Origin of the sequence: Mesorhizobium sp. CA16, from assembly GCF_020165175.1 — a bacterium.
Classification (GTDB): domain Bacteria; phylum Pseudomonadota; class Alphaproteobacteria; order Rhizobiales; family Rhizobiaceae; genus Mesorhizobium.
Window position 1 is genome coordinate 228,088 of record NZ_JAIUHP010000004.1, and the last position, 54,976, is coordinate 283,063.

A 54,976-nucleotide genomic window follows, 5' to 3' on the forward strand; every position below is an offset into this window, starting at 1 on the left:
CATGTCCTGGTCGTAATATTTCGAATGCAAGCCGGGCATCGGATAGGCCGAACCCATCAGCGTGCGGGTCGTCGTCACGTCGAGCGGCAGGTCGCGCCCCTTGTCCAGCTTGCGCGCGGAAAAACACTGGAAGTCGGTGCATTGCCGGCCATCGACATCGATGATCTGCAAATAGTCGCCCGCCTTGACGAAATAGGCCTCGGCGGTCGCCGACTTCACCCGAAGATCAAGCAGGGGATCGGCAAGCGGATCGGGAAGCTGCGACCTGTTCTTCAGCCGGATCGTGGCGCGCCGCACCAGGACGGTGAGCGGCGTCGCGGTGTTGTGTCCGTCGACCAGCATCGGCCCGCCAGGCGCGGCGATCAGCAGCGCGCCGTCGCGCTGGATGCCAAAGCCCTGCTCGGTGCCGGCCGGCGTGGCGCCGCCGAACACGCGCACACCTTTCGGCTGGTCGAGTTGCACATTGCGGCGCTGGAGGCTGAGGCGCAGCGCTGAGAGGCTGTCGTCGCCGTCGGCGAGCAGCGCCTTGATGCCGGCGGCGTTGCTGTTCGACCGTTCGCCGAAAATGCCGGGATCCGTCGCGCCTGATTTGTCCCAGGCCAGCAGCTCGCAAGGCTGGCCGCCTTCGACATTGCTCACGCTGACGCTGTCGCCCGCCTCGACGTCGATCAGCACCGCGCCATTGCCCTGGACGGTATAGCGCTCCATCCCCGGCGGCAGGCTGATCTGGCCGGGCCTAAGGATCAGGCTCGGCTTGGGCGGCCCGGACAGGACGGCGGGGTAGGGCGACTGGCTCATCTCAAACCCTCCTCCGAGCGAGAAACAAGTTTGCCTGTGTGTAAAATTATTTTCGCCGAGAGAATAGCAGGGGGAATGCGTTTGGCAAGGCGGGACTTCCCTTCTCCCCTTGTGGGAGAAGGTGGATCGGCGCGATAGCGCCGAGACGGATGAGGGGTGTTCCAGCGGAGTGAGACGCTGGCTTTCCCTGGAGCACCCCTCATCCGTCGCCTTCGGCGACACCTTCTCCCACAAGGGGAGAAGGGGTGGTGCTGCGCTACGCCAGTTCCTCGGAATGGCCGATCGTCACGCCATATTCCGCAGCCGAGTCCAAGATCGTGTGCCACAGGCTCTCGGCGAAGGTCGCGAACACCAGCAGGTTGAACACCGCCTGTCCATCCGCCAGATCCTTGCCGCGCCACAGCGTGACACTGGTGTGATCCATCGACGTCGCGGCCGCCGCGCCCACGCCGAAAACATCGGGGTGCAGGTCGATCGAAGACAGCTTGGCGAGCATCGTGCGCGCCTTGTCGCCGGAGACGTTGATCAGCACCCGCGCATGCGATTGGTCGGAAAGCGAGGCCGAACCGACGAAGGCCGGCGCAAGCGCCTCGATCGTATGCTTGCCGCCTCTGGACAGCATCAGGAATTGGTCCGGTCCCGACCAGATCAGCGTCGCGTCGGCAGTATCGACCGCCTTTGGCGTTTCCGGCGCCGCCATGCCGAAGCGCGCCTGCGCGGCCTTCACCATCTCGCCGGCCTTGTCGCGCCGCGCCATCACCTGGACGAGATCGAAATTGCGGATCTCTGTCAGCGCCACGCCGGCGTTGCCTTGCGCGCCATAGGGGCCGGCAATCAGCGCGCGGTCGAGCGGGCTGCGGACGTCCCAGGAAAACTCAGCCACGCTGGCGCCCTCCATCCGGATCGTAGAAGACGGAATTGCAGAGCTCGACATCGTAGTCCTCGCCGCGCAGCGGATCATGCGCCCGCACGATCTCGCCGATGCGTTCGCGGCCGTGCTCGACCAGGCCGAGACCGATCCACTGGTCGAGCACCGGCGAGAAACAGACCGAGGTGACATAGCCCTGGTCGTTGCCGGGGCCGGGGGTCTCGCCCTTTGGAATGATGTGCGCGCCGGAACGCAGGCGGCGCGCCTTGTCGGTCGGCTTGATGCCGACGACCACCTGCCGGTTCGGCGCGACGAGCGCCTCGCGGCCGGCCATGACGCGGCCGATGAAATCCTTCTTGGTCGACATCATCTTGCCGAGGCCGAGATCGCCCGCCGTGGTGGTGCCATTGAGCTCCGGCCCGGCGACATGGCCTTTTTCGATGCGCATCACGCCGAGCGCCTCGGTGCCGTAAGGCGTGACGCCGAACGGCTCGCCGGCAACCATCAGATTGCGCACCAGCGCTTCGCCGTAGCGCGCCGGCACCGAAATCTCGAACGCCATCTCGCCGGAGAAGGAGATGCGGAACAGCCTTGCCTTCAGGCCGCCGCGCAGCCTGACCTCGCGCGCGCCCATGAACGGGAAACCTTCATTCGACAGGTCCTCGGCCGGATCGACGATCTCTTTCAGCAGATCGCGGGTCTTAGGTCCGGCGATCGAGAACTGCGCCCATTGGTCGGAGACCGAGGTCAGCTGCACGTCGAGCTCGGGGAACAGAACCTGGCGGCAGAATTCCAGGTGCTGCATCACCAGTCCAGCTTTGGCCGTCGTGGTGGTGAGGAAGTAATGATCCTCGGCCAGCCGCGAGGTCGTGCCGTCGTCATAGACGATGCCGTCCTCGCGCAGCATCAGCCCGTAGCGCGCCTTGCCGACGGCGAGGCTGGAGAAGGCGTTGATGTAGACGCGGTCGAGGAAGGCGCCCGCGTCGGGCCCGTGCACGTCGATCTTGCCGAGCGTCGAGACGTCGCAGAAGCCGACGCCGCTGCGCACCGCCTTGACCTCGCGGGTGACCGATTCCAGCCAGTCCTTCTCGCCGGCGCGCGGATACCACTGCGCGCGCTTCCATAGGCCGGTGTCGACAAAGACCGCGCCCTGTTCGGCCGCCCAGTGATGCGAGGGCGTCAGCCGCGTCGCATGGAAATTCTCGTCGCGGTGATGGCCGGCGAAGGCGCCGATGGCGACAGGCACGTAAGGCGGCCGGTAGATCGTCGTGCCGGTCTCGGGGATCGACTTGCCGCTGACCGCCGCCATGATGGCGAGGCCGGCGACATTCGAGGTCTTGCCCTGGTCGGTTGCCATGCCGAGCGTCGTGTAGCGCTTCAGATGCTCGACTGATTGAAAACCCTCGCGCTGCGCCAGCTCGACATCGGAAGCGGTGACGTCGTGCTGCTGGTCGACGAAGGCCTTGCCCTTGCCGGCGACATGCCAGAGCGGAGTGATCGAAAAGGCCTCGTCGTCGGCGACCGGCATCGATCCGATATTGCCGCTGCGGCCGGCGTCGCGTGCTGCGGCAGCACCGGCTTCAAACCCTTCGCGCAGACAGGCGCCAAGTCCGAACGCGCCGTTGGCTGCGCCTGCCGCGAGCATGCCGGGCGGTGCGCGATCCGGCACGAAGGCTGCGATGTCGTCGCGCCATTTCGGCCTGCCGCGATGGTAGGAGGTGAGGCCGACCGCGGGGTTCCAGCCGCCAGAGACGGCGAGCCCGTCCGCCTCGACCTCGGCGCGCGCGCCGCCGGCCAGCGAGACGGAAATCTTGCGCACGCCACCCTTGCCGCCGTCGACGCCGGCGACAGCGCCGTGCAGTACCGGAAAGCCGCCTTTGCTGGCCAGCGAGCGGTGGGCCGGCGAAATGTCCGGCCGCGCGTCGATCACGGCGGCCACTTGAAGACCCGACGCGATTGCCGTTTCCGCTGTGCGCCAGCCATCCTCATTGTTGGTGAACAGCGCGATGCGTCTCGCCGGCGTGGCCGCGTAGCGGTTGATGTAGCTGCGCATGGCCGACGCCATCATCACGCCCGGCGTGTCGTTGTCGGCAAAGACGATCGGGCGTTCGATTGCGCCGGCCGCGACGACGCAGCGCTTGGCCACGATCCGCCATAGCCGCTGGCGCACCTGATGCTCGGGCGGCACCGGCAGGTGGTCGTTGACACGCTCGATCGCGCCATAGGTGCCGCCGTCATAGACACCGAACAAAGTCGCGCGCGTCATGATGCGCACATCCGGCATCGCCGTCAGCTCGGCAACCGCGCGCGCAACCCATTCGGCGGCCGGCAATCCGTCGATCATGCCGCCGTCGGCGAGCAGGCGCCCGCCGAGGACGAAATCCTCCTCGCACAGGATGACGCGCGCGCCGCAGCGCGCGGCGGCAAGAGCCACCGCCAGACCCGCCGGGCCGGAACCCGCAATCACCACATCGCAATGCGCCCAGGCCTTGTCATAATGGTCGGGATCGGAAACCTGGGCAGCGCGGCCAAGGCCCGCGGCGCGCCGAATTGCCGGCTCGTAGATCGCTTCCCAGAACTTCGCCGGCCACATGAAGGTCTTGTAGTAGAAGCCGGCGACGAAGATCGGCGCGAACAGCTGGTTGACCGACATCACGTCGAAATTGAGCGACGGCCAGCGGTTTTGGCTGGCGGCTTCGAGCCCTTCATAGAGCTCGGCGGTCGTCGCCTTGGTGTTCGGCTCGCGCCTTGCGCCGCTGCGCAATTCGACCAGCGCGTTCGGCTCTTCCGAGCCAGCCGTCAGGATGCCGCGCGGGCGATGATATTTGAACGAGCGGCCGACGAGCTTGACGCCATTGGCGACCAGCGCGGAAGCCAGCGTATCGCCCTTGAAGCCGAAGAGGGTCTTGCCGTCGAAGCGGAAGTTGAGCGCGGTCGAGCGGTCGATGAGACCGCCATTGTTCAGCCGGTTTGCCTGATCGCCGCGCATCACACACCAACCTTGGCGGCGCCTGCGCCCGCCGCCGGCTCGACGGCCGAAATCTCATGCGTCAGCGTGTTGCGGGTGACCTTCAGCCAGGCCCGGCAGCCGCCGCCATGGTACCAGTGCTCGCTCATCGGGCCGGCAATGTTGTCGCGCAGATAGACGTAATCGTAGACCGCGTCCTCGCCGGCATCGGCCGCCGGCCGTTGTGGCTTGGCGTCGCCGAGATAGGTGAACTCGCCGAGTTCGCGTTCGCCGCAGAAGGGACAGACTATGCGCATGGCTGGGTCTTCAATGCATGATGCCAAAAAGTGTGAAGCGGTTTTTGGATAACATCATGCTCTATCCCTAATGCAGGTTCGGTTGGGCGCCCTGGCCCTTCTCGTCGATCATGGCGCCGCGCTGGAAACGGTCGAGGCGGAAAAGCGCGGCTTCCTTGTGCGATTGATCGCGGGCGATGAGATGGGCGAAGACGAAACCGGAGCCGGGCGTCGCCTTGAAGCCGCCATAGCACCAGCCGGCATTGATGTAGAGGCCGTCGACCGGGCTCTTGTCGATGATCGGCGAGCCGTCCATCGACATGTCCATGATGCCCCCCCACTGGCGCAAAAGCCGCACGCGGCCGATCATCGGGATCAGCGCCATACCGCCCTCGCAGACATCCTCCACGACCGGCAGATTGCCGCGCTGGGCATAGGAATTGTAGCCGTCGATATCGCCGCCGAAGACCAGCCCGCCCTTGTCCGACTGGCTGACATAGAAGTGTCCGGCGCCGAAGGTCATGACCCCGGGGATCAGCGGCTTGATCGCTTCGGAGACGAAGGCCTGCAGCACATGGCTTTCGATCGGCAGGCGAAGACCTGCCATAGCCGCGACCCGTGACGAGGAGCCGGCCACTGCCATGCCGACCTTGCCGGCGCCGATCTTGCCGCGCGATGTCTCGACGCCGGTCACCTTGCCGTTGGCGTCGCGCGTGAAGCCGGTAACCTCGCAATTCTGGATGATGTCGACGCCGAGTTCGCTCGCCGCATGCGCGTAGCCCCAGACCACGGCGTCGTGTCGTGCGGTTCCACCGCGGCGTTGCAGCAGTCCGCCTTGCACGGGGAAACGCGCATTGTCGAAATTCAGGAACGGCAGCATTTTGCGCAGCGCCGCCTGGTCGAGCAGTTCCGCATCGATGCCGTTGATGCGCATGGTGTTGCCGCGCCGGGCGAAAGCATCGCGCTGCGCGTCGGAGTGATAGAGGTTGAGCACGCCGCGCTGGCTGACCATCGCGTTATAGTTGAGGTCCTGCTCCATCCGCTCCCACAGCTTCATCGACAATTCGTAGAAGCCGGTGTTGCCGGGAAGGCCGTAATTGGAGCGGATGATGGTGGTGTTGCGGCCGGCATTGCCGGAGCCGATCCACCCTTTTTCCAGCACCGCGACATTGCGGATACCGAACTCGCTGGCGAGAAACCAGGCGGTGGCGAGCCCGTGGCCGCCGCCGCCGATGATGATCACGTCATAGCGGTCCTTGGGCGCAGCATCGCGCCAGGTCGGCTGCCAGTTCTTGTGGCCGGAGAGGGCGGCGCGGGCGAGCGAGAAGATCGAATATTTCATCAGTTCATTCCGAGGTCGCTCGCACCGCTAGAGCATGATGCCGAAAAGTGTGAAGCGGTTTTCGGACGACATCATGCTCCACTACGGGACGGTCAGATATCCAGCGTGTGGTCGCGCTCCCACTGCGTGAAGTGGGAAGCATAGGAATTCCATTCCTGCTGCTTCAGCTTTAGATATGCCGACGAGAATTCCTCACCCAGCGCCGCCTTGAGCGATTTGTCCCTATCGAACTCGCGCAGCGCGTCGAGCAGGTTGAGCGGCAGTTTCGGCGCATCCGTCACCGTGTGGCCGAGCTGGTACATGTCGATGTCGTAGCGCTTGCCGGGATCGGCCTTCGAGCGGATGCCGTCGAGGCCGGCGGCGATGATGACCGCTTGCAGCAGATAGGGATTGGCGGCGCCGTCCGGCAGGCGCAATTCGAAGCGGCCGGGTCCCGGTACGCGCACCATATGCGTGCGGTTGTTGCCGGTCCAGGTCACCGCGTTCGGTGCCCAGGTCGCGCCCGAAATGGTGCGCGGCGCGTTGATGCGCTTGTAGGAATTGACGGTCGGATTGGTGATCGCGGCAAGCGCCGAGGCATGCTTCATGATGCCGCCGAGGAAGTTCCTGCCCTTGGCGGACAGGCCGAGCTCTTGCGAATTGTCGGCAAAGACATTGGTCTTGCCGGTCTCGTCCCACACCGAGATGTGCGCATGGCAGCCATTGCCGGTCAGGCCCTGGAAGGGCTTGGGCATGAACGTCGCGCGCAGGCCATGCTTTTCGGCGATCGACTTGACCATGAACTTGAAGAAGGAGTGCTTGTCGGCGGTCGCCAGCGCGTGATCGAAGGTCCAGTTCATCTCGAACTGGCCGTTGGCGTCCTCATGGTCGTTCTGGTACGGGCCCCAGCCCAACGCCAGCATGTGGTCGCAGATCTCGGCGATGACGTCGTAGCGCCGCATCACGGCCTGCTGGTCGTAGCAGGGCTTCGAGGCTGTATCGTATTCGTCGGAGATCGCCTTGCCATCAGGCGAGATCAGGAAGAACTCGGCCTCGACGCCGGTCTTGACATGCATCCCGTCGCGGGCGGCTTCGTCGATCAGCCGCTTCAGCGTGTTGCGCGGCGCCTGGTTCACCTCCTTGTCGTCCATGATGCAGTTGGCGGCTACCCAGGCGACGTCCTTCTTCCACGGCAGCTGGATGACCGAAGCCGGATCCGGCACGGCCAGCATGTCGGGATGCGCCGGCGTCAGGTCGAGCCATGTGGCGAAGCCGGCAAATCCTGCACCGTCCTTCTGCATGTCGGCGATCGCCTGCGCCGGCACCAGCTTGGCACGCTGCCCGCTGAACAGGTCGGTGTAGGAGATCATGAAATATTTGACGCCGTTCTCCTTGGCGAATGCGGCGAGATCGTTCCCCATTATGTAGTTCCTCGCTTATGTGTCTTGGAAGTTTGTCCTAGAAGCCGTTCTTCCCAGGTATCCAGCTGGTGCCGGCCAAAGGCACGCCGGCCATGGCGGCAGCTTCGATCGAGAGCGCTACGAGATCCTCGGGCTCGAGATTGTGCAGGCTGTTCTTGCCGCAGGCGCGTGCGATGGTCTGCGCTTCGAGCGTCATCACCTTGAGGTAGTTCGCCAGCCGTCGCCCGGCCGCGATCGGGTCGACCCGCTTCATCAATTCGGGATCCTGCGTGGTGATGCCCGCCGGGTCGCGCCCTTCGTGCCAGTCGTCATAGGCGCCGGCCGTGGTGCCGAGCGCGTTGTAGTCCGCCTCCCAGCGTGGATCGTTGTCGCCTAGCGCGACCAGCGCCGCCGTGCCGATCGAGACGGCGTCGACGCCCAGCGCCAGCGCCTTGGCGACATCGGCGCCGTTGCGGATGCCGCCCGAGACGATGAGCTGCACCTTGCGATGCATGCCGAGGTCCTGCAGCGCCTGCACCGCCGGCCGGATGCAGGCAAGCGTCGGCTGGCCGACATTCTCGATGAACACTTCCTGGGTGGCAGCGGTGCCGCCCTGCATGCCGTCGACCACGACGACATCGGCGCCGGCCTTCACCGCGAGCGCGGTGTCGTAATAGGGCCGCGCCCCGCCGACCTTGACGTAGATCGGCTTTTCCCAGTCGGTGATCTCGCGCAGCTCGAGGATCTTGATCTCGAGATCGTCCGGTCCGGTCCAGTCGGGGTGGCGCGAAGCCGAGCGCTGGTCGATGCCCTTGGGCAGCGTGCGCATCTCGGCGACGCGGTCGGAGATCTTCTGTCCGAGCAGCATGCCGCCGCCGCCCGGCTTGGCGCCCTGGCCGACGACCACTTCGATGGCGTCGGCGCGGCGCAGGTCGCGCGGGTTCATGCCGTAGCGCGAGGGCAGGTACTGATAGACCAGCGTCTTGGAATGCCCGCGTTCTTCCTCGGTCATGCCGCCGTCACCGGTGGTGGTCGAGGTGCCGGAAAGCGTGGCGCCGCGCCCCAAGGCTTCCTTAGCCGGCCCGGACAGCGAGCCAAAGCTCATGCCGGCAATGGTGATCGGGATCTTAAGCTCGATCGGCTTCCTGGCGTGGCGCGAGCCGAGCACTACCGAGGTGTCGCAGCGCTCGCGATAGCCTTCGAGCGGATAGCGCGAGATCGAGGCGCCGAGGAACAGCAGGTCGTCGAAATGCGGCAGCTTGCGCTTGGCGCCGGCGCCGCGGATGTCATAGATGCCGGTCGCGGCCGCGCGGCGGATTTCGGAAAGCGTGTAATCGTCGAAGGTCGCGGATTTGCGCGGCGTCGTCGGCGGGTTGCGGTAGGTCATCTTGCCTCAATACGCGTCGGCGTTATCGATGTTGAAATTGTAGAGTTTGCGGGCCGAGCCGTAGCGCTTGAACTCCGAGGCCTTGACGCCGGTCACGCCGGCCTTGTCGAGCAGGGCCTGCAGCAATTCGATATGCTCGGGCCGCATCTCCTTGGCGATGCAGTCGGCGCCGAGGCTCTCCACCTTGCCGCGCACGAAGAGCCGCGCCTCGTAGATGGAATCGCCCAGCGCGTCGCCGGCGTCGCCCAGCACCACGAGGTTGCCGGACTGCGCCATGAAGGCCGACATGTGGCCGATATTGCCGTGCACGACGATGTCGATGCCTTTCATCGAAATGCCGCAGCGCGACGAGGCATTGCCTTCGATGACCAGCAGGCCGCCGCGGCCGGTGGCGCCGGCATACTGGCTGGCATCGCCCTTGATGACGATCGAGCCGGACATCATGTTCTCGCCGACACCGGGGCCGGCCGAGCCATGCACGGTGATCGCCGCGCCATCATTCATGCCGGCGCAGTAATAGCCGACGCTGCCGCGCACATCGATGCTGACGGGCTGATCGACGCCGACCGCCACCGAATGGCTGCCCTTCGGGTTGAGCACTTCCCAGGCGGTCTCGTTCGAGCCGGGCGTGAGCTGGTGCAGCGCCTGGTTCAACTCGCGCAGCGAATGCACGGACAGGTCAAAGACGCGTGATGCCTGACTGTGGGCATGGCCTGGCTCGCGCTCGGCCTTCGACATTGGGGTTGCCGGCATCAGCTCAATGCTCCCAGAAATAAACGGTTGCGGGCTCGGGCTCCCAGACCCGCGCATTGTCGATGCCGGGAAGCTTGGTCAGCGCACGATATTCGGAGCCGAAGGCGACATACTGGTCGGTCTCGGCCATCACGGCCGGCTTGCAGGCGATCGGATCGCGCACCACACCGAAGCCATTCTTGGTGCCGACGACGAAGGTGAAGAAGCCGTCGAGGTCAGAGAGCGTGCCTTCCAGCGCCTCGCCGAGATTCTTGCCATGCGCCATCCGGTTGGACAGATAGGCAGCCGCCACCTCGGTGTCGTTCTCGGTCTCGAAGGTCATGCCGTCGCGAATCAGCTCGCGGCGTACATTGTTGTGGTTGGAGAGCGAGCCATTGTGCACCAGGCACTGGTCGGCGCCGGTCGAGAAAGGATGCGCGCCCATCGTCGTCACCGCCGATTCCGTTGCCATGCGGGTGTGGCCGATACCGTGCGTGCCGGTCATCGCGCGCACGTCGAAACGGTCGACGACCGCTTCGGGCAGGCCGACTTCCTTGTAGATCTCGACTGCTTCGCCGGCGCCCATGATGCGGATGTCGGGCCGGAGCGTCTGCAGCGCCTCGCGCGCGGCGTCGACCTTGTCCGGCGTGGTCCGGATCACCGCATGCGTCGATTTCACAGCGACGCTGACCGGCGCGCCGATTGCCTTGGCGAGCTCGGCGTCGAGGCCGCGGAAATCGCGATCGGGCTTCGGCGACTGCACGGTGATCTTGGCTTCATTGCCGGTGGCCGCGCCATAGATGGCGATGCCGGCACTGTCCGGGCCGCGGTCGCTGAGCGACACCAGCATCTCCGACAGCATGGCGCCGAGCTTCGGCTCCAGCGCCTTATCCTTCAAGAAAAGTCCGACGATTCCGCACATGCCAGCCTCCAACGTTTTTTGGCTCTCAGATGATGTACCCAATGAGTAAGCCGAATTCAATTGGTATGAAAAAAATTTTCCTGTGATTACATATTGGACGGGGCATTGCCCTCGGCACTATCGCCGTCCGGTCGCGCCTTGTGAACCCAGATCGCATGGCGGATGCGCGCAATCCGGTAGGCGTCGAGGATAGAGAAGGCATAGATCAGGAAGCCGCCGGCATGGCGGCCGATGAAGCCGGCGTCGGCCGGCGCCAGCTTCATCGTTATCCAGCCAAGGATCACCATGAAGAACAGGAATTGCAGGCCGCGCGCCGGCACGCCGAGCATGACATGGCCGCTTGCCGGTAAGACGATCGCGGCGCCGAGCACGAGATAGGGATTCGCGGGAGCAGGGGTGGCGGTTTCGTCGCTCATGCGGCCCGCCTTTCGCGCCGGTTGATGGCTTGGCGAAGCGTCGAGGCTGCCTCGAGCAGCCGTTCGATCAAGGCCGGATCGATCCCGGCATCGCCGAACGCCGCCTGCCGGAACACACCGTAGCGAGCGCGCTCGGCCTCGGCCAGCAGCCAGACGATGCGCACGCCCTTCGGCGTGATCAGCAATTCCTTGGCGCGGCTTTCGGCAAAGATGTCTGTATGCGCGGCGATCAGATCCTGCGGGAAGGCGACGCCTCTGCGGTCCGTCCTGAGCACCGCGTCGGCGGGAAGGCCGAGCACCTTCGGCAGCGTGTGCGGCAGATGGTCGAAATTGGAGAATGTCGTCGCCGAATTCGGCCGCATCATCATGTCGAACGTGCCCGGCACAGCGACCGGCTCGGTGATCGAAACGCTGAGCCAGCGCGTCGGCAGCTTTCGCGTCGCCAGCGTGTCGACGATCGTCCGCACCTGGATGCGCTGACCATTCCAGGAACCGGCCCAGGTCACGACGCCGGCCGTGCCGTCGGAAATGTCGGCGGCGTCCGCAACGACGCTGCGGATGCTCGCCATATCGGCGGCCAAGGCCGCCTTCGCCCTGTTGCGGCCCGCGCGCGCCAGCCAGACAATATGAGCGGCGACGCCCAGTGCGATCGCCCCGGTAAGCAATACTGACGTCAGCTCAGACATTTCGATACGCCACGGCCCGCCGTCGAACGGCGGGCCCTTACTCCACTCAATAACCCTGCGGCTTCGGCCACGGCATAGAGAACTGGTCGCCGCGCCGCACGAACTTGTAGCGGTAGAAGTGGAACCATAGCGAGATCAGGAAATAGAACACGGTCATCGCGATCAGCTGCGAGCCGAAGCCGAGGAAGATGGCGAAGAAAGTCACCATGCACAGGCAGAACAGGACGACCGCCGGCAGTGGGTGGAAGGGGTGCGTGTAGCCGCGGCGGATCGAACCCAGCGGCCACTTCTTGCGGAACATCATGATGTTGATGCTCATGAAGGTGTATTGCAGCACGCCCGACAGGATCGAGAAGGTGATCGCCTGGTTGAGATCGGCGATGAAGGCGAAGGCCAACGCGATCGGCAGCAGGAACAGGATCGAGCGATAGGGCGTGCGGTATTTCGGATGCACCGCCGAGAACCAGCTCGGCAGATAGCGGTCGCGTCCGAGCGAGAACCAGGCGCGCGCCGCGTCGTTGATGCAGCCATTGGCCGACGCGAGCGCGGCCAGCAGCGTCGCGATGAAGAGCAGGTTTTCCAGCAGCGGGCTGCCCGTCAGTTTGCCGGCGTCCCATAGCGGATAATAGGTGATGCCGAGATACTCCCAGGGCATCAGCGAGGCGCAGACATACCAGGTCATCGCGGCGGCGATCAGAAGCGTGATCATGCCGGCCATGGTGCCGTAGGGCAGGGAGCGCGCCGGCGAGCGCACTTCCTCGGCGGCCTGGGTCGTGCCCTCGATGCCGAGATAATACCAGATGCCGAACTGGAAGGCGGCGATGACGCCGATCCAGCCATAGGGCAGCGCATTGGCGGGGGTGACCAGTTCGTTGAGCTTCAGCACCGTGCCTTGCGTCCACGGGCTGACCGAGAAGAACAGGATGACGATCGAGACATAGGCGATCGCGGTGATGACGAAGTTGACGTTGAGTGTCATCAGCACGCCGCGATAGTTGAGCCAGGCGAGCACGACGATGGTGGCGGCGATGAAGGAATTGTGCGTCAGCCCCTCGACGCCGGCCTTGGCGACGATCGTGTCGCCGAGCAGGATCGCGTCCGACACTTCGAGCATGGTGTAGGCAAACACCAGGAACAGCGCGACGTTGAAGGCCATCAGCGGCCCGACGATATGCTTGGCCTGCGCATATTGGCCGCCAGCGGCGGCGACGGTGGACGTCACCTCCGAATCGATCATGGCGACCGAGGTGTAGAGCAGCCCGACGACCCAGCAGACGATCAGCGCGGCGAGCGCGCCTCCCTTGTCGGCGGAGAAATTCCAGCCGGTGAACTCGCCGACCAGCACGATGCCGACGCCGAGCGCCCACACATGCGCCGGGCCGAGCACCCGAAGCAGCGAGACCCTGTCGCCGTGGATTGTCGTCGTTTGTGCCGTTTCAACCGCAGCCGTCATGTCAGTCCCCACTCAGATCCGGTGTTTTTCGGAAACGGCTTCAAGCTCGCCTTCACGGGAAGACGTCAAAGTCTCCTCGGAATAGGTCGTATCGACCTTGAACCAGTCGTAGAGCATCCACGCCGCAAGCACGACCGAGATGCCCCAGCAAACGTAAGACAGTCCCATCCACATGATGTGTTCCCCGGTCTCTTTGTCGTCGAAAGTCTCTTTGTCGTCGAAGTCTATTTGTCCTCGAACTTCTCGTTGATCACCTCGCGATATTCCTTATCGGAGGCGCGGAACAGGAAGACGAAATAGGCGATCAGCACGATCGCCATGATGATCAGCGTCGGCCAGTCGATGATGTAGTGGAAGCGGTTCTGGATGATGTCGTGCGCCGTCTCCGGCGTGTAGCCCAGCTTCTCCCAGATCGAGGCCATGGTCGCGTTCTGGCCGAGCGCGTCCCAGGTCTTGGCGTCGAGCGGGTCGATCGACTTCGCCGCCCCGGCAAAGCCGAGTTTCAGCGGCAGCCAGAGCGCCACGAAGATCGCGACCACCACGACCGCTATGTCGAGGATCTGTCCGGCCTTGCTCTGCTCCGGCGGGGTATAGCGAGCCATGGTTTCTCCCTTCACGATTGGCGGTTGCGGGCGGCGTCGGCGTTCTTGATGTCGAGCCCGTAGATGAAGCCCTTGTCTTCCTTGTAGTGGTTGAGCATGGCGAGGATCGCGGCGGTGTTGAAGATCAGCACCGCGGCGGCTGCAACCGCCACCACGAGCTTGATGCCGCTATGCGGAATGTATGGCCATGTCATCAGGAGGACGAAGAGGATCGTTGCCCACAGGCATACGATCAGGAGCACGGACCCACGCACGTCGGAACGGTACAGCGCTTCGATGCGCTGCTGCATGTCGGACATCGGTTTTCCCCTTCTGGCGACGTCCGGCCACACAAACCGACCGGGCGTCCACTCTTTCAACAGAGTGAAATTTTTTTCATAAATTCCGCCCGATTCCCGAAATTGTCAAGCCGGATTTACGCATCGTAAACCGGTTGTTCCAAGGCAAGAAATTTGCCTGACAATGAAATTATTTGCTTCAAGGGGATTGCAGGGCTTCGCCGTTTGCGGTCAATATTCGACCAAGCTCCGCCACCAAGCAGGAGCAGGGAACAGCAACGGCTTAAATCGCACGGAGGACGATCGGATGACGGCATCCTGGAGATTCTCGACCCTGGCGGATCGCCATCGCGCGCTCGGCTCGAAACTCGAGGACTGGAGCGGCATGGGCACCGCCTGGACCTACGACAAGAATGCCGACGAAGAATATATCGCGATCCGCACCAAGGCTGGGCTGATGGACGTCTCCGGCCTGAAGAAGGTCCACATCACCGGGCCGCATGCCTCGCATCTCATCGACCTCGCCACGACGCGCGACGTCGAAAAGATCTATCCCGGCAAGTCGGCCTATGCCTGCATGCTGAACGAGGCCGGCAAGTTCACCGACGATTGCATCCTCTACCGCATCAGCCCCAACTCGTGGATGGTCGTGCACGGCTCCGGCACTGGCCATGAGGAGCTGCAGCGGGCGGCGATGGGTCGCGATGTCTCACTGCGCTTCGATGACAATCTGCACGACCTTTCGCTGCAAGGCCCGACCGCGGTCGACTATCTCGCCAAGCATGTGCCGGGCATCCGCGACCTCAACTATTTCCATCACATGCAGACGCAGCTCTTCGGCTTTCCGGTGATGATCTCGCGCACCGGCTACACCGGCGAGCGCGGCTACGAGATCTTCTGCCGCGGCCAGGATGCCGGCACGATCTGGGACAGGATCCTCGAGGAGGGCAAGAGCGCCGGCATCATCCCGTGCCGCTTCACCACGCTCGATATGCTGCGCGTCGAGAGCTATCTGCTCTTCTACCCTTACGACAATTCCCAAAAGTATCCGTTCGAGAACGAAGGCCCCGGCGACACGCTGTGGGAGCTCGGCCTCGACTTCACCGTCAGCCCCGGCAAGACCGGCTTCCGCGGCGCGGAGGAGCATTATCGGCTGAAGGGCAAGGAGCGCTTCAAGATCTACGGCGTGCTGCTCGACGGCAAGGAACCGGCGGACGAGGGCGCGCCCGTCTATCGCGACGGCAGACAAGTCGGCGTGGTGACCTGCGCCATGTATTCGCCGCTGGTCGAGAAATCGATGGGCATCGCTCGCCTCGATGTCGACTGCGCCGTCAAGGACACCAAGCTCGAGATTCGCAACAGGAGCGGCTCGATCAAAGCAACGGCGCAGCCCTTGCCGTTCGACGATCCGAAGAAGACCAAGCGCACCGCCAAGGGTTGAGGCATCATCAGCGGGGAGGGGTTTTAAGGCACTAGAGCACGATCCCGAAAAGTGGGAACCGGTTTTCGGAAAAGACTATCCTCCAACTGATCTAAGGAAGAATGGCAGCCAAGACGATCATCAGCCGGCCCGTTTACGGAACGCTCTCTCCGCGGCCCGGCAAGCATCATCTGTTCATCGCCGATGCGGAAGGCGCGCTCGCGATAACGGACATGACCGGCAAGGCGACGCCTGGCTTCTTCGACGGCGCCGAGATCGTCTTCATTCCGGGGCCCGAGGGGAAGCACATCGCCGCCCTCGAAGCGCTGAAGCCGATGCAACTTCACATCGCGCCGTCTTTCGCCAGCCTCTTGCCGCGGCTGAAGCAGACGCTGACCAACGCCCATATGGGGCTGCGCCTCTATCTTGCCGGCACCGAAGGCCTGATCGGCCAGGCCATGCAGGTGGCGCTCGAAGCCGGCATCGACCATACTTCGATCGAGACCGAGCATCGCGGCTCGCTGGCGCGCCGCGTGCAATGCGTGCACTGCAAGGGCATCACCGAGAATGTGACGACGCAGCCGGCGCTCTGCTCGCATTGCGGCCTGCTGCTTCTGGTGCGCGATCACTATTCGCGGCGGCTCGCCGCGTTCCAGGGCGTGTGCATCAACGCCGAGGATCGCTCCGAGATTCCTCCGATCGAGGAGGTCTTCCGATGAGCACCGGCACCACCAAGCTCGACGTCGTTGTCAGCGACGTCGTTCCCGTCAACGATCTCGTGACCCGTTTCCATTTCCGCCGTCGCGACGGCGAGCTGCTGCCGACCTTTTCCGGCGGCGCCCATGTCGTGGTCGAGATGCGCGACGGCGACCGCACCAGGCTCAATCCCTATTCGCTGATGGGCTCGCCGCTCGACACGCGCGAATACACGATCTCTGTGCGCCGAGACGATGCCGGCCGCGGTGGCTCGCTGTTCATGCACCGGCAGGTCAAGCCCGGCCTCGAGATGGTGATCAGCTATCCGGTCAATCTGTTCTCGCTGGATCTGCGGGCGAAGAAGCACCTGATGCTGGCCGGCGGCATCGGCATCACGCCTTTCATGGCGCAGACGTCGCAGCTGGCAGGCACCGGCGGCAATTTCGAATTGCATTACACTTGCCGCACCGCTTCGCTGGGCACCTATGCCGATGTGCTGCAGCAGCGCTATGGCAACCGGGTCAGGCTCTATCACGACGACCGCGAGGAGCGCATCGACCTCGAGCGGCTCTTGTCCTCGCAGCCGCTCGGCACACACCTCTATGTCTGCGGGCCGGCGGGCATGATCAACTGGGTGCGCGATCGCGCGGCTAGCCTCGGATGGCCGCCGGAGACCGTGCATTTCGAGCATTTCGCGGCCCCGCAGCCTGGCGCGCCGTTCGACGTGACCTTGGCCGTCAGCGGCAAGACGATTCGCGTCGGCGAGCAGCAGAGCCTGCTCGAGGCGATCGAAGCCGCCGGCGTCGACCCGCCTTATCTCTGCCGCGGCGGCGTTTGCGGCCAGTGCGAGACCAATGTGATCTCCTTCGACGGCAAGTTCATCCACAACGATCACTGGCTGAGCGAGGAAGACCACCGTTCCGGCTGCAAGATCATGCCTTGCGTCTCGCGTTTCGAGGGCAAGTCGCTGGTCCTGGAAAGATAGGAGGCGTCAATGGGCATCACCTTTCGCAAGGAAACGTTCCGGGACGACTACACGTTCAGGAACAGCCCGGAGCATATCCGGCGCTTTCCCTTCCCATTCAACGAAGACTCCTACATGTACGCGGTCAACATCGAGCCGCATGTGGTCGGCCCGAAGGGCAGCGTGCTCGAGAACCTGATCGACGTCGACGAGCACTATGTCGCCGAGATGCAGGACCGCGCGCTGGTGCTGGCCGAGGATCCACTGCGCTGCCAGTCGCTGCCGCATATGACGCTTGCCGGCTGGGACCTGCTCGAGCTTCTGATGGAGCAGCAGGCGCTCGGTTATCCCGAGCACTTCACACTGGAGCGAAACGGCGATCGCTGGCGCTGGATCAACCGGCCGCTCGGCATCGACGACACCTTCACCTTCGGCGACACCTCGACGCTGCCCTACGGGCCGATGGAATACATCACCCGCCAGAGCCAGGGCGATTTCTGCATTCTCGACCAGCGCGACGGCAATTTGTGGATGGATGCCGGTATGGTCACCACTCAGGCCGACTGGTCGCTCGACTTCGACATCGGCATGAATTTCTTCGAATGGCATGCGCCGGTGCCGCTGGCGCATGAGAAGGGCATTTTCACCCGCGCGCTGAAATTCCTGACCAACATCCAGCAGGGCAAGCCGGCCAGGCGCCTCAACTGGACGATGACAATCAATCCGCGCCTCGACACCAGCCCCGAGAACTATCACAAATGGGGTCCGGACCGCGCCACGGTCACGCCCGAAAATGTCGGCCAGAAGGTGCATCTGCGCGTTGAGCTGCAAAGCTTCTGGCGGCTGCCGCGTTCAAACGCCATCGTCTTCCCGATCCGTTGCTATCTGATCAAGATGGACGAGCTGGTCACACAGCCGAAATGGGCGCGGCGCCTGCACCGCGTCATCCGCGACCTGCCGGAAGAGCTCGCCACCTATAAGGGCCTGACACGATATAGGCCGACGCTGGTGGAATGGCTGTCGAAGCTTGACGACGGCAGCCCGACCAGCCCGGGGTTCGGGCCGGATTGAAGACTTGGGTTCCTCGCCCCCGCAAAGCGGGGGAGAGGTGTCCGCGAAGCGGACGGAGAGGGGGCCTTCGTAGGGCGCTCCCCTCTCCGTCTCAGCTTCGCCGAGCCACCTCTCCCCACTTCGTGGGGCGAGGAACCCCAGCTACCGATGCGACAGAATATTCACCAGCCGCCCGAACGGATCGCGCACATAGAAGCGCCGCACGCCCCAGGGCTCGTCGGCCGGGCCGTATTCGACGGCGAAGCCGGCGGCCTTCATTGCGTCGAGCGCCGCGTCCACATCGTCGACCTCGATCGACAGGTCCGGCACGGGCGTTCCGGATCCGCCTTGCGCCATGAAGCTCACCTGCGCCTGCATCCGTTCCTCGGACCCGTAGGTGGCGATCCAACCCATATCCATGAGCAGATCAAGCCCGAGCACGTCCTGGTAAAAGCGTTTGGCCGCGGCAATGTCGGATGTGGCGATGTTGGCGACGATGCGCTCGACTTTCACCATAGGCTGACCCCTGCTTTGCGCGCTTCCCAGTGCCGGCAGCCTATGCCGTGCGCCTCAGCGCCGTCACCTCGATCTCGATCTTCATCTCCGGCTTGTTGAGCTGGCACACGATCATCGTCGCCGCCGGGCGGATGTCGCCGAACGCCTCGCCGAGGATCGGGAAGACCACGTCAACATAGGTCTGGTCGGTGATGTAGTAATGCGCGCGCACCACGTCGGCCATGTCGAACCCGCCTTCGGCGAGCGCCTTGGCGATGGTGGCAAGGCAATTGCGCGTCTGCGCCTCGACCGTGTCGGGCATGGTCATGGTGGCATAGTCATAGCCGGTCGTTCCCGACACGAAGCACCAGTCGCCCTGCACCACCGCGCGCGAATAGCCGGCGGTTTTCTCGAAGGGCGAACCGGTGGAGATGAGCTTGCGCATGGGGGCCTCGCGTTGGTTGCGCCCCCTCTAGCAGGGGAAGACGGGTCTGGTCGTGGGCCAAGCCGGGCGGACCGTTGTCAGGAAAGGTAAGCGCGACATGGGTGATTGGCCGAAGCCTCCCTCCGGTCGTCATTCCTGGGCGGAGCAAGGAGCGAAGCGACGCGAGCAGACCCTGGAATCCATGCCGTGACGTCGAAGCGCCGCAGCGTTTCAGAATTCTGCACCGTTTGCACCCTACGGCAACCGTCACGGCATGGATTCTAGGGTCTGCGCTCCGCTACGCGTCGCTCCGCCCTAGAATGACGAAGGCACGGATGGTCGCCCTAGTTCCCCTGCGCGTCGTCATACGCCTTCTTGATGTCGTCCGGCCAGTCCTTCATCGACGGCCAGGCCTGCGGCTCGCCATTGTCGCCGCGGCGGGCGAAATAGACTTTCTGCTTGGCCGGGTCGACGGCCATGAAGCCGTCATTGCCGCCGCAGTCATGCGGCACGCAGCCGGTGGCGTAGAAGGCGCCGGACGCCGTCTTTTCGGTGCCGCCGCCGACCAGAAGGCTGGTCGCCAAGTCGGGCATGTCGTTGCCCAGCAACGCCTGTCCGGCCTTGTAGACGGCCTCATTGTGGAAGGCATCAATGATGTTGTCCAATTTCGACGGGTCGACATCCTTCCAGCCGGTTCCGGGTTCGGGCGTGTAGGTCAGGTTGCCGGAGGTCGTCAGCCCTTCCGTGGGCGACCATTGCAGCGCCGGCTTGGACTCGCCCGGCAGAAGATAGGGCACGAAATAGATGGCGCTGTCGGAGACTGCTGCCGGCGGCGCGCCGCATTCGTCCTGCTCGACCGTGGTGGTCTGGATCTCGCCGTCCTTCGGCTTCCAGACGATGACCTTGGCCGGCCCGCACTGGTTGCCGCCGTCGCCGACATCGACCAGCGCCACGTTGACATCGCCGATCTTGACGATCTTGTCGAAGAAGACGTCGTAATTGCTGGCCAACTGCTTGCCGTCATAGGCAAGCACCCTTTCGCTGTCCTGCTCCGGCTGCGTGATGGTGAGCTGCCCGCCCTCGAACGGGATCGGCGCCTGCTTGTCGTCATCCGACGCGGCCTGGTCGTTGCCCTGGTCGGACGCGCCTTGATCGGTCGCCGGCTGGTCGGACGCGGCGGGCGCCGACTGCGTGGCCGGCGCGGTGGTCTGCGCATTGGCGCCGATCGTGGCGAGAAGGATTGCCACCGAAGCAGCCAGAAGCGAGCGTGTCATGACTGTCCCTCCATTCAGCCGTCACGAACCCGGCCTGCGAAGGCCGGAGCCTATTGATTTAAAGCCATGCCGCCCAGAGACTGTTTCGAAATTCGCTCTGGCGAGTCATATGGTGGTGGTTTCGAGAACCGTAGCGCAGCGGACATTTGGTCCGTGAGCAACGGAAGCGCAGAAACCGCCATCAGATGGCCGCCGGAGTAGAATTTCCAAACGGTCTCTCAGGCCCAGGGGCGCAGCTCGGCGTTCTTCTTCTCGAAGGACGCGATGGCGCCGGCCTTCTCCATGGTCAGCCCAATGTCGTCGAGGCCGTTCAAGAGGCAGTGGCGCTTGAAATCGTCGAGGTCGAATTTGACCACGCCGCCATCCGGCCCGCGGATTTCCTTCGCCTCGAGGTCGATCGACAGCGTCGCATTGGCGCCGCGCGAGGCGTCGTCCATCAGCTTGTCGAGGTCTTCCGGGCTGACCGTGATCGGCAGGATGCCGTTCTTGAAGCAGTTGTTGTAGAAGATGTCGGCGAACGAGGTCGAGATCACGCAACGGATGCCGAAATCGAGCAGCGCCCAGGGCGCATGCTCGCGGCTCGAGCCGCAGCCGAAATTGTCGCCGGCGACCAGGATCTGCGCCTTGCGGTAGGCCGGCTTGTTGAGCACGAAATCCGGGTTCTCCGAGCCGTCCTCATTGTAGCGCATCTCGGCGAAAAGCCCGGTGCCGAGCCCGGTGCGCTTGATCGTCTTGAGATAATCCTTGGGAATGATCATGTCGGTGTCGACATTGACGATCGGCATGGGCGCGGCGACGCCGGTGAGCTTGGTGAATTTATCCATGGTCCTTGCCCGTCTTCTTCGTGGCTTGCGGGGAATTTTGCCGGACGGTTTACACAAAGCTGGCGGCAAATGAAAGGCAACTGTTCGTGCGCGGACCTTGGACCAATGTCGAGCATGGCATGCGCGCCGGAGCTGGAACACCTCAAAAAACGGCTTCGAAATCCTGGCCGGCTGGTGCAATCTGCGGCCATGGCCGATCCTTCAAAAGTCCTTTACGCCAGCGAGCCCGCCCTCGACGTCGACGAATTCCGCCGTGTGCTGGTCGAATCCGGCCTCGGTGCAACACGGCCCGTCGACGACGAAGCGCGCCTGAAGACAATGCTCGGCAATGCCAATCTGGTGCTGACAGCGCGGCTCGACATCGAGGGCAAGCCGCTGATCGGCGTCGCGCGCGGCGTCACCGATTTCTCCTGGGTCTGCTACATCTCCGAACTCGCCGTATCCGCCTCGGCGCAAGGGCTCGGCGTCGGCAAGGGCCTGATGGACGAAGCACAGCGCCACCTTGGCCCTTCGGTCGCCATCAGCCTGATCTCGATGCCCGACGCCGTCGGCTTCTACGAGCGCATCGGCATGACGCGCATGACCGACGCCTTCTGGTTCTCCCGCAAGCGCTGATCTGAACCGCCACCGATATCGGAGCTGACTCCTGCCTGGAACCGGCAAGCCAGATCGACCCCCACTCCGTCGAGCTTCGCTCGACACCTCTCCCCCGATCGACGGGGGAGAGGAATCGTGCGAGTTCGCCGACCCTGGCTCCCTTCCTCTCCCTCCGGAGGGGGGAGAGGTGGCGCTGCGAAGCAGCGACGGAGTGGGGGAAGGCGCTGCTCAAAATCGAAGCCGCCTCAAGACATGCACAATCCGGGAAGCAAGAAAGCTCAGGCAAGCAGCAATCAGGCTGCAGAATATTTTCGCTAGCGCTTGACATGCAACCAAATGGTTGCATATTAAACCGATGAGCATGGATGCCGTCTTTCGCGCTTTGGCCGACCCGACCCGCCGGCAATTGCTGGACAGCCTCCATGCCCGGAACGGGCAGACGCTGAACGCGCTCTGCGAGCACATGGAGATGACGCGCCAGGCGGTGGCCAAGCACCTGGCGATCCTCGAGGAGGCGAACCTCGTCACCACCATGCGCCGAGGCCGCGAGAAGGAGCACTACCTCAACCCCGTTCCGATCAACGAGATCGCCGAGCGCTGGATCGGCAAGTTCGAGCGGGGGCGGCTTGCCGCTCTCAGCGACCTGAAGCAACGCCTTGAAAGGGAAGAGCCGTGAGCGAGAACCGTTTTGTCTATGTCACCTACATCCGCACCACGCCTGAAAAACTCTGGCAGGCGCTGACTGACCCGGAATTCAACCGGCGGTTCTTCCTCAGCTCCTACCAGGAGAGCGACTGGAAGGTCGGCTCGCGCTGGAAGCTGGTCTTCCCCGACGGCCGCATCGCCGATTCCGGCGAGATCCTCGAGATCGACCCGCCGCGGCGTCTGGTGATCAAATGGCGCAACGAATGGATGCCCGAGGTGAAGGAGGACGGCTACACCCGCTGCACCTTCACCATCGAGCCCGACGGCGAATTGATGAAGCTCGCCGTCACCCACGAGGCCGACGGCCCGCACAGGCTGATCCAGAACGTCGCCAAGGGCTGGCCGCTGGTGCTGGCGAGCCTCAAGAGCCTGCTCGAGACCGGCAAGGGTTTCGAGCGCCCGCCGTCAAAAGAGTAAAGTTCGTTTCGGACACGAGACAATTGCCGGCAGAGGTGGATTCGATGCTTCAATTATCCTTGCCGCAAGCCATGGCGAATGCGGACACGGTCATGGCCTCGGCCGAGCTTCCCGCCTCGCCGGATGAAGTTGGCGCGGCGCTGGTAACCAGCGAGGTCGAGCGCTGGTGGGGTTCGCCCGAAACTTACCGCATGACCGGCTGGAACGCCGATCTTCGCGTCGGCGGAAGCTGGCGTGTCACGGTGCGAACCGCCGACGGCAGGCGCCTGCCCGCCGGCGGAGAGTTTCTCGAAATCGAAATGCCGCGCCGGATCGTGCAGACGCGGCGCTACGACTGGAACCATCCGGCGCTCGGCCGGCGCGAAACGACCCTCGCCTATCTGCTGGAGCCGATCGCCGGCGGCACGCGGCTCACCATCTGCCATGGCGGCTTCGCAGGTTTCCCGGACGCCGCGGCGGAACATGCCGAAGGCTGGGCGCGGGTGCTTGGATGGCTGCAAACATATTTTAGTGACGGACGGCAGGCGGCTTAGCGCCACCTTCTCCCCTTGTGGGAGAAGGTGGATCGGCGCGCAGCGCCGAGACGGATGAGGGGTGTTCCAGCGGAGTGAGACGTTGGCTTTCCCTGGAACACCCCTCATCCGTCGCCTTCGGCGACACCTTCCCCCACAAGGGGGGAAGGGGGCAGCCCTCAGATCACATTCAGTTCCCTGAACGCCCTTCCTTCCGCCACACGGCTATATCCGAACGCCCTGCAATCCACCGTGCGATACCCGCCATGCACGATGAGCTCGGCGATCGACTTCCCCACCGCCGGCGCCTGCTGCAGACCATGGCCGGAGAAGCCGTTGGCGAACAGGAAGTTTTCCACCTCCGGATGCGGGCCGATCACCGCATTCTGGTCAAGCGTGTTGTAGTCGTAATGCCCGACCCAGGCGCGCGTCGGCTTGATCGCCTCGAAGGCCGGGATGCGGGTGGCTAGGACTGGCCAGATCACCTCTTCGAACAGCGGCCAGTTGACCTCGAAATCCGTCGGATCGGGCGCATGATCGCCTTCCTCCGGCTCGGCGCCGCCGGTGATGTAGACCGAGCCTTCGGGCCGCACATAGATGCCGGACGGATCGACCAGCAGCGGCATGTCGGCGAATTTGTCGCGCGCTTCGAAGACGAAGACGTTGCGCTTGCGCGGCTCGACCGGCAGCGCCAGCCCGGCCAAGGCGGCGACCTTGCCGGCATTCGGCCCGGCCGCGTTGACGACAATGCCGGCTTCCAGCGTCTCGCCATTGTCGAGGCTTACACTGGTGACGCGGTTGCCGTCGCGCGCGATGGCGGTGACGGAAGCGGTGATGAGATCGATCTTCTTGTCGCGCAGCGCCTTGCGGAACAGCATCAGCATCGCATGCGCGTCGAACCAGCCTTCGCCGCTGCGGCCATAGGCGCCGGCGGAAATGCCTTCGGCCGACAGCCAAGAGAAACGCTGCGTCAGCTGGCCGGCATCCTCCAGCACGATGTCGGCGCCCTCGGCGACCTGCGTCTCGTGATTGGCCTTGAGGATCGGCAGCCCGGTCTCGCCGGCGAGGATGAGATAGCCGCCCTCGCGAAAGCCGATATCGGCATCGGCGCCGAAGGTTTCCTTCAGCCGCCGGAACAGTTTCAGCGTGAACTGCGACAGGCGGATGTTTTCAGGGATCGAGAATTGCTGGCGGATCGAGGCGCAGGACAAGGTCGTCGCCGCATGCGAGAATTGCGGATCGCGCTCGATCAGCGCGATCGAGCCGGTAAAGCCCTCCTCGCGCAAATAATAGGCGACCGAGGACCCGACGATGGCCCCGCCGATGATGACGATGTCATAGCGCACGCTTTTGGTTCTCCGACTCCAGAGCATGATCCCGACGCTCGGGTTCGCACGCTCAAATCAATGCAGGAAGATCGATCTCGAAGCGCGTGCCGCGCTCGGAGTCAACCAGCCTGATCGTGCCATCATGCGCTTTCAGGAGGGCCAGCACGATGCCGAGCCCCATGCCGGTGCCGCCGGTCTCGCGCCGCGTGGTGAAGAACGGCTCGAAGATCCTGGCGCGGTTGGCGGCCGAGATGCCGTCGCCGTCGTCGCCGATCTGGACCGCCGCGCGCTCGCCATCGGCTGAAGCATGGATCGCCACCTGTCGGGCGCCATGTCGTGCCGAATTGTCGATGAGATTGGCGAGCACGATGCCGAGATTCTCGACCGAGATGCCGAGCCTGATATCGCCGCCGCCTTCAAGCCGCGCTTCCAGCCTTGTGTCGACCGGCAAGGATGCCAACGCAGCATGAAGTGTCGTGCTTTCGCCGCTCGGTTCCAGATTTTCAGCGCGCGCCAGGTCAAGCAGTCGGCGCACCAGGAGATTGAGCCGCCCGGCGTCGGTGACGATGTTGTTGGAGAAACGCTGGCGCTCGGCCTCGTCCATGGCGCCGCCGGAATCCCTCAGCAGCTCCGCCGCGCCCTGGATCGCCGTCAACGGCGATTTCAGCTCATGCGAGACATGGGTGGCGAAGGTCTGGATGCTGTCGGAGCGCGCCTGCAGTTTTTGCGCCATGTCGAGGAACGCCGCCGACAGCGCCGCCATCTCGCGCGTGCCGTGATGGGCGAGCGGCCTGATCGCCTCGCGGTCGCCGGCGGCGATGCGTTTCGTCCGCTCGATCAGCGCGTAGATCGGCCGGCTGACAGTACGGATGAACACCAGCGCGATCAAGAGCGTGCCGCCGACGATCGTGATTGCCGCCAACGTCACCTTGCCGCGCTCGCCATAGAGGTGCTTGACGATGTTGTTCGGCGTCCGCGACAGATAGACCACGCCCGCGACCCGGCCGTCGAGCTCGACCGGCAGGGCGACGAAGACGCGCACCCTGGTGCCGCGGCTCACCGAGTAGAGCGGCGGCGGCGGCTGGTCGGGAATGCGCAGCCTGAGCGCGCTGGCATAAGCGCCTGAAAGCGCGGTCCGCACCTCTTCGATTTCGCCGAGCGACCGGCCGACCTCGTCGCCGCCGGCGATCACCACGCCGCGCGGATCGAGCAGCCGGAAGCCGGCAAGCGTCGTTTTCTGCGTCTCGTCGAGGATGCCGTCGAGCCGCGCGCCTATTGCCGCGAAGGCCGGATCGGCGGTGGCGGGAAGCGCCGCCGGGCGCGTCGGCATGACATCGTCCGAGGCAAGGTCGAGGCGCGGCTCGATCGGATCATAGGGATAGTTGTTGTCCCTTGCCGGATCGGCCGAGATCGGCGACCCCAGTTTTTCCTGGGGAATGCCTGCAGCGCGCACCTCCTGGGCATAGACGGCGGCGGCGACCGCGCCTTGCGCGATGAGCTCGCCTTCGGTCTGGCGGATGAGCTGGTTCTCGTAGAGCCGGAAGAAGAACAGTCCGACCAGCGGCAGCGCCATCACCAGGATGAGGATGACGACGACGACGGTGGCAAGCCTGGGCCGCCACTTCTCCTTGCTCAACCACCGCATCGGCCGAGCCGGAAGCCAACGCCATGCACCGTGGCGATCGCATCGAGACAGCCGACCGCCGCCAGCTTGGCCCGCACATTGCGGATATGGCTGTCGACCGTGCGCTCCGAGACATGGATGTTGGAGGCATAGGCATTGGCCATCACCGCGTCGCGGCCAAGCACATGCTGCGGGCGGGCGAGGAAGCCCTTCAGGATCGCGAACTCGATCGCCGTCAAGATGAGCGGCTTGCCGTCGAAGCTCGCCTCATGGCTTGCCGGGACGAGCATGAGCTTGCCATGCGCGAATTGACGGTCGTCGGCTTCTTCTTCGACCGGCGCCGGACGCGCGCGCCGCAGGATGACGTTGACGCGGGCGACCAGCTCGCGCGGGCTGAACGGTTTCGTCACATAATCATCGCCGCCCATCTCCAGCCCGAGCACCCGGTCGATCTCCTCGTCGCGCGCGGACAAAAACAGCACCGGCACGTCGGACTTTTGCCGAAGCCTGCGGCAGACCTCCAGCCCGTCCATCTCCGGCATGCCGATATCGAGCACGATGAGATCGGGCGCGCGGCGCTCGACCGCCTGGAGCGCGGCGGCGCCGTCGGCGACGGCGGCCGTCTTCATGCCGGCCTTTTCCAGCGCGAAGCAGATGATCTCGCGGATATGCGGGTCGTCGTCGGCGACGAGGATGTTGTGCGGCATGAAATCAGCGGCCCGGCGCGTAAGGTAGGATGACGGCAGGATTAGAGCAATTCCAGGGAAAAGTGCGAAATTGTTTTCGGTCCGGAGTGGAGCGGCCTCGGGGCGAAAAGCAGGATACCCGCCCCATGGCATGGTCTTTGCGGCTCGACGAGCCACCAGCCTTCATTGCGGAGCCGGCGCGGCAGCGACCAGCGGGATGTGTGAGGTGTTCGCATGATGCCGGTTTCGCCGGCCGGTGCGGTAAGTGCGCGGCGGAATCCTGGAGCTTTTCAGCAGGGATTTGCAGATTTAGTGCAGGCAGGTCGCCTTTTCGGCGGGATAATCGCGTAGGGCGCTCCCCCTCTCCGTCTCGGCTTCGCCGAGCCACCTCTCCCCCGCCTCTGGCGGGGGCGAGGAACCCAGGCCTGCGAAGGTCGCGCGCCCTCGGCGATTAGCGTTTCCTCGCCCCCACAAAGTGGGGGAGAGGTGGCTCGGCGCGCAGCGCCGAGACGGAGCGGGGGCTGGCGCCGCCATATGCGATTGTCCTGTCCCCTCCGCCTTGCCTCATCCGCCGTCACCCGGCATAGATCGGCGATGGCTCAAGAATCCTACCGCCCGCGCCGCTCGGTGCTCTACATTCCCGCCTCCAACGACAAGGCGCTCGCCAAGATCGGCTCCTTGGCCTGCGACGCGGTCATCATCGATCTCGAGGATGCCGTTCTGCCCGCCGACAAGAAAGCCGCGCGCGACAAGGTTGCCGGCATCCTGGCTGCGCGTCCCGAACGGCGCTGCGAGATGGTGGTGCGCATCAATCCTTTGGCCAGCGAATGGGGCACCCATGACCTTTTGGCAGTGGCCAAGGCCGAGCCCGACGGCATTCTTCTGCCCAAGATCGCCACGCCGCGCGACATCCTCGAGGCCGGCGACCTGCTCGACGACAATTTCGCGCCGGACAGCGTGAAACTATGGGCGATGGTCGAGACGCCCAAGGCGCTGCTCAACATCGGCGCCATCGCCGAACTCGGCCGCGATCCGGCTTCGAGGCTGGCTTGTTTCGTGACCGGAACGAATGACCTGGTGAAGGCGACCGGCATCCTGGCGACGCCCGACCGACGCTATCTGATGCCGTGGCTGATGCAGCTGGTGCTTGCGGCGCGGGCCGGCGGTCTCGACGTCATCGATGGCGTTGCCAATGATTTTCGCGATCTCGACGCTTTTGCCCGCGAATGCGCCGACGGGGCCGCCATGGGCTTTGACGGCAAGTCGCTGATCCATCCCGCCCAGATCGAGCCGGCGAACCGCGCTTTTTCGCCGTCGCCCGAGAGGCTGGCTGCGGCCCATGCGATCAAGGATGCGTTCGCGCGGCCCGAGAATGCCGGCAAGGGCGTGATTGCGATGGACGGGCGCATGGTCGAACGGCTGCATCTGGCGGAAGCCGAGAAACTTCTGGCGAAGGCCGCGATCATCGGCGCATGATGCGCCGGTCTTCAAGATAGGCTCGATAAATGAAACTCTACCGCTTTCTGTCCGGTCCGGACGATTCAACTTTCTGCCACAAGGTGACGGCAGCCCTGAACAAGGGCTGGCACCTGTTCGGCTCGCCGACCTATGCCTTTGACCAGCAGACGAAGTCGATGCGCTGCGGCCAGGCCGTGGTGAAGGACGTCGAAGGCCAGGACTACGGCCCGGACACCAAGCTCAGCGACTGGTAGGAGGGCAGCAGGCTCTCTCATTCGTCATCCTAGGGGGTAGCGACGCGAAGCGGAGCGCAGACCCTAGGATCCATTCCGTTCCCTCTGCCGAAGGGCGCGGCGGGCCAGAATATAGGGAAATTGCGGTGTCGGGCGGCAGGCGTTCCGTTCTGCACCGCGGGCTTGGTGTTGATGGAATGGCATGGATCCTAGGGTCTACGCGCGTCGCTTCGCTCCTTGCTTCGCCCTAGGATGACGAAGTGCGTGCTCACCCAGCCGCCGCCTGCTCCGCCGCCTCCTCGATCCGCTCCATATCGTCGTCCGACAGGCCGAAATGGTGGCCGATCTCATGGATCAGCACATGGGTGACGATGTCGCCCATCGTCTCTTCATTCTCGGCCCAGTAGTCGAGGATGGCGCGGCGGTAGAGCGTGATGCGGTTTGGACCTTCGCCGGTCTGCGGGTTCCAGCGCTCGGCGATGCCGCGCCCCTCGAACAGGCCGAGCAGGTCGAAGGGCGTCTCCAGCGACAGATCGTCCATGATCTCGTCGGTCGGGAACTCGGCGATCTGGATGATGATCTCGCCGGTGAGCTTGCGGAACTCGTCCGGCAGATGGGCATAGGCCTCCAGCGCCAGAAGCTCCATCTCGTCCATCGACGGCGAGAGCTGGTCGTGCCAGGTGCGGGTCTTGTAGATGCGGGCCATGAAATGTCCTTTAATCCCGGCATATAGGCTTTCACGCCGATTGAGGCAAATGGACCGGCTGGGGTGTTCGCTTTCAAGGTAAAAGACGAAGGAATAAATTCCTTGCGACTCTGCTTGACTCTTCCGGGCGCCTCTGGAATCTATAGGAACATAACAGGAACAACTGCTGCTGGAAGTGAACGTCATGGCGATGAGCGCCGTGGCGCGGGACACTGTTTTTGCCCTGCGCCGCCAGATCGCGAAGATCGAGGGAACGCTGCCAGAGCGCCTGCAGGCGCCCTCGGGGTGCGCGCCCGAAGCAATTCCAGGAAAAGTGCGAAGCAGTTTTCCCTCCGGAATGGCGCAAAACCAAACACCCAGCGATGCCGCCGGGCCGGACATGACGATTGTCCGGCGCGGCCTTGCCGTGGCTTCGGCGGATGCCTTCCTGCACACCGGCATCGATAGGCTCGATGCAGCGCTTGGCGGCGGCCTGCCCAAGGCGGCGCTCAGCGAAATCCATGGCCTGGAGACCCGCGATGCCGGCGCCGTTGCCGGCTTCGCGCTCTCGCTTGTAAGCCTGGTCCTCAGGGAGAAGCAGGGTCTGCCGATCCTCTGGGTCGGCACGGCGGAAATCTTCCACGAGGCCGGCATGCCCTATGCCAGGGGCCTTCATGCCCTGTTCGGCATCGAGCCGGGGCAATTGCTGTTTTCCGAGGCGCCGAAGCTGCTCGACGCGCTGTGGATCGCCGAGGAGGCCGCCCGCATGACGGCCTTTGCCGCGGTCATCCTCGAGATCCGTGGCAGCCCGCGGCTTCTCGACCTCACCGCCACGCGCCGGCTGCATGCGCGGGCCCGGAGCGCCGGCCGGCCGCTGCTGTTGCTGCGCCAGGCCGGCGAGGCCGATCCCACCGCCGCTCCGGTGCGTCTCATCGTTTCGGCGGCGCCCGCGGCAAGCCGCGAGACCCTCGCCGGGCCGCTCGCCGGCTCGATCGGCCGCCCCGCCTTCAAAGTCGATATCGGCAAGAGCCGCACGGCCCTGCCTGGACAGTTCACACTGGAGTGGAACCCCAATGAGCACGCTTTTGCAGAAAGAACAGAGAATTCTGTCGCTGTGGTTCCCGCATCTGGCCGCGGAGCGGATCCTGCGCCAGCGTCTGGGGCGGTCCTGGCGTTCCCGGCCCTCGCATCGCCTGCCGTCGCTTCAGCCGCCGCTGGTGATCAGCCATCGCGACAACAACACCCAGCGCATCGCAGCCCTCGACGAGCGGGCTGAGGCGCTCAGATTGAAGCGCGGCATGGGCATCGCCGATGCGCGCGCCATGCATCCCTCGATCGATGTGGTCGAGGCAGATCCGGAAGCCGACCGCCGCCTGCTCGAAGGCCTTGCCGATTGGTGCGACCGCTACACGCCGCTGGTGGCGATCGACGGCGAGGACGGGCTGTTCCTCGACGTCACCGGCTGCACGCATCTGTTCGGCGGCGAGCGCGCCATGCAGGACGAGATCCTCGCCCGCTTCTTCCAGCAGGGCTTCGATGTCCGCGCCGGGCTGGCCTCGACGCCGGGCGCCGCCTGGGCGGCGGCGCGCTTCCATGGCGATCGCATCGTAGCCGGCGGCGAGGAGGAGGCGCTGCTTTCGCCGCTGCCCTTGTCGGCGCTGCGCATCGCGCCGGAGACCCGCGCCAGCCTGGAAAGTGTGGGCCTGCGCACCGCCGGCGCGGTGATGGCAGCACCCCGCGCGCCGCTCGCCCGCCGTTTCGGCGCCACCTTGCTTCTGCGCCTCGACCAGGCGCTCGGCCGCCTCGACGAGGCCGTGTCGCCGCGCCTTCCCGTGGCGCCGCTCTCGGTCGAGCGCCATCTTGCCGAGCCGGTCGTGCTCACCGACGACATCGAGCGGCTGGTGAGCCGGCTGGCGATCGCCTTGAAGACCGACCTCGAACGCCGCGGCGAGGGCGCAAGGACGCTGGCGCTGCTTCTCTTCCGCGTCGATGGCGCCGTCAACCGCATCGCCGTCGGCACCTCCCGCCCGATGCGCGAGCCGCGGCTGATCCAAAGACTGTTCCATGAGCGGCTCACCGCGCTGGAGCAGAGCATCGACGCCGGCTTCGGCTTCGATCTCGTGCGGCTGTCCGTGCTGTCGGTCGCGGCCTTCGACTTGGCTCAGGGCGACCTCACCGGCGAGACCGACGACGATGACGCCGACATCGCGCTCTTTGCCGACCGCGTCCGCGCCCGTCTCGGCGAAGCCGCCGTGCTGAAGCCGGTGGTCGTCGAAAGCCATCTGCCGGAACGCGCCGTCAAAACCGTGCCTTTCGCCGAAGCGCCGCAAGGACGCGCCCCGGCGGCCGGACGGACGCCGCCGCCCCGAACAGCGCCACCGATGACCGTTTACCCGCCGGAGCGGCCGGTGCGCCTGTTCCGCTCGCCTGAGCCGATCGAGGTGCCGGCGACCGAGATCCCGGAGGGACCGCCGATGAATTTCCGCTGGCGGCGCGCGCTCTATCGTGTCGCCCGCGCCGAGGGGCCGGAGCGCATCGCCGCCGAATGGTGGCGCCAGCTGCCCGGCGAGGAAGAGGCGCCGACCCGCGACTATTACCGCATCGAAGACAGCGAGGGGCGCCGCTACTGGCTCTACCGTCAGGGCCTCTACAGCAGCGCCGCGCAGGCCGCGCCGCCCCGCTGGTTCATGCATGGGGTGTTCGCATGAATGCGCTGACCGTCATCCCCTATGCCGAGTTCGGCATAAGCTCGAATTTCTCCTTCCTGCGCGGCGCTTCGAAACCCGAGGAGCTGGTGGTGACGGCGAAGTTCTACGGTTTTGCCTCGATCGGCCTTGCCGACCGCAACACGGTCGCCGGCGTCGTGCGCGCCTGGCAACAGGCCAGGGTGGAAAAGCTCGCCTACCATCCCGGCTGCCGCCTGGTGTTTGGCGACGGCACGCCGGACATCCTCGCCTATCCCCGCGACCGCCAGGGCTGGGGGCATCTCTGCCGCATGCTCACCCAAGCCAATCTGCGCGACGAGAACGAGAAGGGCGCGACGCTGCTCCAGTTGAGCGACCTGCTCGAATGGGGCGATCGGATGTCGCTGGCGATCCTGCCCGATTTGTCGGCAGGCGCGCAAGACAACCTTGCATTCATTAGCCGGTTTAAGGATCGCTTCGGCGCAGCGCTCCGGCTGGCCGTGGCGCCGGATTATGCCGGCAACGACCGTTTCCGCATCGAGCAGGCTTCCGCGATGGCCGAGCATGCCCGCGTCCCGCTGATGGCGACCAACGATGTGCTCTACCATGCCGCCGATCGCCGTCCGCTGCAGGACGTGCTGACCGCGATCCGCCTCAACACGCCGGTTTCCGAGGTCGGGCTGGAGCTGATGGCCAATGCCGAGCGCCACCTGAAGCCGCCGCTGGAGATGGCGCGGCTTTTCCGCCGCCACCCGCAGGCGTTGGCGGAGACGCTACGCTTCGCCGACGAGCTCGCCTTCTCGCTCAGCGACCTCGAATACAATTATCCGGACGAGCCGACCGAATCCGGGCTTGGACCGCAGGCCGAGCTCGAACGGTTGGCGCGGGAAGGCGCGGCCGTCCGCTATCCGGCCGGCGTTCCCGAGGATGTGCTGAAACGCATCGACAGCGAGCTCGTCCTGATCGAGCGCCTGAACTATGCCCGCTATTTCCTCACCGTCCATGACATCGTCAAATTCGCCCGCAGCCAAGGCATCCTTTGCCAGGGCCGCGGTTCGGCCGCCAATTCGATCATCTGCTTCTGCATCGGCATCACCGAGGTCGGCCCCGATCGCATCGACACCTTGTTCGAACGTTTCATCTCGGAGGAACGCAACGAGCCGCCCGACATCGACGTCGACTTCGAGCATGAGCGGCGCGAAGAGGTCATTCAGTACATCTATACGAAATACAGCGCCAAGCGCACCGCCTTGGCCGCCGCCGTCATCAGCTATCGCGGCCGCTCCGCCCTGCGCGAGGTGGCCAAGGCCATGGGCTTGTCGGAGGATGTTCGCAGCGCGCTCTCCAGCACCATCTGGGGCTGGTCGACCTCCGAGCTCGGCGAAAGGGAAGCCAATGCCGGCGGCCTCGACCGCACCGATCCGCTGTCGCGGCAGGTGCTGGAGCGCGCCAACGAGATCATGGGCTTTCCCCGCCATCTTTCCCAGCATGTCGGCGGCTTCGTCATCACCCGCGACCGGCTCGACGAGGTCGTGCCCATCGTCAAGACGGCGATGGAGGAGCGCAAGATGGTCGAGTGGGACAAGGACGATCTCGATGCGGTGAAGATCCTCAAGGTGGACGTGCTGGCGCTCGGCATGCTGACCTGCCTGAAGCGCGCCTTCACCTTGCTCACCGATCATTATCCGCGGGCGCGGGATCCGTTTGGACAGCCTTATGTGCTCGCGACCCTTCCCGAAGAGGACAGGCGCGTTTACGCCATGATCCAAAGAGCCGACACGCTCGGCGTCTTCCAGATCGAGTCGCGTGCGCAGATGTCGATGCTGCCGCGCCTCAAGCCGGCAAATTTCTACGACCTCGTCATCGAGGTGGCGATCGTGCGCCCCGGCCCGATCCAGGGCGACATGGTGCATCCCTATCTGCGCCGGCGGCAAGGCAAGGAGAAGGCCGAATACCCCAAGCCTGAGTTGGAAGAGATTCTCGGCAAGACCCTTGGAGTGCCTTTGTTCCAGGAGCAGGCGATGAAGATCGCCATTGTCGCCGGCGGCTTCAAGCCGGGTGAGGCAGACGAGTTGCGCCGCGCCATGGCAACCTTCAAACGCACCGGCACGATAGGAAACTATGAAACGCGAATGGTCGAGGGAATGGTCAAGAAGGGCTATCCTAGAGAGTTCGCCGAGCGCTGCTTCAAGCAGATCGAAGGCTTTGGCGAATATGGCTTTCCCGAAAGCCACGCAGCGTCCTTCGCGCTGCTTGTCTACGCCTCCTGCTGGTTCAAGACCTTTTATCCGGACGTGTTCTGCGCCGCGATCCTGAATTCCCAGCCGATGGGTTTTTACCAGCCGGCCCAGCTCGTGCGCGATGCGCGCGACCATGGCGTCGAGGTGCGCGAGGTCGACATCAACCATTCCGTCTGGGACTGCACGCTGGAGGAAACCGCCTTCGATCCGTCCCGCATTCTCGAGCGCCACGCCTCGATGCGCGGCGTCATCGAGACGGCTCACGCCGTCCGCCTCGGCTTCCGCCAGATCAAGGGCCTGTCCGAAGAGCGCATGGATATAGTCGTTGCCCGCCGCGGCGACGGCTATCGCTCGGTCAGGGACGTCTGGCTGCGTTCGGGCCTCGATGTCGGCGAGATCGAAAGATTGGCGCAAGCGGACGCCTTCCGCTCGATCGGCCTCGACCGCCGTGCCGCGCTCTGGGAAGTCCGCGCCCTTGACGGCAAGAGCGCCGCCGAGAAACTGCCGTTGTTCGACCAGCCCTCGCTTCGCCTGCGCGAGCTGGAGCCGGAAACGAAACTGCCGAAAATGCCGCTCGGCGAGCATGTCGTGCACGACTACCGCTCGCTCGGCCTGTCGCTGAAGGAGCATCCCGTCGCCTTCCTGCGCGAACGGCTGGATCGCGCCGGCGTCACCCCCAACGCCCGCCTGCCGTCTGTGCGCGACGGCCGTCGCGTCTCCGTCGCCGGGCTGGTGCTGGTGCGCCAGCGTCCGGGCAAGGGCAATGCCATTTTCCTCACGCTGGAAGACGAAAAATCGATCGCCAACGTCATCATCTGGCCACGCGTCTTCGACCGCTTCCGCCCGGTGGTCATGGGCGCGCGCTTCATCCGCGTCACCGGCAAGCTGCAGCATGAATCGGACGTCATCCACATCGTCGCCGACCGGGTGGAGGATTTGACGTCCTGGCTGGGCGTGCTGCTGGAGTCCGCCAACCGACCGGTCATCGAGCATAATCCCGCCGAACGGCCGGTTGGAGCCGCCGCAAGCCGTGGCCGGCCGGTCCATCAGGAGATCGAAGCCCTGTCGGGTGCCGCGCAACAAGTCATGCCGAAAGGGCGGAATTTTCAGTAGAACGATACGGGAAGCAGAAGCCCGACTGCGTGTGCCGTCACGATGCACAACTTTGATGTCGGCGGGACAGCGCCCCCCTCTGTCCTACCGGACATCTCCCCCTCAAGGGGGGAGATCAGACGTCACGCCGGCTTTTCGCTAATCTCCTACACTGCAGAATGGACGGGAGGCCCAAGCTGCCAATCTCCCCCCTAGAGGGGGAGAGGGCCGGCAGGCCAGAGGGGGCGCGAAGGATCGCCTACCTACGTCACTGTACCAAGCACAGCCCACTCACGAAGCCCCGCCGAGCCGCGGCGGTGGGGTCAGCATGTCCTCGGCCGAGATCGTGCGCGCCTCCGACGGCAGCATGATCGGGATGCCGTCGCGCACCGGATAGGCGAGCTTCGCCACGCGCGAGACCAGCTCGTTGCGCTCGGGGTCCCAGGTTAGCGGTCCCTTGGTCAGCGGGCAGGCGAGCAGCTCCAGCAGCTTCGGGTCGACCGTGGCTTTTCGTCCGTCCCGTCCGTCCGCCATGAACTCATCCCCGTGCCGGCAAGCTATTGTAGACTCGAGCCAAACTCATCATCCTCGCGCGCCAGCGTCATTTCGGTGATGGCGATCAGCGTTTCGGCGCGCGTCTTCAGGTCCGGCGCTTCCAGCAGCGCCTGCTTCTCTGCCGGCCCGTAGGGCGCCATCATCGACAGCGCGTTGACCAGCATGCCGTTTTCGGCGCGGCTGACGCTTTCCCAGTCGGCCTCGAGGTCGTTGGCCTGCAGATAGGAACGAAAAGCCTTGAGCAGCGCCGGCCGGTCGACGTCGGCGCCGGCCGGGTCTTCCTCGAGGTCGGCGAGAAACGGCGCGATCTTGCACTGCCGGAACGGCGCCTTTGCCGTAAGCTCCTGCACAATGCGAAACCGGCACACGCCCTGCAGCGAGATCAAATAGCGCCCGTCGCCCGTCTCGGCGAGCGAGATGATGCGCCCGGCGCAGCCGACGCTGCACAGTTCAGGCTCGCCGTCGTCGCGCAATGCGCCGTCAAGGCTGGGCTGGATCATGCCGATCAGCCGCGAGCCGGCCATCGCCAGATCGATCATCTGCAGATAGCGCGGCTCGAAAACGTTGAGCGGCATGCGGCCGCCCGGCAGAAGCAGCGCGCCGGCGAGCGGGAAAACCGGGATTGCCGCCGGCAGATCCTTGGCAAGCCTGTAAAGTGCGTTACCGACGCGCACCGCGACCCTCCCAAAGCAACGCCGGCAAGCGTATCAAGCTGCAATCTCCTCTCGCACCGGCGAATTCGTCACGATCGGCATCCGGCCCGCCCTTATCTGGCGCTGATGTCCCGCTGCGCAAGCCTGCCGGCCGCGACAGCCGGCAAAAAATTCACGGCAATTCCGGGAAAGTATCAGTTGGGGTCGGCAAATTCGCCGCAGCTTTCCGTCCGGAATTGCGCAAACCGAACTTAAAGCGGTTCGGCGGCTCTGTGAATCGCCGAAACCGTCCTACGAGAACAGCAGCGACGAGAGCTTGCGGCGTGCCGCGAGCGTCGCCTCGTCGGTCATTCCCCAGGCTTCGAACAGCTTCAACAGCTGCGCCCTGGCGCCGTCGTCGTTCCAGGTCCGGTCGGCCTTGACGATCGCCAGCAAATTGTCGGCGGCCGCGTCGCGCTCGCCGCGCGCGTTCTGGATCATCGCCAGATCGAAGCGCGCCTGATGGTCGGCGGGGTTGGCGGCGAGCCGGCGCTCGAGCTCGTCCGGATTGCCGAGCGCGGCCGCTTCCGCGGCAAGCGTCATCTTGGCGCGCAGCGCCGCCAGCGCCGGCGCGTCCTTCTTGTCCTCGGGCGCTCGCGCCAGCACGGCCTCGGCACCTTCCACGTCCCCGGCATCGTACAGGATCTCGCCCAGGCCTGCGACCGCCTCGATCGTCTCCGGCGCCTGCTCGAGGACCGCGTCGTAAATGTCGGCCGCAGTCTGGACGTCGCCGGCCGTGCGCGCCTCGGCCGCCGCCGCAAGCGCGTCGGCGATCTGCGGCACGCCGCCGCCCTTGCCGCCGACCTTCTCGATGAATTGGGCGACCTGGCTTTCCGGAACCGCGCCCATGAACCCGTCGACGGGCTGGCCATCCTTGAAGGCGATGACCGCGGGAATCGACTGGATGCCGAGCTGGCCGGCGATCGAGGGGTGATCGTCGATGTTCATCTTGACCAGCTTGACCTTGCCGCCGGCGTTCTTCACCGCCTTTTCGAGCTGCGGCGTCAGCTGCTTGCAAGGCCCGCACCATGGCGCCCAGAAGTCGACCAGCACCGGCTGGCGGCGCGATTCCTGGATGACGTCGGCGGCGAAAGTCGCGGTTGTGGTGTCCTTGATAAGGTCGGCCGCCGCCGGCCCGTCGCCGAGCGAAACCTTGGCGCGGTCGCCGCCGCCATATTGCACCGTCTGGGCATACTGGCCGCCATTGCCGCCAAACGCGCCGCTATACGGATTGTTGTCACTCATCTTGTCGCCCTTTCGGTCACGCTCTCAGGCGTCGGCGCCCGGCGCGTCATTGTCGGATTTCGCAACCGCCTTCCATGTGGCGATCAGCCCCCGAGTTTCAAGGCAATAAGGCCTTCAAGGCAAGGGCACTTTCAAGGTCATGAGACTTTCAGGATAACAGGATCATGGCCGGTTGCCTCGACGAATCTGATCAGGTCGGCGGCGGCGATCGAGGTCGTCGCCTCATTGGTCAGCGGATGGCCGTTGATGACGTCGTGGCTCATCAACGCCTCGTCGAGCACGACCTTGACCTTGCCTTCCGTGTCGTTGATCAGGCCGAAAACGGTGACCGCGCCGGGGATGACGCCGAGCAGCTCCATCAGCATTTCCGGCTTGCCGAACGACACCCGGCTGGCGGCGCCGATCAGGTGGTGGATCTGCTTCAGGTCGACCACGGCGTCCTCGCCGACGGTGACGAGGAAATAATTGTCCTTCTTGTCCTTGAGGAACAGGTTCTTGGTGTGGCCGCCGGGAATCTCGCCGCGCAGGCCTTGCGAATCGGCGACCGTGAACAGCGGCGGGTGCCTGACCGTCGAGACGGAAATGCCGAGATCGGCAAGAAATTCGTTGAGCTCGGCTTCGGTCTTCGGCATCGGTCCTCGCGCGGTCAAAAAAGGGCTCATGCCGTTTACGGCCAACGGTGCCATCGGGGCAAGGCCGCCGGAGCCATTGCGGGCAAAGCGGGCGGCGGCTTGCCTGCGGATTTGCGAGCAGTCCGGTTTCGCCGCCGCTTCGGTGCTTTCGAGCGAACGTCGCCGCGGGAAGAATTCGCGCCAAAAAAGACCGTCATTTCCCTGTTGCAATCGCCGCGCTCTTCGGCCATATAGGCGCGGCTTGCGGCCCAAGGCCGCGCGAGCGGGTGTAGCTCAGGGGTAGAGCACAACCTTGCCAAGGTTGGGGTCGGGCGTTCGAATCGCCTCACCCGCTCCAGTTTCCTTCAAGGAATCAAGCAAACGAAAAGCCGCGGTCTCCGCGGCTTTTTCGCGTTTGCGGCTAGCGGGAAACCCACCCGCGGCACAGCGCCGGAGTTACGTCTGGACCGTCGGCAACGCGCATTGCCGCATCTCCACGATCTCCTGCAAAAATATCCAGCAGATGGTTCACGCGATATTTTCCTCCGGACGGCCACGTCCGCCATCCGGAAAGTATCCGCTGCCCATCAGACTTGAGTCGCATGCCGAAGGGACTGTAGAGCCTCTTTTGCCGGGCGCCCGACAACTATATGTTGTGTGAAAGTGCTGGAATTAATCCGGCCGGACAGTCTCGCGGGAAGCATTCCCGCAAGTCGTTACGTTGGGGCATAGCTGGAGCAATTCCAGGAAAGTGTGAGCGGTTAATGCTCGGCGACTTCGCCGTAGTCTCCGTTCGGAATTGCGTCGAAGCAAAGATAGAACAGACGTCGGCCATGAGGTTCACAGCCTTTCAGGATCCGTGCGGCCAATGGATGGTATTCGATTTGCGGTCCGGTCTCCCGGCGCGAATGCCGGACATGTTGCTGCTTGGCCCGACTCGCGAGGAGGCGGAGCTGCTCGCGGGCCAGGCAAATGAATTCCTCTCGGTGCCGCGCTCGGCCGTGCCTCTTTCTCGATATTTGATCGCCCCGCAATGGAACGATTGGGCATCATCGGAACTTTAGCTTGCGCTAAAACAAGGAGCGCCTATGAGGTTCGCGGCAATACAGGATCCTTGCGACGACTGGCTTGTCTGCGATCTGGTTTCCGATCTTCCGGCGGAGATAGCAGGCCGGCTGCTGATCGGGCTGACGCAAGGCGAAGCCGAGCGACTTGCCGACCAGGCCAATGCCGGGCTAATCGGGCAGGCGATCGATTGGCCGATCCCGCTCGCCAGCGTCGCCTGAAGACGGCTGGGCTTGGGAACCCGCCTCGCCGACGGCGCATCGGCGATTCAACCCCAGATCACATCGGATAACGTTTGCGTGCTGCTTCATTTCAACGCCGCGGCGGTTTCTATATCTCCTCCCTGGGCCGAGATCCGCCGGCGGCGAATGGCCAGCACCGCGACACGACGCGACCGGACGGCCCGTTTTCGGAAAAAGCGGTCTTGCCGCTTCCTCCATCACGAGGAGATGTCATCATGCGTTCTTTCACCCCAAAACTCATCGCAGCCGCCTCGATCTTCGCGGCCATACCGCTTTCGAGCGCCTATGCTGTGCACCGCCACCATAGGGCGCAGATCGACACAATGACCACGGCGTCAGTGCCGGCGGAGCCCGAAGCGAGAGCCGCGACGCAGCAGCTGCTTGGCGTGAAGCAAGGCATCCGTGCGGCCAGGCAGGCCGGCAAGATCACGCAGGAACAGGCTCGCGACCTGATGCGGCAGGCCGATAGCATCCAGCCCGCCGGCGGCCGTTCTGCGATCGGGCGGATCAATGAGCTGGATCAGCGGCTCCGAAACGCTACCGGCCAGGGAATCTATATGGGCGACGGCTCGGACGGCGGCTATTATCCGAACGGCTGACCCCCTGAATTAGCTGAGCGGTGCGATGCGGCAGTCCTGGAGCAATTCCGGGAAAGCCGGATCGCGCTCCGGCCCGGCGCCGTCGCTTTCGGCCCGCGCACGAAATAAGAACCTGAAGCGGCCCGGCGTTTCGCAAGATCGCCGAACCGCTTCACGCCTCACCGCTGCCGTCACCGATCCTGCCGCTACGCCAGCCGCGCCCGCGTCGTCCTCGGCGTCGCCAGCAGCAGGCTTGTCTCGCTCCCCGTAATGCCGGGGATCAGCCGGATGCGGCGCAGCACCGCATCGAAATCCGTCAGCGTGGCGGTGCCGAGCTCGACCACCAGGTCCCAGCGGCCGTTGGTGGTGTGGATGGTCGAGACCTCGGCGAGGCCGCCGAGCGCCTTGACGACGCGGTCGGCGGCATGGCCTTCGATCTCGATCGTCATCACGCCGCGTATCTTCTGATCGACCGCGTCGGCGCGCAGCACCACAGTGTAGCCGATGATCTCGCCGGACTTTTCCAGCCGTTCCATGCGCGACCTGACCGTGGCGCGCGACACGCCGAGATCGATGGCGAGGTCGGATACACTGCGCCGCGCATCGTGCCTCAGCAGCGTCACCAGTTTCTCGTCCAGCGCGTCCATGGCTTCCATTTCGATCAAATCGTCTGACCATCATGATAGATTAGTCTTCTCGAAATGCCAATTTTCACTGTTCAAGCCGCCAGCAGCTGATGGTTCACTCCTTCGATCAATCGCAAGGTGAGAAAAGATGCGCTGCAGGATCGTCGGCGCGCCGGTGCAGGACGGCGCGGGCAGGATGGGATGCGAGATGGGGCCGAGCGCGCTGCGCACAGCAGGGCTGGTCTCGGTGCTGGCCGAGCTCGGCCACGAGGTCGAGGACTGGGGCGCGGTCGAGAAAGCCGCGGCGCGGCCCGTGGCGCACGGCAATCTCGCGCTGAAGGCGCTGCCGGAGATTTCCGCCTGGACGGCGGCGATCGCCGAGACCGCCTACGCGGCTTCGCGGGACGCCATGCCAATCTTCCTCGGCGGCGACCATTCGATCTCCGCCGGCACCGTGTCGGGCGTGGCGCGCCGCGCGGCCGAGCGCGGACGGCCGCTCTTCGTGCTGTGGCTCGACGCGCATCCCGATTTCCACACGCTCGACACCACCACCAGCGGCAATCTGCACGGCGTGCCGCTCGCCTATGCCAGCGGCCAGGCCGGCTTCAAGGGCTATTTCCCGGATCTGCCGCAAGCCGTCGACCCGGTCCGCATCTGCGCCATCGGCCTGCGCAGCGTCGATCCGGCCGAGCGCCGCGCGCTTACTGAAGCCGGCGTCACCGTGCACGACATGCGCGCCATCGACGAGCACGGCATCGCGCCTCTGCTGCGCGCCTTCCTGGCCCGCGTCGAGAAGGAGAACGGGCTCTTGCATGTCAGCCTCGACGTCGATTTCCTCGACCCCTCGATCGCGCCCGCCGTCGGCACCACCGTTCCCGGCGGCGCCACCTTCCGCGAGGCGCATCTGGTGATGGAGATGCTGTCCGACTCAGGCCTCGTCTCAAGCCTCGACCTGGTCGAATTGAACCCCTTCCTCGACGAGCGCGGCCGTACCGCCACCCTGATGGTCGACCTCACCGCCAGCCTGATGGGCCGCCGCATCATGGATCGCCCGACCCGCAGCCATTCCGGAAACCTCTGATCATGACCCAGCCTTCGCGCCTTGCCATCGTTCCCTTTGTCAGCGTCGATCGCATGATGAAGCTGGTGCTCGCCATCGGCGTCGAGCGCTTCCTCACCGAGCTCGCCGCCTATATCGAGGAGGATTTCCGCCGCTGGGAGCTGTTCGACAAGACGCCGCGCATCGCCTCGCACAGCCATGACGGCGTCATCGAGCTGATGCCGACCAGCGACGGCAAGATGTACGGCTTCAAATATGTCAACGGCCATCCGAAGAACATGCGCGAAGGACGCCAGACCGTAACCGCTTTCGGCGTCCTCGCCGATGTCGGCTCCGGCTATCCGATGCTGTTGACCGAAATGACCATCCTGACGGCGCTGCGCACGGCGGCCACCTCGGCGGTAGCGGCAAAATACCTGGCGCCGAAGAACTCCCGCGCCATGGCCATCATCGGCAATGGCGCCCAGTCCGAATTCCAGGCCATCGCCTTCAAGGCGCTCATCGGCATCGACCGGCTGCGGCTCTATGACATCGACCGCTCGGCCTCGGAAAAATGCGCCCGCAACCTCGCCGGCAAGGGGTTCGATATCACCATCTGCTCGACCGGGCAGGATGCCGTGGAAGGCGTCGACATCATCACCACGGTGACCGCCGACAAGCAGTATGCCACGATCCTCACCGACAACATGGTCGGCGCCGGCGTCCATATCAACGCGGTCGGCGGCGACTGCCCCGGCAAGACCGAGCTGCACCGCGACATCCTTCTGCGCTCCGACATCTTCGTCGAGTTCCCGCCGCAGACGCGCATCGAGGGCGAGATCCAGCAGCTCGACGCCGATCATCCGGTGACGGAGCTGTGGCAGGTGATGACCGGGAAGGCCGAGGGCCGCAAGACGTCCGAGCAGATCACGCTGTTCGATTCCGTCGGCTTCGCCACGGAAGATTTTTCCGCGCTGCGCTACGTCCGCGACCAGCTCCAGGCCACCGGCCTCTATGAGGAGCTCGACCTGCTCGCCGACCCCGACGAGCCGCGCGACCTGTTCGGCATGCTGCTGAGAGCCGCCATGCAGCCGGCGGCCTGAGGCGGTTCGCTGAGGCGATTTCATACGGCGGGATAATCGCATAGAGCGCTCCCCCTCTCCCGTCTCGGCTTCGCCGAGCCACCTCTCACCACTTCGTCTACGTTAAGCACATCTTCTGTGACTGGCGCGACTGATCAGGCCGACGCTTGATTGCCACGTGGTTCCCCCAATCCGTCGCTGCTTCGCAGCGCCACCTTCCCCCCCTCCGGAGGGAAAGGAAGGGAGCTGGACGGGCGTTGACGGCAAAAGGCTTGGCGCCTTTCCTCTACCCCGTCGATCGGGGGAGAGGTGGCTCGGCGAAGCCGAGACGGAGTGGGGGTCGACCAGCGCGCTGCCATGCACGCTATCGCCAAAGGCCGGCCGCTTTGAAAGGTGTGCATGCCATAGATGAAATGGCGGAGAGGTGGATCGGCGCGCAGCGCCGAGACGGAGCGGGGGCAGTGCCTAAGTCGTCGATTGCCAGACTACCCCCGCGCCGCGCAGCTTTCCCGCTCCACCAGAACCGGCGCCAGCACCTCGCGCCTTGACGGCGCTTCCGGCTCGCCCAGCCTCTCGAGCAGCAGGCTCACCGCCAGCGTGCCGATCTTTTCCACCGGCTGCGCGATTGTCGTCAGCGGCGGCCAGGTGGTGACGGCGTAGGGGATGTCGTCGAAGCCGATCATCGACATATCGTCGGGAACATGCAATCCCCGCGAGCGCAGCGCCGTGACCGCGCCCATGGCCATCAGGTCGTTGCAGGCGAACACCGCAGTGATGCCGGCCGCCTGTACCATAAGCTGCTCCATCGCTAGGCGGCCGCCGGCGAAATGATAGTCGGAATCGACGATTGACGACGCCGGCAGCTCAACGCCTGCTTCGCCAAGCGCGCGGACAAAACCGCGCAGGCGGGCCGGGCTGGAGCTCGAATCGCGCGGACCGCCGATGACGCCGATCTTCCTGTGGCCGAGGCCGGCCAGGTATTTGCCGGCGAGATAGCCGCCATGGTCGTGGTCGACCAGCACCGAATCGACATTGACCGACTGGATCTCGCGGTCGAGCAGCACCGCCGGCACGCTGGGCAGGAGGCGGGCGAACACCCGCGCGTGGTCGGACGAGCCGGCAAAGATCAACCCGTCTATCTGCTTGGCCATCAGCACCGAGAGATAGCGCTCCTCCTTCTCGGCGTTGCCGTCGGAGTTGCACAGGATCACCGTGTAGCCGGAAACGAAGCCGGCATCCTCGATCTGCCGCGCCACGCTGGCGAAGAAGGGATTGGAATTGTCGGGAAGAAGCAGGCCGATGGTCTTGGTTTCGCCGCGCCTGAGACTCCTCGCCACCGAGTTCGGGCTGTAGCGCAGCGCCGCGATCGCGGCGCGCACGCGCTCGGCCGTTTCCGGCTCGACATGACGCGTATGGTTCATCACATGCGAGACGGTGGCGACGGACACCCCTGCACGGCGCGCGACATCGGCAATCGTCGTCATGGCCCGTTCCCCTCAGCGGATTTTCCGCAACAGCCTCTCCCGGTACGCGTCTAGGATGACCGCGAGCACAATGACAAGGCCAATCACGATCGGTTTGAAATTGTCGCCGACGCCGAGCAGCTGCAATCCGGTGGAAAGCACCTGCAGGATGCAGGCGCCGACCAGCGTGCCGATGATCGAGCCCTTGCCGCCGCTGAGGCTGGTGCCGCCGATGATGACGGCGGCAATCGCGTTGAGCTCGTAGCCCACGCCGGCGATCGGGCTGCCGATGTTGAGGCGCAACAGATAGACCATGGCCGCGATGCCGGCGGTGAGCCCGCTGATGGTGAACGCGGCGACCTTGTAGAAATCCGGATTGTGACCCGACAGCCGCACCGCCTCGTCATTGGTGCCGACGGCGAAGATCATGCGGCCGAAGACGGTGAAGCGCAGCACGAACCAGCCGGCCGCGATCACCAGCACGGCGACGAGGAAGATCGACGGCAGGAAGCCGCCGATGATCAGATTGCCGAAATCGACGAAGCTCTGCGGCAGGCCGGTGATGGTCGAATTGTCGCTGACCACGCGCGCGGCGCCCGCGGCCATGTTGAGCATGCCCAGCGTGACGATGAAGGAAGGGATCTTCCAGCGCGTCGAGATCCAGCCGTTGAGGAAGCCGCACACCGCACCCGTCGCCATGCAGGCGAGCAGCGCCAGCGTGATCGCGACGGCCGGCGACAGGCTTTCGTTTATCATCACGGTGGCGCCGACGACCGTACACAGCGCCAGCACCGAGCCGACCGAAAGGTCGATGCCGCCGGTGAGAATGACGAAGGTCATGCCGGCCGCCAGCACCGTGTTGATGGCGATCTGCACGAAGATCTTCAGCGCGTTGCCGGAGGTGGCGAAATAGGGCGCGGTGACCGAGAAGAACAGCGTGATCAGCACCAGCGCCAGGAGCACGCCGGCATCGCGCACCAGGAAACGCAGGAACTTCGCCCGGCCCGGAGAAACAGGCGCCGCCACGGCTATCTCGGACATCTCGCTCATGGTCGCACATACTCCTGATAGGCGAGCGACAGGATGCGCTCCTGGTCGAATTCGGATCGCGGCACTTCGCCGACGATCCTGTTTTTCGAAAAGACGATGATGCGGTGGCACATGCCCATCAATTCAGGCAGGTCGGACGACACCATGATGATGCCCTTCTGCCGCGCCGCCAGCATCCACAGCAGCTGGTAGATCTCGCGCCGGGCGCCGATGTCGACGCCGCGCGTCGGCTCGTCGAGGATCAGCGTCGAGGTGCCGCGGAACAGCCATTTGGCCAGCACCACCTTCTGCTGGTTGCCGCCCGAGAGGTTGCGCACCGCCTGCTCGATCGAGCTCGCCTTGACGCGCAGCTGGCCGACGAGATCGTTGGCGGCCGCAGCCTCCGTCCTTCGGTTGAGCAGCCCGTTGCGCGAGATCTTGCTGAGATCGGTGATGGTGATGTTCTTGTCGACGGCCATGTCGAGCAGCAGGCCCTGGCCCTTGCGGTCTTCGGTAAGCAGGCTCAGGCCATGCCGCACCGCGTCCTTCGGCGCGGCGATCGCCACCGGCTTGCCGTCGATCTCGACGACACCGTCGAGCTTCGGATCGGCGCCGAACAGAGCGCGCATAGCTTCGGTGCGGCCGCTGCCGACCAGGCCGGCGACGCCGAGGATCTCGCCATGGCGCACGGCGAACGATATCTCCGGGGTGGAGGCGTCGCGCTTCAGATTGGCAACGCTGAGCGCGACCTTGCCCGGTACGACCCTGGCATCGAAACCATATTCGTCGGCGATGTCGCGGCCGATCATCATGCGCACCAGGTCGGGCACGGTGAGGCCGTGCAGGTCGCGCGTCGCGACCAGCCTGCCGTTCCGCAAGACGGTCACGCGGTCGCCGATCTCGAACACCTCGTGCAGCCGGTGCGAGATGTAGATGGTGGTGACGCCTTTGGCCTTCAGCCGCTTGATGATGGAAAACAGCCGCTCGATCTCCGGCGGCGTCAGCGTCGCGGTCGGCTCGTCCAGCACCAGAAGCTTCGAGTCGTAGCTCAGCGCCTTGGCGATCTCGACCAGCTGCATCTGCGCGACGCCGAGCGCCTCGACGCGTATGCGCGGATCGATGTCGAGCCCGACTTGCTTGAGCAGCGCCACCGCGCGGCTATTGAGCGCCTTGCGGTCGACGATGCCGAAGGCGCGGCGCGGCAGGCTTTCCAGCATCAGATTCTCGGCGATGCTGAGATAGGGCAACAGGTTCAGCTCCTGGTGCACGACGCGGATGCCGCTCTGCTGCGCATCATGCGGCGTCTTCGGCTGATAGGGCTGGCCGTTGAAGGCGATCGTGCCGGAGTCCGGCTGGTAGATGCCGGCCAGCAGCTTGATCAGCGTCGACTTGCCGGCGCCGTTCTCGCCCAGGATGATATGGGTCTCGCCGCGCGCGATCGACAGCGACACCTCGCTCAGCGCGACGGCGCCGGGAAAGATCTTTCCGACTCTTTCAAGAGAGAGAATCGCATCCATGGGCGGCAGAATCCTAAACCGTGCCCGTCGGCGACGACAGCAGCGGATGCTCCGTCACCGCCGCCGAAACTGGCGGCGGCGGTGACGAGAGAGGCGAAGCCTGGCGCCGGAAGGGAGCGCCGGCGCCCCGGCTCGCCTCATGCGGTGACCAGCTTGACGTCGGTCTTGACCCAGCCGGAGAATTTCTCGCCGGCCAGCTCGCGCAGGCCGTAGTCGATGCCCATCGCCGCCATCTTCGCGCCATACTGCTCGACGGTGGCGAGCATCTTGCCTTCCTTCAGCAGCGGACCGACAGCCGGGATGTTGTCGAAGCCGACGACCTTGATCTGGCCGGACTTACCGGCAGCGTCGATCGCCTTGACGACGCCGAGCGCCATGGAGTCGTTGGCCGCCATCACGCCCTGAATGTCGGGATGCTGGGTGAGGAAGTTGGTCATCAGCGTGTTGGCTTCCTCGGTCTCCCAATGCGCGGTCTTGGAGTCGAGCAGGTCGAGGCCGTATTCCTTCACCGAATCGTCGAAGCCGAGCTTGCGCTGCTTGGCGTTGTCGGCCTCGGGATTGCCCTCGAGGATGACGACCTTGCCGCCCTTGCCCAGCGCCTTGCCGAGCGCGTCGCCGGCCAGCTTGGCGCCGGCGCGGTTGTCCGGGCCGAAGAAGGCGAGGTCGATGCCGGCCTTCTTCTTGGCCTCGGTGTCGAGCGCAACGTCGATGTTGATGACCTTGATGCCGGCCTTCAGCGCCTTGGCGATCGGCGTGACCATGGCTTTCGAATCGGCCGGGGCGACGACGATGATGTTGTAGTTCTGGGTGATGAAGTTCTCGATGGCGTCGACCTGGGCGGCGAAGTCGCGCTCGTCCTTCATGCCGACGGCGGCGAAATCGAACTTGTCCTTGTTCTTGGCCGCATACTCCTCCGCGCCAGCCTGCATCTGCTTGAAGAACTCGTTGGCCAGGGACTTCATGACCAGGCCGACCTTCGGCTTGTCGGCGGCGAGAACCGGTCCGAGCGGCAGCGCCAGCGCGCCGGCAGCCAAGGCGCTGGTCTTCAGGAACTGGCGGCGCGAGAACGGGCCAAGCCCATGCGTGTTTGAGAACTTGCTCATTAGTCTCCTCCACTTGATTGAGCCGTAATCGGTTACGTAACCGATTACGCGCCAAAGTAGATTGCTATTTTATCAGATGTCAACGTCGAAGGAAGGACGAGAGAGAAGGCGGTCCAAGGCTGACGTTGGTGATTGGCGAAAGCCGGCGTGAAGTCTGATCTCCCCCCTTCCGGGGGAGATTACGCGTTTTGCGGTTTTCGCCACATCACCGCCAGCCCAGCGCCGGCGCGACATGCTTCAGGATCGACTCGATGACATGGGCGTTGTAGTCGACGCCGAGTTGGTTGGGCACGGTGAGCAGCAGCGTGTCGGCCTCGGCGATCGCCTCGTCCTCCTTCAACTGCTCGATAAGCACCTCCGGCTCGGCGGCATAGGTGCGGCCGAACACGGCCCGCTTTTCCGGCTCGATATAGCCAAAATGGTCCTCGCCCTCGCTGCCGCCGAAATAGGCGCGGTCCATGTCGTTGACGAGAGCGAAGATGCTGCGGCTGACCGAGACGCGCGGCTCCCTGGCATGGCCTGCTTCCTTCCAGGCGGCGCGGTAGGCCCTTATCTGCTTGGCTTGCTGGACATGCAGCGGCTCGCCGGTCTCATCGAATTTCAGCGTCGAGCTTTGCAGATTCATGCCGAGCTTGGCCGCCCACACGGCCGTGGCGTCGGTGGCCGCGCCCCACCAGATGCGTTCGCGCAGGCCGGCCGAGAACGGCTCGAGCCTGAGCAGGCCGGGCGGGTTGGGGAACATCGGCCGCGGATTGGGCTGGGCGAAGCCTTCGCCGCGCAGCAGGTCGAGGAAGATCTCGGAGTGCCGGCGCGCCATGTCGGCATCGCTCTTGCCCTCTTCCGGCACGTAGCCGAAATAGCGCCAGCCATCGATCACCTGCTCGGGCGAGCCGCGGCTGATGCCCAACTGCAGACGCCCGCCGGCAATCAGGTCCGCGGCGCCCGCGTCCTCGGCCATGTAGAGCGGGTTCTCGTAGCGCATATCGATGACGGCGGTGCCGAGCTCGATACGCTTGGTCCTGGCGCCGGCCGCGGCAAGCAGCGGAAACGGCGAGGCGAGCTGGCGGGCGAAATGGTGGACGCGGTAATAGGCACCGTCCGCGCCAAGTTCCTCGGCCGCGACCGCGAGGTCGATCGACTGCAGCAGCGCGTCGGCGCCCGAGCGCGTGCCCGATTGCGGCGAGGGCGACCAATGCCCGAACGACAGAAATCCGATCTTCTTCATGTGCTCCGTTCCTGCTGGAGCGGCCCAACGACCGCTTGAACTTCTTGTTGCTCCAGCAGATAGCCAGGGCAGTGCCGCGATACAACGGACACCGAACGGATACAGACCGTCAATGCGTCCTGCGAAATGTCCGCCCTCGCGTCGGGACGTGATGGGGCCGGAGGCGGCGCCGATCGCCTCATCCTGGCATTCTCGCCGGCGCCGGAGCGCTGTATCGTTCTCGCCACCCGATGATTCCCGAGCATTGGACGAAGCCTTGATGCATGGCCTGACACCCATATTTTCCACCGTGACCGCCTCGTTCCTGGCCTCCTTCGTCGAAGTGGTTGAAGCCTTCACCATCGTGCTCGCCGTCGGCGTGACGCGCAGCTGGCGACCGGCGCTGACGGGTGCGGCGCTGGCGCTCGCCCTGCTGGCGGCGCTGGTGCTTGTTTTCGGACCGCTGCTGGCGCTCGTCCCCATCACCGTCCTGCAATTCGTGGTCGGCGTGCTTTTGATCCTGTTCGGCATGCGCTGGCTGAGAAAGGCGATCCTGCGCAGCGTCGGCGTCATCGCGCTGCATGACGAGGAGCAGGCCTTTTCCAAGGAGACGGCCGCCTTGCAGCGGCAGGCCGCCGACCGCCGCGCCGACTATCTGGCGGCCGTCGCATCGTTCAAGGCAGTGCTGCTCGAAGGCGTCGAGGTGGTGTTCATCGTCATCGCCGTCGGCGCCGCGCACGGGCAGACGCTCTATGCCGGCCTCGGCGCGCTGGCGGCCTTCGTGCTGGTGATGCTGATCGGCCTTGCCGTGCATCGTCCTTTAGCCCGCGTGCCCGAGAATGCGCTGAAATTCGTCGTCGGCCTGATGCTGACCAGCTTCGGCGTGTTCTGGACCGGCGAGGGCCTCGGCGCCGAGTGGCCGGGCGCCGACCTCGCTCTGCTCGCCATCTTCGCCGTCATTGCCGCCGCATCCTTCGCCATCGTGCGCTGGCTGCGCGGCGCCTACCCGGAACCCGCCGAAGGAGTTGCCCGATGATCCGTCTGGTCTTCAAGGAGCTCGTCGGCATGTTCGTCGACGACGGCAATCTCGCCCTGCTCGCGCTGATCCTGATCGCGCTGATCACCGCCGCGGTAAAGCTTCTGACGCTGCCGCCGCTCATCGGCGGCTTCCTGCTTCTCGCCGGCTGCCTGGCAATTCTCCTGCAGAGCACACGCCGCGCCGCGCGCGGCAGGGCGCGCTGACCGGGGTTTATTTTCCGCGAAATCAGCGCAACGCTGGAGACTGGCGGAAGCTTCACAACCTCGTCATCCACGGGCGGAGCGACGCGAAGCGGAGCGCAGACCCGAGGATCCATTCCGTGACCTTGGTCGAGGAAAGCAGCGGAGCAGAATTCTGCACCGTGGCAACGCCTCGATGTCACGGAATGGATTCTAAGGTCTGCGCGCGTCGCTTCGCTCCTTGCTCCGCCATAGAATGACGATCTGACAAGCGCGTCAGTCAATCTCCAACGTATGCCGCCTGCCAAGGCAGACAGAGCCGTCGGTCATTCTGTACCGGAAAACTAATAGACCGTGAAAAGCGTCGGCAGGTCGCCGCTGAGGCGCAAATACTCGACCGCCTCGATCACCGGAAACAAAGCCAGGAAATAGAGCCCGTCGCGGAACGTGTTCCGCAGCGCGCCGGTCGAAAACAGCCACTGCGCCTCGTCGCGGTAAAGCAGCGGATTCGGCCAGAAGGACGGCGTGCGTTCGGCATAGGCCGCGTAAGCCGCACCGAACTTGCCGGCAAGATACTCCGCCTCTTTGCGCGCGGTGAAGCGGAAGACGAGGAAGCTCGCCAGGCCGAGCATGAGGGCCGCCAGCAGCGAGCCGAACATCAGCCCGATGCCAGCCGTGCCGACCGTCGAGAAGAAATAGAGCGGGTTCCGGGTCATCGAGAACGGGCCGGACACGATCAGCTCGTCATTCTTCCTGCCGCCGACGAAGAGGATGCTCCACAGCCGGCCGAGGAAGCAGATCAGCACCATCGCGAAGCCGATCGTCTCCATGACTTCGTGACCGTCCGATCCCTCGGCCAACGCCGGCTTGCTGAACAGGAGCAGGATGACGGCAAGCACGGCGGCCAGCTGCACGACGATCAGGCGCTTATGCTGGTCGAACGCATTCGGCGTCGATTTGGGGGATGCCATTCTTCTCACCGCTCCGGCGCAGCCAGGGGGCGCCAAGGCTTGTCTATCTCTTCGCTGGCGGCATGACGAGGCTCGGCGGATGTTTTTGGCCAACCTTACGAATTTGTAAGAACGCGGACAGGCCGCGGTGAATTCGCCTGCCTAATTTGGGCGTCGCCGCCATACGGAATTCGAGGCGGCTCGAACGAACAGCGGATCGCGCCATGATCTCTCAAGCCGACAACCTCGCCCCCAACCGCGTCCCGGACGTCACCATCGATTTCTGGCTGGTCAAGATCATGGCGGTGACCATGGGCGAGACGGCGGCCGACTACCTCGCCGTGAAGCTCGGCCTCGGCCTAACCGTCACGTCCTTGATCATGGGCGGCATCCTCATCGTCGCGCTCGTCCTGCAATTCGCGCAGAAACGCTATGTACCTTGGGCCTATTGGCTCGCCGTCGTGCTGATCAGCGTCGTCGGCACCCTGGTCGCCGACAACCTCATCGACGATTTCGGCGTGCGGCTGGAGACGACGACCATCGTCTTCTCGGTCGCCCTCGCACTGACTTTCGCGGTCTGGTATGCCAGCGAAAGGACCCTCTCGATCCACACCATCTTCACCGCCAGGCGCGAGATCTTCTACTGGCTAGCGATCCTCTTCACCTTCTCGCTCGGCACGGCTGCCGGCGATCTGGTGGCCGAGCGCTTCGATATCGGCTATCTCGCTACCGGCCTCATCTTTGGCGGCGTGATCGCGGCGATCGCTTTTGCCTGGTTCTTCCTCGGCCTGAACAGCGTCCTCGCCTTCTGGCTTGCCTATATCCTGACCCGGCCGTTCGGCGCCTCCTTCGGCGACCTGCTCTCGCATCCGGTCGACTATGGCGGGCTGGGCTTCGGCGCCACCTTCACCAGCCTGATTTTCCTCGGCTGCATCGTGGCCATCGTTCTCCATATGACGCTGAGAAAACTGATCGACGAAGACGAGCTGGCGCTCCTCGACTAGAGCATGTCGCGATTGACCGTAAGCTGCAGCAGCGAGACTGGCTCGGTCCGGGAGGGCCGGCAGCGCAGCCCGCCCGCTATCCCCTTGCGCGCCGCTCAACGATGCGCTAGATACTGAACCAAATGGTTCAGTATTCGAAAGCCCGCCTCGATGTCTCGTTCGCCGCGCTCTCGGACGCCACACGGCGCGGCATTCTGGAGCAGCTTGGACGCGCGGAGGCCTCGATCACGGACCTTGCCGAGAAATTCCACATGACCCTCACAGGCATGAAGAAGCATATCGGCGTCTTGGAACAGGCGGGGCTCGTCACCACCCGGAAAGCCGGGCGGGTGCGGACCTGCACGCTCGGCCTGCGCGGATTGGAGGAAGAGGCGGCTTGGATCGAGAGCTACCGCCGGCTTTGGGACGCACGCTTCGAAGAGCTGGACAAAGTTGTCGAGGAACTGAAACGGAAGGAGGAAGTCGATGGAACGGAGTGAGCCTGCTCGCACGACGGTAGAACGGAGGTCCGACCGTGAGCTGGTCGTTACGCGAACCTTCGACGCCCCCGCACGCATCGTGTTCGAGGCGTGGACCAAGCCCGAACTGTTCAAGCGGTGGTGGGCGCCCAAGTCTATGGGCATGATCCTGCGTTCCTGCGAGATGGATGTTCGCGTCGGAGGCGGGTACCGTTTGGCGTTCGGCCATGATGCCTCGAACCCCGCCGAGTTCTTCGGCCGGTATATCGAAGTGGTGCCGTACTCGCGCCTCGCCTGGACCAATGACGAAGGCGGCGACGGTGGACCCGTCACCACGGTGACCTTCGAGGAAAAGGGTGGCAAGACGCTGCTGGTGATGCACGAGCTCTATCCCTCGAAGGAAGCTCTCGACGCTGCCGGCACCGGGGCGGCCGATGCGATGGGCGAGACGTTCGGGCAACTGGACGAGCTTCTTCTCACGCTGGGCGCGAGCGCGGGACGACCATGAGGTCGCTCTCGCCGCCGGCCGCCCGGTTCTTCGCCGCTGCCGTCGGCGGTCGCGACGGATATCGGCTGTCCCTCGCAAAAATGTGTAGCGGCACTCGGTCTGAAAGCTCGTAAAAACAAATGGTTGAGGTGGCAAGGACGGCACCGGACAATGCGACTTCTGCTTGTTGAAGACGATCCGAGAACCGCGGATTATATCGTCAGGGGACTGACCGAGGCCGGCCATGTCTGCGATCTCTTGCGCGACGGTCATGACGGGCTCTTCGCCGCTACCCGCAACGCCTATGACGTGATCGTCGCCGACCGCATGGTGCCCGGCCTCGACGGCCTGTCAATGATCAAGGCGGTGCGTGCCGCCGGCATCCGCACGCCGGCTATTTTCCTGACCTCGATCGGCGGCGTCGACGACCGGGTCGAAGGCCTCGAGGCCGGCGGCGACGACTATCTCGTCAAGCCCTTCGCCTTTTCCGAGCTGCTTGCCCGCATCCATGCGCTCGGCCGCCGGCCGGCGGCGCAGGAGCAGAAGACGGCTTTGCGTGTCGCCGACCTCGAAATGGACCTTATCCAGCGCCGCGTCACCAGGCAGGGCCAGCCGATCGACCTGCAGCCGCGCGAGTTCAGCCTGCTCGAAGTGCTGATGCGCGGCGAGGGCCGCGTCATCACCCGCACCATGCTGCTCGAGCGCGTCTGGGATTTTCATTTCGACCCCAAGACCAGTGTCGTCGAGACGCATATCAGCCGGCTCAGGGCCAAGGTCGACAGGCCCTTCGACGTGCCGTTGATCCACACCGTGCGCAACACCGGCTACAGCCTGCATGTCCCGGCCTGATCTTGCCTCCGCAATCGCGGGGCGGCCAACCGCTTCCGCGATCGCATGAGCGGGACGCGCTCCAGCCTGCTGCGCAGCACGCCGTTCCGGCTGGCGCTGACCTTCGCCTTCCTGTTCCTGCTGGCCTTCATCCTGTCGGGCGCGATCGTCTATCAGCTGATGAGCGCCTCGCTGGCCAGGCAGCTCGATCAATCGATCAAGGAGACCTATTCGCTCATCGCCGCGACCCATGCCGAGGGCGACGAGGAGGATCTCGTTTCAACCGTCAGGGACCATGCCCAGTTCAGCCAGGACAAGGACGAAATCTTTTCCCTCACCGATCGGAACGGCAACCGTCTCGCCGGGGATTTCACCGCCTCCAGCCTGCCGGACGGCTTTTCCATGTTCGCCGCCGACTTGCCGGGCGTGCCGCCCGATACCCAATATCGCGCCTATTCGGGCACGG

Annotated in this window: 58 protein-coding genes and 1 tRNA gene (2 of these 59 running past the window's edge); 25 read left to right on the forward strand and 34 right to left on the reverse strand. The window is 64.7% G+C overall.

Annotation, left to right across the window (positions count from 1 at the left end):
- The 15 genes from LB525_RS08780 to LB525_RS08850 form a co-directional block, all read right to left on the reverse strand.
- Positions 1–798 carry the 5' portion of a DUF1989 domain-containing protein gene (locus LB525_RS08780; RefSeq protein ID WP_224544330.1) on the reverse strand. 1,572 nt of this gene lie to the left of the window's left edge, so 798 of the gene's 2,370 nt are visible here — the first part of the coding sequence; the start codon lies at positions 796–798; its stop codon lies beyond the left edge, outside the window.
- A gap of 256 nt (positions 799–1,054) precedes the next feature.
- Positions 1,055–1,681: a sarcosine oxidase subunit gamma gene (locus LB525_RS08785; RefSeq protein WP_224544331.1), complete on the reverse strand. Its 627-nt coding sequence runs from the start codon at positions 1,679–1,681 to the stop codon at positions 1,055–1,057.
- Positions 1,674–4,655 carry a sarcosine oxidase subunit alpha gene (locus LB525_RS08790; RefSeq protein WP_224544332.1) on the reverse strand — a complete coding sequence of 994 codons (2,982 nt, stop codon included), beginning with the start codon at positions 4,653–4,655 and terminating at the stop codon, positions 1,674–1,676. The genes LB525_RS08785 and LB525_RS08790 overlap by 8 nt, the downstream gene beginning before the upstream one ends.
- Complete coding sequence (locus LB525_RS08795; RefSeq protein WP_224515831.1) at positions 4,655–4,930, reverse strand: sarcosine oxidase subunit delta; 276 nt, start codon at positions 4,928–4,930, stop codon at positions 4,655–4,657. The genes LB525_RS08790 and LB525_RS08795 overlap by 1 nt, the downstream gene beginning before the upstream one ends.
- A gap of 67 nt (positions 4,931–4,997) precedes the next feature.
- Positions 4,998–6,251 carry a sarcosine oxidase subunit beta family protein gene (locus LB525_RS08800; protein ID WP_095768777.1) on the reverse strand — a complete coding sequence of 418 codons (1,254 nt, stop codon included), beginning with the start codon at positions 6,249–6,251 and terminating at the stop codon, positions 4,998–5,000.
- A gap of 92 nt (positions 6,252–6,343) precedes the next feature.
- On the reverse strand, positions 6,344–7,651 hold the full coding sequence (glnT, locus tag LB525_RS08805; RefSeq protein WP_224544333.1) for a type III glutamate--ammonia ligase: 1,308 nt from the start codon (positions 7,649–7,651) through the stop codon (positions 6,344–6,346).
- Between the two features lie 37 nt (positions 7,652–7,688).
- Entirely contained in the window at positions 7,689–9,017 is a 1,329-nt protein-coding gene (locus tag LB525_RS08810; protein ID WP_224515833.1) for an FMN-binding glutamate synthase family protein, read from the reverse strand.
- 6 nt (positions 9,018–9,023) lie between these two features.
- A complete protein-coding gene (locus tag LB525_RS08815; protein WP_140844227.1) occupies positions 9,024–9,770 on the reverse strand; it encodes a GXGXG domain-containing protein in 747 nt (248 codons plus the stop codon).
- Positions 9,771–9,774: 4 nt separating this feature from the next.
- Positions 9,775–10,671: a class II glutamine amidotransferase gene (locus tag LB525_RS08820; protein ID WP_224544334.1), complete on the reverse strand. Its 897-nt coding sequence runs from the start codon at positions 10,669–10,671 to the stop codon at positions 9,775–9,777.
- Between the two features lie 86 nt (positions 10,672–10,757).
- Positions 10,758–11,087, reverse strand: a complete 330-nt coding sequence (locus LB525_RS08825) for a hypothetical protein (RefSeq protein WP_224544335.1) — start codon at positions 11,085–11,087, stop codon at positions 10,758–10,760.
- Positions 11,084–11,773 (reverse strand): hypothetical protein, encoded by a 690-nt coding sequence (locus LB525_RS08830; protein WP_224544336.1) that lies wholly within the window; start codon positions 11,771–11,773, stop codon positions 11,084–11,086. Before LB525_RS08830 ends, LB525_RS08825 begins: the two co-directional genes overlap by 4 nt.
- Before the next feature lie 46 nt (positions 11,774–11,819).
- A complete protein-coding gene (locus tag LB525_RS08835; protein WP_224544337.1) occupies positions 11,820–13,226 on the reverse strand; it encodes an APC family permease in 1,407 nt (468 codons plus the stop codon).
- A gap of 12 nt (positions 13,227–13,238) precedes the next feature.
- A complete protein-coding gene (locus tag LB525_RS08840) occupies positions 13,239–13,400 on the reverse strand; it encodes a hypothetical protein (protein WP_095768770.1) in 162 nt (53 codons plus the stop codon).
- 50 nt (positions 13,401–13,450) lie between these two features.
- Entirely contained in the window at positions 13,451–13,828 is a 378-nt protein-coding gene (locus LB525_RS08845; RefSeq protein WP_224544338.1) for a hypothetical protein, read from the reverse strand.
- An 11-nt stretch (positions 13,829–13,839) separates the two neighbouring features.
- Positions 13,840–14,127: a hypothetical protein gene (locus LB525_RS08850; RefSeq protein ID WP_224544339.1), complete on the reverse strand. Its 288-nt coding sequence runs from the start codon at positions 14,125–14,127 to the stop codon at positions 13,840–13,842.
- A gap of 286 nt (positions 14,128–14,413) precedes the next feature.
- On the opposite strand from LB525_RS08850, the gene LB525_RS08855 reads away from it, so the two are divergent.
- From LB525_RS08855 to LB525_RS08870, 4 genes are all read left to right on the forward strand, one after another.
- A complete protein-coding gene (locus LB525_RS08855) occupies positions 14,414–15,547 on the forward strand; it encodes an aminomethyltransferase family protein (protein WP_140844224.1) in 1,134 nt (377 codons plus the stop codon).
- A gap of 101 nt (positions 15,548–15,648) precedes the next feature.
- Positions 15,649–16,245 (forward strand): dimethylamine monooxygenase subunit DmmA family protein, encoded by a 597-nt coding sequence (locus LB525_RS08860; RefSeq protein WP_224544340.1) that lies wholly within the window; start codon positions 15,649–15,651, stop codon positions 16,243–16,245.
- The gene (locus tag LB525_RS08865) at positions 16,242–17,207 is read left to right on the forward strand and encodes a PDR/VanB family oxidoreductase (RefSeq protein ID WP_224544341.1); all 966 of its coding nucleotides are present in this window, start codon (positions 16,242–16,244) and stop codon (positions 17,205–17,207) included. The genes LB525_RS08860 and LB525_RS08865 overlap by 4 nt, the downstream gene beginning before the upstream one ends.
- 9 nt (positions 17,208–17,216) lie before the next feature.
- Positions 17,217–18,257 (forward strand): heme-dependent oxidative N-demethylase family protein, encoded by a 1,041-nt coding sequence (locus tag LB525_RS08870; protein WP_140747989.1) that lies wholly within the window; start codon positions 17,217–17,219, stop codon positions 18,255–18,257.
- A gap of 141 nt (positions 18,258–18,398) precedes the next feature.
- Here the strand turns inward: LB525_RS08870 and LB525_RS08875 are convergent, their stop codons facing one another.
- The 4 genes from LB525_RS08875 to leuD form a co-directional block, all read right to left on the reverse strand.
- Entirely contained in the window at positions 18,399–18,749 is a 351-nt protein-coding gene (locus LB525_RS08875; RefSeq protein ID WP_224544402.1) for a VOC family protein, read from the reverse strand.
- A 43-nt stretch (positions 18,750–18,792) separates the two neighbouring features.
- On the reverse strand, positions 18,793–19,176 hold the full coding sequence (locus LB525_RS08880; RefSeq protein WP_095770033.1) for a RidA family protein: 384 nt from the start codon (positions 19,174–19,176) through the stop codon (positions 18,793–18,795).
- A gap of 323 nt (positions 19,177–19,499) precedes the next feature.
- Positions 19,500–20,429: a hypothetical protein gene (locus LB525_RS08885; RefSeq protein ID WP_224544342.1), complete on the reverse strand. Its 930-nt coding sequence runs from the start codon at positions 20,427–20,429 to the stop codon at positions 19,500–19,502.
- A gap of 218 nt (positions 20,430–20,647) precedes the next feature.
- On the reverse strand, positions 20,648–21,253 hold the full coding sequence (gene leuD / locus LB525_RS08890; protein WP_224544343.1) for a 3-isopropylmalate dehydratase small subunit: 606 nt from the start codon (positions 21,251–21,253) through the stop codon (positions 20,648–20,650).
- 189 nt (positions 21,254–21,442) lie between these two features.
- Here leuD and LB525_RS08895 point away from each other — a divergent pair, with 189 nt between their 5' ends.
- The 4 genes from LB525_RS08895 to LB525_RS08910 all read left to right on the forward strand — a co-directional run bounded on the left by LB525_RS08895 (position 21,443) and on the right by LB525_RS08910 (position 23,505).
- A complete protein-coding gene (locus LB525_RS08895) occupies positions 21,443–21,868 on the forward strand; it encodes a GNAT family N-acetyltransferase (RefSeq protein ID WP_224544344.1) in 426 nt (141 codons plus the stop codon).
- A 337-nt stretch (positions 21,869–22,205) separates the two neighbouring features.
- Positions 22,206–22,526: an ArsR/SmtB family transcription factor gene (locus LB525_RS08900; protein ID WP_224544345.1), complete on the forward strand. Its 321-nt coding sequence runs from the start codon at positions 22,206–22,208 to the stop codon at positions 22,524–22,526.
- Positions 22,523–22,972: an SRPBCC family protein gene (locus LB525_RS08905; protein ID WP_224544346.1), complete on the forward strand. Its 450-nt coding sequence runs from the start codon at positions 22,523–22,525 to the stop codon at positions 22,970–22,972. Before LB525_RS08900 ends, LB525_RS08905 begins: the two co-directional genes overlap by 4 nt.
- Positions 22,973–23,016: 44 nt before the next feature.
- A complete protein-coding gene (locus LB525_RS08910; RefSeq protein WP_224544347.1) occupies positions 23,017–23,505 on the forward strand; it encodes an SRPBCC domain-containing protein in 489 nt (162 codons plus the stop codon).
- Positions 23,506–23,663: 158 nt separating this feature from the next.
- Here the strand turns inward: LB525_RS08910 and LB525_RS08915 are convergent, their stop codons facing one another.
- The 3 genes from LB525_RS08915 to LB525_RS08925 are packed head-to-tail and all read right to left on the reverse strand — an operon-like array spanning position 23,664 to position 27,143.
- Entirely contained in the window at positions 23,664–24,830 is a 1,167-nt protein-coding gene (locus LB525_RS08915; protein ID WP_224544348.1) for an NAD(P)/FAD-dependent oxidoreductase, read from the reverse strand.
- 52 nt (positions 24,831–24,882) lie between these two features.
- Entirely contained in the window at positions 24,883–26,385 is a 1,503-nt protein-coding gene (locus tag LB525_RS08920) for an ATP-binding protein (RefSeq protein ID WP_411971012.1), read from the reverse strand.
- Between the two features lie 59 nt (positions 26,386–26,444).
- Positions 26,445–27,143, reverse strand: a complete 699-nt coding sequence (locus LB525_RS08925; protein ID WP_140845955.1) for a response regulator transcription factor — start codon at positions 27,141–27,143, stop codon at positions 26,445–26,447.
- Between the two features lie 573 nt (positions 27,144–27,716).
- Between LB525_RS08925 and LB525_RS08930 the strand changes: the two genes are divergently transcribed.
- Positions 27,717–28,598 (forward strand): HpcH/HpaI aldolase/citrate lyase family protein, encoded by an 882-nt coding sequence (locus LB525_RS08930; RefSeq protein ID WP_224544350.1) that lies wholly within the window; start codon positions 27,717–27,719, stop codon positions 28,596–28,598.
- A gap of 29 nt (positions 28,599–28,627) precedes the next feature.
- The gene (locus LB525_RS08935; protein WP_095769831.1) at positions 28,628–28,834 is read left to right on the forward strand and encodes a DUF1737 domain-containing protein; all 207 of its coding nucleotides are present in this window, start codon (positions 28,628–28,630) and stop codon (positions 28,832–28,834) included.
- A 247-nt stretch (positions 28,835–29,081) separates the two neighbouring features.
- Here the strand turns inward: LB525_RS08935 and LB525_RS08940 are convergent, their stop codons facing one another.
- On the reverse strand, positions 29,082–29,519 hold the full coding sequence (locus LB525_RS08940) for a metallopeptidase family protein (RefSeq protein WP_095769832.1): 438 nt from the start codon (positions 29,517–29,519) through the stop codon (positions 29,082–29,084).
- Between the two features lie 184 nt (positions 29,520–29,703).
- On the opposite strand from LB525_RS08940, the gene LB525_RS08945 reads away from it, so the two are divergent.
- From LB525_RS08945 to LB525_RS08955, 3 genes are read left to right on the forward strand one after another with little or no spacing between them, the layout of a single operon-like run.
- Positions 29,704–30,774 (forward strand): ImuA family protein, encoded by a 1,071-nt coding sequence (locus LB525_RS08945; RefSeq protein ID WP_224544351.1) that lies wholly within the window; start codon positions 29,704–29,706, stop codon positions 30,772–30,774.
- Positions 30,716–32,206 (forward strand): DUF6504 family protein, encoded by a 1,491-nt coding sequence (locus LB525_RS08950; protein WP_140845952.1) that lies wholly within the window; start codon positions 30,716–30,718, stop codon positions 32,204–32,206. The genes LB525_RS08945 and LB525_RS08950 overlap by 59 nt, the downstream gene beginning before the upstream one ends.
- Positions 32,203–35,535 carry an error-prone DNA polymerase gene (locus tag LB525_RS08955; RefSeq protein ID WP_224544352.1) on the forward strand — a complete coding sequence of 1,111 codons (3,333 nt, stop codon included), beginning with the start codon at positions 32,203–32,205 and terminating at the stop codon, positions 35,533–35,535. Before LB525_RS08950 ends, LB525_RS08955 begins: the two co-directional genes overlap by 4 nt.
- A gap of 270 nt (positions 35,536–35,805) precedes the next feature.
- On the opposite strand, the gene LB525_RS08960 is transcribed toward LB525_RS08955, so the two are convergent.
- The 4 genes from LB525_RS08960 to LB525_RS08975 all read right to left on the reverse strand — a co-directional run bounded on the left by LB525_RS08960 (position 35,806) and on the right by LB525_RS08975 (position 38,638).
- On the reverse strand, positions 35,806–36,048 hold the full coding sequence (locus LB525_RS08960; RefSeq protein ID WP_095769836.1) for a Trm112 family protein: 243 nt from the start codon (positions 36,046–36,048) through the stop codon (positions 35,806–35,808).
- Positions 36,049–36,071: 23 nt separating this feature from the next.
- Positions 36,072–36,743: an LON peptidase substrate-binding domain-containing protein gene (locus LB525_RS08965; protein WP_095769837.1), complete on the reverse strand. Its 672-nt coding sequence runs from the start codon at positions 36,741–36,743 to the stop codon at positions 36,072–36,074.
- Between the two features lie 270 nt (positions 36,744–37,013).
- On the reverse strand, positions 37,014–38,006 hold the full coding sequence (gene trxA, locus LB525_RS08970; RefSeq protein ID WP_224544353.1) for a thioredoxin: 993 nt from the start codon (positions 38,004–38,006) through the stop codon (positions 37,014–37,016).
- 137 nt (positions 38,007–38,143) lie between these two features.
- Complete coding sequence (locus LB525_RS08975; protein WP_140845995.1) at positions 38,144–38,638, reverse strand: prolyl-tRNA synthetase associated domain-containing protein; 495 nt, start codon at positions 38,636–38,638, stop codon at positions 38,144–38,146.
- A 262-nt stretch (positions 38,639–38,900) separates the two neighbouring features.
- On the opposite strand from LB525_RS08975, the gene LB525_RS08980 reads away from it, so the two are divergent.
- The 3 genes from LB525_RS08980 to LB525_RS08990 all read left to right on the forward strand — a co-directional run bounded on the left by LB525_RS08980 (position 38,901) and on the right by LB525_RS08990 (position 40,523).
- Positions 38,901–38,975, forward strand: a tRNA-Gly gene (locus LB525_RS08980).
- Positions 38,976–39,705: 730 nt separating this feature from the next.
- On the forward strand, positions 39,706–39,903 hold the full coding sequence (locus LB525_RS08985) for a hypothetical protein (RefSeq protein ID WP_140845947.1): 198 nt from the start codon (positions 39,706–39,708) through the stop codon (positions 39,901–39,903).
- A 236-nt stretch (positions 39,904–40,139) separates the two neighbouring features.
- Positions 40,140–40,523, forward strand: coding sequence for a hypothetical protein (locus tag LB525_RS08990; protein WP_224544354.1), 384 nt, complete (start codon positions 40,140–40,142; stop codon positions 40,521–40,523).
- Between the two features lie 185 nt (positions 40,524–40,708).
- On the opposite strand, the gene LB525_RS08995 is transcribed toward LB525_RS08990, so the two are convergent.
- Complete coding sequence (locus LB525_RS08995; protein WP_095769871.1) at positions 40,709–41,149, reverse strand: Lrp/AsnC family transcriptional regulator; 441 nt, start codon at positions 41,147–41,149, stop codon at positions 40,709–40,711.
- 127 nt (positions 41,150–41,276) lie between these two features.
- On the opposite strand from LB525_RS08995, the gene rocF reads away from it, so the two are divergent.
- Both rocF and LB525_RS09005 read left to right on the forward strand, forming a co-directional pair.
- Positions 41,277–42,209 carry an arginase gene (rocF, locus tag LB525_RS09000; protein WP_224544355.1) on the forward strand — a complete coding sequence of 311 codons (933 nt, stop codon included), beginning with the start codon at positions 41,277–41,279 and terminating at the stop codon, positions 42,207–42,209.
- Positions 42,210–42,211: 2 nt separating this feature from the next.
- Positions 42,212–43,270 (forward strand): ornithine cyclodeaminase, encoded by a 1,059-nt coding sequence (locus LB525_RS09005; protein WP_224544356.1) that lies wholly within the window; start codon positions 42,212–42,214, stop codon positions 43,268–43,270.
- Between the two features lie 464 nt (positions 43,271–43,734).
- On the opposite strand, the gene LB525_RS09010 is transcribed toward LB525_RS09005, so the two are convergent.
- From LB525_RS09010 to LB525_RS09030, 5 genes are all read right to left on the reverse strand, one after another.
- Positions 43,735–44,733, reverse strand: a complete 999-nt coding sequence (locus LB525_RS09010; protein WP_224544357.1) for a LacI family DNA-binding transcriptional regulator — start codon at positions 44,731–44,733, stop codon at positions 43,735–43,737.
- 12 nt (positions 44,734–44,745) lie between these two features.
- Entirely contained in the window at positions 44,746–45,762 is a 1,017-nt protein-coding gene (locus LB525_RS09015) for an ABC transporter permease (RefSeq protein WP_411971008.1), read from the reverse strand.
- On the reverse strand, positions 45,759–47,258 hold the full coding sequence (locus tag LB525_RS09020) for a sugar ABC transporter ATP-binding protein (protein WP_224544358.1): 1,500 nt from the start codon (positions 47,256–47,258) through the stop codon (positions 45,759–45,761). The genes LB525_RS09015 and LB525_RS09020 overlap by 4 nt, the downstream gene beginning before the upstream one ends.
- A 137-nt stretch (positions 47,259–47,395) precedes the next feature.
- Complete coding sequence (locus LB525_RS09025) at positions 47,396–48,361, reverse strand: sugar ABC transporter substrate-binding protein (protein WP_140845939.1); 966 nt, start codon at positions 48,359–48,361, stop codon at positions 47,396–47,398.
- A 205-nt stretch (positions 48,362–48,566) separates the two neighbouring features.
- Complete coding sequence (locus LB525_RS09030; protein ID WP_224544359.1) at positions 48,567–49,586, reverse strand: LLM class flavin-dependent oxidoreductase; 1,020 nt, start codon at positions 49,584–49,586, stop codon at positions 48,567–48,569.
- 259 nt (positions 49,587–49,845) lie between these two features.
- Between LB525_RS09030 and LB525_RS09035 the strand changes: the two genes are divergently transcribed.
- Positions 49,846–50,601 (forward strand): COG4280 domain-containing protein, encoded by a 756-nt coding sequence (locus LB525_RS09035; RefSeq protein ID WP_224544360.1) that lies wholly within the window; start codon positions 49,846–49,848, stop codon positions 50,599–50,601.
- The gene (locus LB525_RS09040; protein WP_224544361.1) at positions 50,598–50,807 is read left to right on the forward strand and encodes a hypothetical protein; all 210 of its coding nucleotides are present in this window, start codon (positions 50,598–50,600) and stop codon (positions 50,805–50,807) included. Before LB525_RS09035 ends, LB525_RS09040 begins: the two co-directional genes overlap by 4 nt.
- A gap of 320 nt (positions 50,808–51,127) precedes the next feature.
- Here LB525_RS09040 and LB525_RS09045 read toward each other — a convergent pair whose 3' ends face one another.
- Complete coding sequence (locus LB525_RS09045; protein WP_224544362.1) at positions 51,128–51,754, reverse strand: methyltransferase family protein; 627 nt, start codon at positions 51,752–51,754, stop codon at positions 51,128–51,130.
- 203 nt (positions 51,755–51,957) lie between these two features.
- Here LB525_RS09045 and LB525_RS09050 point away from each other — a divergent pair, with 203 nt between their 5' ends.
- From LB525_RS09050 to LB525_RS09070, 5 genes are all read left to right on the forward strand, one after another.
- On the forward strand, positions 51,958–52,737 hold the full coding sequence (locus LB525_RS09050) for a hypothetical protein (protein WP_224544363.1): 780 nt from the start codon (positions 51,958–51,960) through the stop codon (positions 52,735–52,737).
- A 122-nt stretch (positions 52,738–52,859) separates the two neighbouring features.
- On the forward strand, positions 52,860–53,216 hold the full coding sequence (locus tag LB525_RS09055; protein WP_224544364.1) for an ArsR/SmtB family transcription factor: 357 nt from the start codon (positions 52,860–52,862) through the stop codon (positions 53,214–53,216).
- A complete protein-coding gene (locus LB525_RS09060) occupies positions 53,203–53,703 on the forward strand; it encodes an SRPBCC domain-containing protein (protein WP_224532519.1) in 501 nt (166 codons plus the stop codon). The genes LB525_RS09055 and LB525_RS09060 overlap by 14 nt, the downstream gene beginning before the upstream one ends.
- A gap of 150 nt (positions 53,704–53,853) precedes the next feature.
- Positions 53,854–54,531: a winged helix-turn-helix domain-containing protein gene (locus LB525_RS09065; RefSeq protein ID WP_140683150.1), complete on the forward strand. Its 678-nt coding sequence runs from the start codon at positions 53,854–53,856 to the stop codon at positions 54,529–54,531.
- Positions 54,532–54,576: 45 nt separating this feature from the next.
- Positions 54,577–54,976: the beginning of a sensor histidine kinase gene (locus LB525_RS09070; protein ID WP_224544365.1), read on the forward strand. 989 nt of this gene lie beyond the right edge of the window; 400 of the gene's 1,389 nt are visible here — the first part of the coding sequence; the start codon lies at positions 54,577–54,579; the stop codon falls past the right edge of the window.

Excerpts from the sequence above, each read along its gene's own strand:
- LB525_RS08830 (WP_224544336.1), bottom strand. The coding sequence starts at position 11,773 with ATGTCTGAGCTGACGTCAGTATTGCTTACCGGGGCGATCGCACTGGGC.
- LB525_RS09015 (WP_411971008.1), bottom strand. The coding sequence starts at position 45,762 with ATGAGCGAGATGTCCGAGATAGCCGTGGCGGCGCCTGTTTCTCCGGGC.
- LB525_RS08975 (WP_140845995.1), bottom strand. The coding sequence starts at position 38,638 with ATGCCGAAGACCGAAGCCGAGCTCAACGAATTTCTTGCCGATCTCGGC.
- LB525_RS09050 (WP_224544363.1), top strand. The coding sequence starts at position 51,958 with ATGATCTCTCAAGCCGACAACCTCGCCCCCAACCGCGTCCCGGACGTC.
- rocF (WP_224544355.1), top strand. The coding sequence starts at position 41,277 with ATGCGCTGCAGGATCGTCGGCGCGCCGGTGCAGGACGGCGCGGGCAGG.
- LB525_RS08960 (WP_095769836.1), bottom strand. The coding sequence starts at position 36,048 with ATGGCGGACGGACGGGACGGACGAAAAGCCACGGTCGACCCGAAGCTG.
- LB525_RS08955 (WP_224544352.1), top strand. The coding sequence starts at position 32,203 with ATGAATGCGCTGACCGTCATCCCCTATGCCGAGTTCGGCATAAGCTCG.
- LB525_RS08940 (WP_095769832.1), bottom strand. The coding sequence starts at position 29,519 with ATGGCCCGCATCTACAAGACCCGCACCTGGCACGACCAGCTCTCGCCG.
- LB525_RS09045 (WP_224544362.1), bottom strand. The coding sequence starts at position 51,754 with ATGGCATCCCCCAAATCGACGCCGAATGCGTTCGACCAGCATAAGCGC.
- LB525_RS08945 (WP_224544351.1), top strand. The coding sequence starts at position 29,704 with ATGGCGATGAGCGCCGTGGCGCGGGACACTGTTTTTGCCCTGCGCCGC.
- LB525_RS08815 (WP_140844227.1), bottom strand. The coding sequence starts at position 9,770 with ATGCCGGCAACCCCAATGTCGAAGGCCGAGCGCGAGCCAGGCCATGCC.
- LB525_RS08930 (WP_224544350.1), top strand. The coding sequence starts at position 27,717 with ATGGCTCAAGAATCCTACCGCCCGCGCCGCTCGGTGCTCTACATTCCC.
- LB525_RS09020 (WP_224544358.1), bottom strand. The coding sequence starts at position 47,258 with ATGGATGCGATTCTCTCTCTTGAAAGAGTCGGAAAGATCTTTCCCGGC.
- LB525_RS08910 (WP_224544347.1), top strand. The coding sequence starts at position 23,017 with ATGCTTCAATTATCCTTGCCGCAAGCCATGGCGAATGCGGACACGGTC.
- trxA (WP_224544353.1), bottom strand. The coding sequence starts at position 38,006 with ATGAGTGACAACAATCCGTATAGCGGCGCGTTTGGCGGCAATGGCGGC.
- LB525_RS08810 (WP_224515833.1), bottom strand. The coding sequence starts at position 9,017 with ATGACCTACCGCAACCCGCCGACGACGCCGCGCAAATCCGCGACCTTC.
- LB525_RS09010 (WP_224544357.1), bottom strand. The coding sequence starts at position 44,733 with ATGACGACGATTGCCGATGTCGCGCGCCGTGCAGGGGTGTCCGTCGCC.
- LB525_RS09005 (WP_224544356.1), top strand. The coding sequence starts at position 42,212 with ATGACCCAGCCTTCGCGCCTTGCCATCGTTCCCTTTGTCAGCGTCGAT.
- LB525_RS08865 (WP_224544341.1), top strand. The coding sequence starts at position 16,242 with ATGAGCACCGGCACCACCAAGCTCGACGTCGTTGTCAGCGACGTCGTT.
- LB525_RS08925 (WP_140845955.1), bottom strand. The coding sequence starts at position 27,143 with ATGCCGCACAACATCCTCGTCGCCGACGACGACCCGCATATCCGCGAG.
- LB525_RS08845 (WP_224544338.1), bottom strand. The coding sequence starts at position 13,828 with ATGGCTCGCTATACCCCGCCGGAGCAGAGCAAGGCCGGACAGATCCTC.
- LB525_RS08900 (WP_224544345.1), top strand. The coding sequence starts at position 22,206 with ATGAGCATGGATGCCGTCTTTCGCGCTTTGGCCGACCCGACCCGCCGG.
- LB525_RS08870 (WP_140747989.1), top strand. The coding sequence starts at position 17,217 with ATGGGCATCACCTTTCGCAAGGAAACGTTCCGGGACGACTACACGTTC.
- LB525_RS08990 (WP_224544354.1), top strand. The coding sequence starts at position 40,140 with ATGCGTTCTTTCACCCCAAAACTCATCGCAGCCGCCTCGATCTTCGCG.
- LB525_RS09030 (WP_224544359.1), bottom strand. The coding sequence starts at position 49,586 with ATGAAGAAGATCGGATTTCTGTCGTTCGGGCATTGGTCGCCCTCGCCG.
- LB525_RS08820 (WP_224544334.1), bottom strand. The coding sequence starts at position 10,671 with ATGTGCGGAATCGTCGGACTTTTCTTGAAGGATAAGGCGCTGGAGCCG.
- LB525_RS09040 (WP_224544361.1), top strand. The coding sequence starts at position 50,598 with ATGATCCGTCTGGTCTTCAAGGAGCTCGTCGGCATGTTCGTCGACGAC.
- LB525_RS08985 (WP_140845947.1), top strand. The coding sequence starts at position 39,706 with ATGAGGTTCGCGGCAATACAGGATCCTTGCGACGACTGGCTTGTCTGC.
- LB525_RS08855 (WP_140844224.1), top strand. The coding sequence starts at position 14,414 with ATGACGGCATCCTGGAGATTCTCGACCCTGGCGGATCGCCATCGCGCG.
- LB525_RS09025 (WP_140845939.1), bottom strand. The coding sequence starts at position 48,361 with ATGAGCAAGTTCTCAAACACGCATGGGCTTGGCCCGTTCTCGCGCCGC.
- LB525_RS08920 (WP_411971012.1), bottom strand. The coding sequence starts at position 26,385 with ATGGCGCTGCCGCTGGTCGGACTGTTCTTCTTCCGGCTCTACGAGAAC.
- LB525_RS08885 (WP_224544342.1), bottom strand. The coding sequence starts at position 20,429 with ATGACACGCTCGCTTCTGGCTGCTTCGGTGGCAATCCTTCTCGCCACG.
- LB525_RS08825 (WP_224544335.1), bottom strand. The coding sequence starts at position 11,087 with ATGAGCGACGAAACCGCCACCCCTGCTCCCGCGAATCCCTATCTCGTG.
- LB525_RS09060 (WP_224532519.1), top strand. The coding sequence starts at position 53,203 with ATGGAACGGAGTGAGCCTGCTCGCACGACGGTAGAACGGAGGTCCGAC.
- LB525_RS08880 (WP_095770033.1), bottom strand. The coding sequence starts at position 19,176 with ATGCGCAAGCTCATCTCCACCGGTTCGCCCTTCGAGAAAACCGCCGGC.
- LB525_RS08860 (WP_224544340.1), top strand. The coding sequence starts at position 15,649 with ATGGCAGCCAAGACGATCATCAGCCGGCCCGTTTACGGAACGCTCTCT.
- LB525_RS09055 (WP_224544364.1), top strand. The coding sequence starts at position 52,860 with ATGGTTCAGTATTCGAAAGCCCGCCTCGATGTCTCGTTCGCCGCGCTC.
- LB525_RS08895 (WP_224544344.1), top strand. The coding sequence starts at position 21,443 with ATGGCCGATCCTTCAAAAGTCCTTTACGCCAGCGAGCCCGCCCTCGAC.
- LB525_RS08790 (WP_224544332.1), bottom strand. The coding sequence starts at position 4,655 with ATGCGCGGCGATCAGGCAAACCGGCTGAACAATGGCGGTCTCATCGAC.
- LB525_RS08800 (WP_095768777.1), bottom strand. The coding sequence starts at position 6,251 with ATGAAATATTCGATCTTCTCGCTCGCCCGCGCCGCCCTCTCCGGCCAC.
- LB525_RS08850 (WP_224544339.1), bottom strand. The coding sequence starts at position 14,127 with ATGTCCGACATGCAGCAGCGCATCGAAGCGCTGTACCGTTCCGACGTG.
- LB525_RS08935 (WP_095769831.1), top strand. The coding sequence starts at position 28,628 with ATGAAACTCTACCGCTTTCTGTCCGGTCCGGACGATTCAACTTTCTGC.
- LB525_RS08795 (WP_224515831.1), bottom strand. The coding sequence starts at position 4,930 with ATGCGCATAGTCTGTCCCTTCTGCGGCGAACGCGAACTCGGCGAGTTC.
- LB525_RS08835 (WP_224544337.1), bottom strand. The coding sequence starts at position 13,226 with ATGACGGCTGCGGTTGAAACGGCACAAACGACGACAATCCACGGCGAC.
- leuD (WP_224544343.1), bottom strand. The coding sequence starts at position 21,253 with ATGGATAAATTCACCAAGCTCACCGGCGTCGCCGCGCCCATGCCGATC.
- LB525_RS09065 (WP_140683150.1), top strand. The coding sequence starts at position 53,854 with ATGCGACTTCTGCTTGTTGAAGACGATCCGAGAACCGCGGATTATATC.
- glnT (WP_224544333.1), bottom strand. The coding sequence starts at position 7,651 with ATGGGGAACGATCTCGCCGCATTCGCCAAGGAGAACGGCGTCAAATAT.
- LB525_RS08995 (WP_095769871.1), bottom strand. The coding sequence starts at position 41,149 with ATGGACGCGCTGGACGAGAAACTGGTGACGCTGCTGAGGCACGATGCG.
- LB525_RS08840 (WP_095768770.1), bottom strand. The coding sequence starts at position 13,400 with ATGTGGATGGGACTGTCTTACGTTTGCTGGGGCATCTCGGTCGTGCTT.
- LB525_RS09035 (WP_224544360.1), top strand. The coding sequence starts at position 49,846 with ATGCATGGCCTGACACCCATATTTTCCACCGTGACCGCCTCGTTCCTG.